Origin of the sequence: Micromonospora sp. NPDC005324, from assembly GCF_040607155.1 — a bacterium.
Taxonomy (GTDB): Bacteria; Actinomycetota; Actinomycetes; order Mycobacteriales; family Micromonosporaceae; genus Micromonospora; species Micromonospora trifolii.
In genome coordinates this window covers 56,954-113,829 of the sequence record NZ_JBEXGE010000002.1, presented here as the reverse complement: position 1 = coordinate 113,829, position 56,876 = coordinate 56,954, and the positions used below count along the sequence as shown (strand labels likewise).

Annotated in this window: 54 protein-coding genes (2 of these 54 running past the window's edge); 29 read left to right on the top strand and 25 right to left on the bottom strand. The window is 71.0% G+C overall.

Annotated elements, in window-relative coordinates:
* The 3 genes from ABZS40_RS02545 to ABZS40_RS02535 form a co-directional block, all read right to left on the bottom strand.
* Window positions 1-519 carry the 5' end (the start) of a geranylgeranyl reductase family protein gene (locus ABZS40_RS02545; protein ID WP_354941128.1) on the bottom strand. It extends 624 nt beyond the left edge of the window, so 519 of the gene's 1,143 nt are visible here — the first part of the coding sequence; its start codon is at window positions 517-519; its stop codon lies beyond the left edge, outside the window.
* Window positions 520-836: 317 nt separating this feature from the next.
* A complete protein-coding gene (locus ABZS40_RS02540) occupies window positions 837-1,694 on the bottom strand; it encodes a hypothetical protein (RefSeq protein WP_354941125.1) in 858 nt (285 codons plus the stop codon).
* A gap of 37 nt (window positions 1,695-1,731) precedes the next feature.
* Window positions 1,732-3,576, bottom strand: coding sequence for a phosphoenolpyruvate carboxykinase (GTP) (locus tag ABZS40_RS02535; protein WP_354941122.1), 1,845 nt, complete (start codon window positions 3,574-3,576; stop codon window positions 1,732-1,734).
* Between the two features lie 428 nt (window positions 3,577-4,004).
* Here ABZS40_RS02535 and ABZS40_RS02530 point away from each other — a divergent pair, with 428 nt between their 5' ends.
* The 3 genes from ABZS40_RS02530 (at window position 4,005) to ABZS40_RS02520 (ending at window position 5,992) form a co-directional block, all read left to right on the top strand.
* Window positions 4,005-4,553: a GtrA family protein gene (locus tag ABZS40_RS02530; RefSeq protein WP_354941119.1), complete on the top strand. Its 549-nt coding sequence runs from the start codon at window positions 4,005-4,007 to the stop codon at window positions 4,551-4,553.
* A 63-nt stretch (window positions 4,554-4,616) separates the two neighbouring features.
* Window positions 4,617-5,324 (top strand): GtrA family protein, encoded by a 708-nt coding sequence (locus tag ABZS40_RS02525; RefSeq protein ID WP_354941586.1) that lies wholly within the window; start codon window positions 4,617-4,619, stop codon window positions 5,322-5,324.
* A complete protein-coding gene (locus ABZS40_RS02520) occupies window positions 5,321-5,992 on the top strand; it encodes a MaoC/PaaZ C-terminal domain-containing protein (RefSeq protein ID WP_354941116.1) in 672 nt (223 codons plus the stop codon). The genes ABZS40_RS02525 and ABZS40_RS02520 overlap by 4 nt, the downstream gene beginning before the upstream one ends.
* Before the next feature lie 44 nt (window positions 5,993-6,036).
* Here ABZS40_RS02520 and ABZS40_RS02515 read toward each other — a convergent pair whose 3' ends face one another.
* Complete coding sequence (locus ABZS40_RS02515) at window positions 6,037-6,609, bottom strand: PH domain-containing protein (RefSeq protein ID WP_354941114.1); 573 nt, start codon at window positions 6,607-6,609, stop codon at window positions 6,037-6,039.
* A 107-nt stretch (window positions 6,610-6,716) separates the two neighbouring features.
* Complete coding sequence (locus tag ABZS40_RS02510) at window positions 6,717-7,592, bottom strand: biotin--[acetyl-CoA-carboxylase] ligase (RefSeq protein WP_354941111.1); 876 nt, start codon at window positions 7,590-7,592, stop codon at window positions 6,717-6,719.
* A gap of 84 nt (window positions 7,593-7,676) precedes the next feature.
* Between ABZS40_RS02510 and ABZS40_RS02505 the strand changes: the two genes are divergently transcribed.
* Complete coding sequence (locus tag ABZS40_RS02505; RefSeq protein WP_354941108.1) at window positions 7,677-9,260, top strand: acyl-CoA carboxylase subunit beta; 1,584 nt, start codon at window positions 7,677-7,679, stop codon at window positions 9,258-9,260.
* 225 nt (window positions 9,261-9,485) lie between these two features.
* Here the strand turns inward: ABZS40_RS02505 and ABZS40_RS02500 are convergent, their stop codons facing one another.
* The 4 genes from ABZS40_RS02500 to ABZS40_RS02485 all read right to left on the bottom strand — a co-directional run bounded on the left by ABZS40_RS02500 (window position 9,486) and on the right by ABZS40_RS02485 (window position 12,670).
* The gene (locus ABZS40_RS02500; RefSeq protein WP_354941105.1) at window positions 9,486-10,346 is read right to left on the bottom strand and encodes a hypothetical protein; all 861 of its coding nucleotides are present in this window, start codon (window positions 10,344-10,346) and stop codon (window positions 9,486-9,488) included.
* Window positions 10,339-10,839 carry a SigE family RNA polymerase sigma factor gene (locus ABZS40_RS02495; protein ID WP_354941102.1) on the bottom strand — a complete coding sequence of 167 codons (501 nt, stop codon included), beginning with the start codon at window positions 10,837-10,839 and terminating at the stop codon, window positions 10,339-10,341. The genes ABZS40_RS02500 and ABZS40_RS02495 overlap by 8 nt, the downstream gene beginning before the upstream one ends.
* Before the next feature lie 61 nt (window positions 10,840-10,900).
* The gene (locus ABZS40_RS02490) at window positions 10,901-11,884 is read right to left on the bottom strand and encodes a 2-dehydropantoate 2-reductase N-terminal domain-containing protein (protein WP_354941099.1); all 984 of its coding nucleotides are present in this window, start codon (window positions 11,882-11,884) and stop codon (window positions 10,901-10,903) included.
* A 39-nt stretch (window positions 11,885-11,923) separates the two neighbouring features.
* Window positions 11,924-12,670 carry a M50 family metallopeptidase gene (locus ABZS40_RS02485; RefSeq protein ID WP_354941096.1) on the bottom strand — a complete coding sequence of 249 codons (747 nt, stop codon included), beginning with the start codon at window positions 12,668-12,670 and terminating at the stop codon, window positions 11,924-11,926.
* 102 nt (window positions 12,671-12,772) lie between these two features.
* Between ABZS40_RS02485 and ABZS40_RS02480 the strand changes: the two genes are divergently transcribed.
* Window positions 12,773-13,324 (top strand): Uma2 family endonuclease, encoded by a 552-nt coding sequence (locus tag ABZS40_RS02480; RefSeq protein WP_354941093.1) that lies wholly within the window; start codon window positions 12,773-12,775, stop codon window positions 13,322-13,324.
* 126 nt (window positions 13,325-13,450) lie between these two features.
* A complete protein-coding gene (locus ABZS40_RS02475) occupies window positions 13,451-14,203 on the top strand; it encodes a GH25 family lysozyme (protein ID WP_091394392.1) in 753 nt (250 codons plus the stop codon).
* Window positions 14,204-14,286: 83 nt separating this feature from the next.
* On the opposite strand, the gene ABZS40_RS02470 is transcribed toward ABZS40_RS02475, so the two are convergent.
* Window positions 14,287-14,511 (bottom strand): hypothetical protein, encoded by a 225-nt coding sequence (locus tag ABZS40_RS02470; protein WP_354941090.1) that lies wholly within the window; start codon window positions 14,509-14,511, stop codon window positions 14,287-14,289.
* Window positions 14,512-14,576: 65 nt separating this feature from the next.
* Complete coding sequence (locus ABZS40_RS02465; protein ID WP_354941087.1) at window positions 14,577-16,598, bottom strand: protein kinase; 2,022 nt, start codon at window positions 16,596-16,598, stop codon at window positions 14,577-14,579.
* A 90-nt stretch (window positions 16,599-16,688) separates the two neighbouring features.
* Between ABZS40_RS02465 and ABZS40_RS02460 the strand changes: the two genes are divergently transcribed.
* From ABZS40_RS02460 to ABZS40_RS02440, 5 genes are all read left to right on the top strand, one after another.
* Complete coding sequence (locus ABZS40_RS02460) at window positions 16,689-16,883, top strand: acyl-CoA carboxylase subunit epsilon (RefSeq protein ID WP_354941084.1); 195 nt, start codon at window positions 16,689-16,691, stop codon at window positions 16,881-16,883.
* Window positions 16,884-16,974: 91 nt separating this feature from the next.
* Window positions 16,975-17,433 carry a hypothetical protein gene (locus tag ABZS40_RS02455; protein WP_124858015.1) on the top strand — a complete coding sequence of 153 codons (459 nt, stop codon included), beginning with the start codon at window positions 16,975-16,977 and terminating at the stop codon, window positions 17,431-17,433.
* A 1,438-nt stretch (window positions 17,434-18,871) separates the two neighbouring features.
* Window positions 18,872-19,975 (top strand): type VII secretion-associated serine protease mycosin, encoded by a 1,104-nt coding sequence (gene mycP / locus ABZS40_RS02450; RefSeq protein WP_354941584.1) that lies wholly within the window; start codon window positions 18,872-18,874, stop codon window positions 19,973-19,975.
* 193 nt (window positions 19,976-20,168) lie between these two features.
* Window positions 20,169-20,837, top strand: a complete 669-nt coding sequence (locus ABZS40_RS02445) for a Maf family protein (protein WP_354941081.1) — start codon at window positions 20,169-20,171, stop codon at window positions 20,835-20,837.
* Window positions 20,834-21,487: an O-methyltransferase gene (locus ABZS40_RS02440; protein WP_354941078.1), complete on the top strand. Its 654-nt coding sequence runs from the start codon at window positions 20,834-20,836 to the stop codon at window positions 21,485-21,487. The genes ABZS40_RS02445 and ABZS40_RS02440 overlap by 4 nt, the downstream gene beginning before the upstream one ends.
* A 108-nt stretch (window positions 21,488-21,595) precedes the next feature.
* On the opposite strand, the gene ABZS40_RS02435 is transcribed toward ABZS40_RS02440, so the two are convergent.
* The 3 genes from ABZS40_RS02435 to ABZS40_RS02425 all read right to left on the bottom strand — a co-directional run bounded on the left by ABZS40_RS02435 (window position 21,596) and on the right by ABZS40_RS02425 (window position 24,062).
* Entirely contained in the window at window positions 21,596-22,351 is a 756-nt protein-coding gene (locus tag ABZS40_RS02435; protein ID WP_266303685.1) for an ABC transporter permease, read from the bottom strand.
* Between the two features lie 18 nt (window positions 22,352-22,369).
* Window positions 22,370-23,329: an ATP-binding cassette domain-containing protein gene (locus ABZS40_RS02430; RefSeq protein ID WP_354941075.1), complete on the bottom strand. Its 960-nt coding sequence runs from the start codon at window positions 23,327-23,329 to the stop codon at window positions 22,370-22,372.
* Window positions 23,330-23,450: 121 nt separating this feature from the next.
* Window positions 23,451-24,062: a PadR family transcriptional regulator gene (locus ABZS40_RS02425; protein WP_354941582.1), complete on the bottom strand. Its 612-nt coding sequence runs from the start codon at window positions 24,060-24,062 to the stop codon at window positions 23,451-23,453.
* A 150-nt stretch (window positions 24,063-24,212) separates the two neighbouring features.
* Between ABZS40_RS02425 and ABZS40_RS02420 the strand changes: the two genes are divergently transcribed.
* A complete protein-coding gene (locus ABZS40_RS02420; protein WP_354941072.1) occupies window positions 24,213-25,964 on the top strand; it encodes a biotin carboxylase N-terminal domain-containing protein in 1,752 nt (583 codons plus the stop codon).
* Between the two features lie 16 nt (window positions 25,965-25,980).
* Here the strand turns inward: ABZS40_RS02420 and ABZS40_RS02415 are convergent, their stop codons facing one another.
* The gene (locus ABZS40_RS02415; RefSeq protein ID WP_354941069.1) at window positions 25,981-26,874 is read right to left on the bottom strand and encodes a LysR family transcriptional regulator ArgP; all 894 of its coding nucleotides are present in this window, start codon (window positions 26,872-26,874) and stop codon (window positions 25,981-25,983) included.
* A 70-nt stretch (window positions 26,875-26,944) separates the two neighbouring features.
* On the opposite strand from ABZS40_RS02415, the gene ABZS40_RS02410 reads away from it, so the two are divergent.
* Window positions 26,945-27,541, top strand: coding sequence for a LysE/ArgO family amino acid transporter (locus ABZS40_RS02410; protein ID WP_354941066.1), 597 nt, complete (start codon window positions 26,945-26,947; stop codon window positions 27,539-27,541).
* Between the two features lie 113 nt (window positions 27,542-27,654).
* Window positions 27,655-29,094: a GuaB1 family IMP dehydrogenase-related protein gene (locus ABZS40_RS02405; RefSeq protein ID WP_354941063.1), complete on the top strand. Its 1,440-nt coding sequence runs from the start codon at window positions 27,655-27,657 to the stop codon at window positions 29,092-29,094.
* Window positions 29,095-29,241: 147 nt separating this feature from the next.
* Here the strand turns inward: ABZS40_RS02405 and ABZS40_RS02400 are convergent, their stop codons facing one another.
* Window positions 29,242-29,802 (bottom strand): TetR/AcrR family transcriptional regulator, encoded by a 561-nt coding sequence (locus ABZS40_RS02400; RefSeq protein ID WP_354941060.1) that lies wholly within the window; start codon window positions 29,800-29,802, stop codon window positions 29,242-29,244.
* 83 nt (window positions 29,803-29,885) lie between these two features.
* Here ABZS40_RS02400 and ABZS40_RS02395 point away from each other — a divergent pair, with 83 nt between their 5' ends.
* From ABZS40_RS02395 to ABZS40_RS02380, 4 genes are all read left to right on the top strand, one after another.
* A complete protein-coding gene (locus ABZS40_RS02395) occupies window positions 29,886-30,332 on the top strand; it encodes a DoxX family membrane protein (protein WP_354941057.1) in 447 nt (148 codons plus the stop codon).
* Window positions 30,333-30,357: 25 nt separating this feature from the next.
* On the top strand, window positions 30,358-30,840 hold the full coding sequence (locus tag ABZS40_RS02390; RefSeq protein ID WP_091394443.1) for a MarR family transcriptional regulator: 483 nt from the start codon (window positions 30,358-30,360) through the stop codon (window positions 30,838-30,840).
* Entirely contained in the window at window positions 30,834-32,567 is a 1,734-nt protein-coding gene (locus ABZS40_RS02385; RefSeq protein ID WP_354941054.1) for an ABC transporter ATP-binding protein, read from the top strand. The genes ABZS40_RS02390 and ABZS40_RS02385 overlap by 7 nt, the downstream gene beginning before the upstream one ends.
* A gap of 62 nt (window positions 32,568-32,629) precedes the next feature.
* Complete coding sequence (locus ABZS40_RS02380; protein ID WP_354941580.1) at window positions 32,630-34,645, top strand: ABC transporter ATP-binding protein; 2,016 nt, start codon at window positions 32,630-32,632, stop codon at window positions 34,643-34,645.
* Between the two features lie 39 nt (window positions 34,646-34,684).
* On the opposite strand, the gene thrS is transcribed toward ABZS40_RS02380, so the two are convergent.
* The gene (gene thrS / locus ABZS40_RS02375) at window positions 34,685-35,902 is read right to left on the bottom strand and encodes a threonine--tRNA ligase (protein WP_354941051.1); all 1,218 of its coding nucleotides are present in this window, start codon (window positions 35,900-35,902) and stop codon (window positions 34,685-34,687) included.
* 508 nt (window positions 35,903-36,410) lie between these two features.
* On the opposite strand from thrS, the gene ABZS40_RS02370 reads away from it, so the two are divergent.
* Window positions 36,411-37,031, top strand: coding sequence for a DedA family protein (locus tag ABZS40_RS02370; protein ID WP_354941048.1), 621 nt, complete (start codon window positions 36,411-36,413; stop codon window positions 37,029-37,031).
* A 188-nt stretch (window positions 37,032-37,219) separates the two neighbouring features.
* Window positions 37,220-37,870 carry a DUF998 domain-containing protein gene (locus ABZS40_RS02365; protein ID WP_354941045.1) on the top strand — a complete coding sequence of 217 codons (651 nt, stop codon included), beginning with the start codon at window positions 37,220-37,222 and terminating at the stop codon, window positions 37,868-37,870.
* Window positions 37,871-37,910: 40 nt separating this feature from the next.
* On the opposite strand, the gene ABZS40_RS02360 is transcribed toward ABZS40_RS02365, so the two are convergent.
* Complete coding sequence (locus ABZS40_RS02360) at window positions 37,911-39,314, bottom strand: NAD(P)H-quinone dehydrogenase (protein WP_354941042.1); 1,404 nt, start codon at window positions 39,312-39,314, stop codon at window positions 37,911-37,913.
* 106 nt (window positions 39,315-39,420) lie between these two features.
* On the opposite strand from ABZS40_RS02360, the gene ABZS40_RS02355 reads away from it, so the two are divergent.
* Entirely contained in the window at window positions 39,421-39,876 is a 456-nt protein-coding gene (locus ABZS40_RS02355) for a gamma-glutamylcyclotransferase (RefSeq protein ID WP_354941039.1), read from the top strand.
* 157 nt (window positions 39,877-40,033) lie between these two features.
* Here ABZS40_RS02355 and ABZS40_RS02350 read toward each other — a convergent pair whose 3' ends face one another.
* The 3 genes from ABZS40_RS02350 to ABZS40_RS02340 all read right to left on the bottom strand — a co-directional run bounded on the left by ABZS40_RS02350 (window position 40,034) and on the right by ABZS40_RS02340 (window position 42,472).
* Complete coding sequence (locus ABZS40_RS02350) at window positions 40,034-40,768, bottom strand: hypothetical protein (RefSeq protein WP_354941036.1); 735 nt, start codon at window positions 40,766-40,768, stop codon at window positions 40,034-40,036.
* 104 nt (window positions 40,769-40,872) lie between these two features.
* The gene (locus ABZS40_RS02345) at window positions 40,873-41,835 is read right to left on the bottom strand and encodes a hypothetical protein (RefSeq protein ID WP_354941033.1); all 963 of its coding nucleotides are present in this window, start codon (window positions 41,833-41,835) and stop codon (window positions 40,873-40,875) included.
* A gap of 4 nt (window positions 41,836-41,839) precedes the next feature.
* Complete coding sequence (locus tag ABZS40_RS02340; RefSeq protein WP_354941030.1) at window positions 41,840-42,472, bottom strand: MBL fold metallo-hydrolase; 633 nt, start codon at window positions 42,470-42,472, stop codon at window positions 41,840-41,842.
* 93 nt (window positions 42,473-42,565) lie between these two features.
* Here ABZS40_RS02340 and ABZS40_RS02335 point away from each other — a divergent pair, with 93 nt between their 5' ends.
* Window positions 42,566-43,531: a DUF4349 domain-containing protein gene (locus ABZS40_RS02335; RefSeq protein WP_354941027.1), complete on the top strand. Its 966-nt coding sequence runs from the start codon at window positions 42,566-42,568 to the stop codon at window positions 43,529-43,531.
* Here the strand turns inward: ABZS40_RS02335 and ABZS40_RS02330 are convergent.
* Window positions 43,488-44,747 carry an amidohydrolase gene (locus tag ABZS40_RS02330; RefSeq protein ID WP_354941025.1) on the bottom strand — a complete coding sequence of 420 codons (1,260 nt, stop codon included), beginning with the start codon at window positions 44,745-44,747 and terminating at the stop codon, window positions 43,488-43,490. The genes ABZS40_RS02335 and ABZS40_RS02330 overlap by 44 nt on opposite strands.
* A gap of 480 nt (window positions 44,748-45,227) precedes the next feature.
* Entirely contained in the window at window positions 45,228-46,811 is a 1,584-nt protein-coding gene (locus ABZS40_RS02325) for a methylmalonyl-CoA mutase family protein (RefSeq protein ID WP_354941022.1), read from the bottom strand.
* 206 nt (window positions 46,812-47,017) lie between these two features.
* Between ABZS40_RS02325 and ABZS40_RS02320 the strand changes: the two genes are divergently transcribed.
* Both ABZS40_RS02320 and ABZS40_RS02315 read left to right on the top strand, forming a co-directional pair.
* Window positions 47,018-49,087 carry a protein kinase gene (locus ABZS40_RS02320; protein ID WP_354941019.1) on the top strand — a complete coding sequence of 690 codons (2,070 nt, stop codon included), beginning with the start codon at window positions 47,018-47,020 and terminating at the stop codon, window positions 49,085-49,087.
* Between the two features lie 48 nt (window positions 49,088-49,135).
* Window positions 49,136-50,803: a phospho-sugar mutase gene (locus tag ABZS40_RS02315; protein WP_354941016.1), complete on the top strand. Its 1,668-nt coding sequence runs from the start codon at window positions 49,136-49,138 to the stop codon at window positions 50,801-50,803.
* Window positions 50,804-50,997: 194 nt separating this feature from the next.
* Here ABZS40_RS02315 and ABZS40_RS02310 read toward each other — a convergent pair whose 3' ends face one another.
* A complete protein-coding gene (locus tag ABZS40_RS02310) occupies window positions 50,998-51,675 on the bottom strand; it encodes a GPP34 family phosphoprotein (protein WP_238679674.1) in 678 nt (225 codons plus the stop codon).
* Window positions 51,676-51,747: 72 nt separating this feature from the next.
* Complete coding sequence (gene upp, locus ABZS40_RS02305) at window positions 51,748-52,380, bottom strand: uracil phosphoribosyltransferase (RefSeq protein ID WP_354941012.1); 633 nt, start codon at window positions 52,378-52,380, stop codon at window positions 51,748-51,750.
* A gap of 133 nt (window positions 52,381-52,513) precedes the next feature.
* On the opposite strand from upp, the gene deoC reads away from it, so the two are divergent.
* The 5 genes from deoC to ABZS40_RS02280 form a co-directional block, all read left to right on the top strand.
* Window positions 52,514-53,473, top strand: coding sequence for a deoxyribose-phosphate aldolase (gene deoC / locus ABZS40_RS02300; RefSeq protein ID WP_354941009.1), 960 nt, complete (start codon window positions 52,514-52,516; stop codon window positions 53,471-53,473).
* A 6-nt stretch (window positions 53,474-53,479) separates the two neighbouring features.
* Complete coding sequence (locus ABZS40_RS02295; protein ID WP_354941006.1) at window positions 53,480-54,910, top strand: aldehyde dehydrogenase family protein; 1,431 nt, start codon at window positions 53,480-53,482, stop codon at window positions 54,908-54,910.
* A complete protein-coding gene (locus ABZS40_RS02290) occupies window positions 54,903-55,727 on the top strand; it encodes an aldehyde dehydrogenase family protein (RefSeq protein WP_354941003.1) in 825 nt (274 codons plus the stop codon). Before ABZS40_RS02295 ends, ABZS40_RS02290 begins: the two co-directional genes overlap by 8 nt.
* Before the next feature lie 139 nt (window positions 55,728-55,866).
* Entirely contained in the window at window positions 55,867-56,337 is a 471-nt protein-coding gene (locus tag ABZS40_RS02285) for a BlaI/MecI/CopY family transcriptional regulator (protein WP_354941000.1), read from the top strand.
* A 10-nt stretch (window positions 56,338-56,347) separates the two neighbouring features.
* A protein-coding gene (locus tag ABZS40_RS02280) for a M56 family metallopeptidase (protein WP_112624284.1) crosses the window boundary here: on the top strand, window positions 56,348-56,876 show its 5' portion. Its footprint extends 377 nt past the window's final position; 529 of the gene's 906 nt are visible here — the first part of the coding sequence; the start codon lies at window positions 56,348-56,350; the stop codon falls past the right edge of the window.

Genomic DNA, 56,876 nt, shown 5'->3' with positions numbered 1-56,876 from the left:
GGCGTACCCCCGGATGGCCAACGCGAGATGCCGGTCGGGGTTCTGCGGGTGGCCGAGCGCCCGACGCACCACCGAGCCGGCGCCGTCCGCCCCGATCACGACCCGGCCGGACACCTGCCCGTCGAGCACCACCCGGTCGGCGCGCGGCTCGACCTGGCGCACCGTGTGCCGGCGCAGCTGCGCGCCGGCGGCCACCGCGGCCGCCACCAGCCGCGCGTCGAAGACCTCCCGGGGCACTGTGTACGCGGGCCGGGGCAGCGCCCGGGCCACCGCGCCGCCACCCGGCGAGATCATGCGTAACGCCGGCAGCGGGGCGTAACCCGCCACCGCATCGGTCACCCCCAGCTCGGCGAGCACGTCCACCGAGTGCGCGGCGATCCCGTCACCACATGCCTTGTCCCGGGGAAAGTCGGCCCGGTCCAGCAGCAGCACGCTGGCACCGGCCCGTCGCGCCGTCAACGCGGCTGCCGCCCCGGCCGGCCCCGCCCCCACCACCACCACGTCGAACTCGTCGCCCACCGCGCGCCTCCCTCCGGCCGACGCGACTGCTCCCGCACCGCCCCGACCATCCACCTGCGCCGCTCACGCCGGCCGTTGTGACCGACGCCACCCCGCCATCCTCCCCCCTGCCAGCCCACCGGGCCCGCTCCCGGTAACGCGCCCCCAGCCCGAGTCGTCAAAGGCCGGCCCCCTGGCGTCGATCATGGAGTTGTGCTGGGTCACAAAAGCGGCATAACCGTGCGCACCAGGCACCACAACTCCATGATCGACGTGAGCGGGGCGGGCGCGGGGCGGGACGGGGCGGGGCGGGGCGCGGGGGGCGGGGGGCGGGGGGGTCAGGCTGGGTTGGCGTCGGGGGTGCTGGCGGCGCGGCGGAGGCCGTAGAGGGCCAGGCCGGCCGCCGCCAGCAGGGGCGCGCCGTCGCGGATCAGGCCGTCCACGCCCAGCAGCCACCAGCACAGCGGCAGATCCACGGCGAGTACGGCGACCGTGACGACGACCAGCAGGCCACGCGCCCAGTCCCTGCCCCGCATCAGGAACGCGGTGCAGAACAGCACCGCGTAGCTGGCCGTGATGCCGGAGCCGAACCAGAAAAGGACTGCCGGAACCGCGGTCAGTCGACCATCCAGGATGGAACCTCCGGCCACCAGGGCCGGCACCAGCATCAGCGGGCTGTAGGTGAAGGCCGCCACGCGGCTGGTCAACAACCAGGCGCTGGCCTGGGGTCGGCGTGGAGGAGTCTCCCGCCAGGAGATGCCGTCGGAGTCGATGACGAGGCGTGGACGGTGCCGGACCAGGTGCCCGGCCAACGCCGACGAGCGGTAGAGCAACCAGACGACCGCGACGCAGAGCGCCGTGAGAATGGCGAAGCCGAGCAGGCCGGGCAGTGGCGGCACCCCCTGCCGGGGCACGATGAGCCGGCCGACCGCGAAGATCGTGGTGACAGCGAGGATCAACCCGAACGGGCGGGCCACCGTACGACCCCGTCGCACGTGCCCGATCAGCAGCAGGAAGCCGAACGAGCGCAGCATGGCCCAGCCGGTCCGTACGGCCAGCCCGAAACCCTGCTCCGGGGCGTACCACCAGTTGAGCAGCTCGACCACGACGGTGGCCGCCGCCGTCGTCGCCAGCAGGGTGGTGAGCACCCGGACGGCGGACGGCCGCCGGACCTGGGTCTCGGCGGCCGTCCTCATGAAATCCGATGTTGCCCGCGAACTGCCTCGTTCACACCTACCGCTGCGGCTGCACGGCGTCGAGGCGGGCGCGCAGCGCGTCCAACTCGGCCCAGAGCACGCCGGGCAGCTTGTCACCGAACTTCTCGAACCACTCGGTGATCATCGGCAGCTCGTTACGCCACTCGTCGGGGTCGACCTTCAGCGCGATCCGAACATCCTCCGGGGTCATGTCCAGGCCCTCGACGTCCAGGGCGTCCGGCGCGGGGACCATGCCGACCGGGGTCTCCACCGCGCCGGCAGTGCCCTCGATCCGCTCGACGACCCACTTGAGCACCCGGGAGTTCTCCCCGAAGCCCGGCCAGAGGAACGAGCCGTCCGGGTCCTTGCGGAACCAGTTGACGTAGTAGATCTTCGGCAGCTTCGCCTCGTCGCCGTCGGCGCCCTTGCCCATCTCGATCCAGTGCCGGAAGTAGTCACCGGCGTGGTAGCCGATGAACGGCAGCATCGCCATCGGGTCCCGCCGGACCACGCCGACGGCGCCGGACGCGGCGGCGGTCGTCTCCGACGAGAGAGTGGCGCCCATGTAGACGCCGTGCACCCAGTCGCGGGACTCGGTCACCAGCGGGACGGTGTCCTTGCGGCGGCCACCGAAGAGGATCGCGTCGATCGGCACGCCGTTCGGGTCGAAGTACTCGTCGGCAAGGATCGGGCACTGGGTGATCGGGGTGCAGAACCGGCTGTTGGCGTGCGAGGACAGGCTGTCGCTCTCCGGCGTCCAGTCGTCGCCCTTCCAGTCGATCAGGTGCGCCGGCGGCTCGCCCATGCCCTCCCACCACACGTCGCCGTCGTCGGTGAGGCCGACGTTGGTGAAGACGGAGTTGCCCCGGTCCAGGGTGCGCATGGCATTGGCGTTGGTCTTCCAGTCGGTGCCGGGCGCGACGCCGAACAGGCCGTACTCGGGGTTGACCGCGTAGAGGCGGCCGTCCGGGCCGAACCGCATCCAGGCGATGTCGTCGCCGATGGTCTCGACCTTCCAGCCCGGAATCGTCGGCTCCACCATGGCGAGGTTGGTCTTGCCGCAGGCAGACGGGAACGCGCCGGCGATGTGGTAGACCCGACCCTCCGGGTTGGTGATCTTGAGGATCAGCATGTGCTCGGCGAGCCAGCCCTCGTCCCGGCCCATCACGCTGGCGATCCGCAGCGAGTAGCACTTCTTGCCCAGCAGCGAGTTGCCGCCGTAACCCGAGCCGTACGACCAGATCTCCCGGCTCTCCGGGAAGTGCGAGATGTACTTGGTGTCGTTGCAGGGCCAGGCGACGTCCTGCTGGCCCGGGGCGAGCGGGGCGCCGATCGAGTGCAGCGCGTGCACGAAGTCCGCGTCGTCACCCATGGCCTCGAGGACCCGGGTGCCCATCCGCGTCATGATGCGCATCGAGGCGACCACGTACGGGCTGTCGGTGATCTCGACACCGAACATGGGGGACTCGGCCTCGACCGGGCCCATGACGAAAGGGATGACGTACATGGTGCGACCGCGCATGGAGCCCCGGTACAAATCCGTCATCGTCCGCTTCATCTCGGCCGGCGCCATCCAGTTGTTGGTGGGGCCGGCGTCCGCCTCGTCGACGGAACAGATGTACGTGCGCTCCTCGACCCGGGCGACGTCCGTCGGGTCGGTGCGGGCGTAGAACGAGTTGGGCTTCTTCTCGGGGTTGAGCCGGATCAGGGTGCCGGCCTCGACCAGCTCATCGGTGAGGCGGCGCCACTCCTCGTCGGACCCGTCCACCCAGACGACACGGTCGGGGGTGGTCAGTTCCGCGACCTCACGGACCCAGGCGAGCAGTTTCGGATGGGACGTCGGGGCCTGATCAATACCCCGCACAACAGCCGGAGCAACCATGACACATCTCCTTGTGGTCGACGCTGACCGATCTATGGGATGCACGAGACTCGGCGGCGCGATGCGTCGCCTTCGTGGAAACCTGGGATTGGCCTCAGCGTAAACCGGGCAGCCTTCCGAGTCAGTGGGACAGGTTGTGAAGAACTGCACAAGCTACGGCCTCGCTGCGGCATCACGAGCTGATACCCGCTTTCCCGCGCAGTTTCACGCAAATCTTGTTGTGCACCCCGGCGGACGCTTGTTGCGGTCGGGCCGTGGACCTGCCCCGCCGACCGGTGCGGGGATTCCCGTTCCGTGGCGGCTCAGTCCTCCCAATTGGCTACGCTCTGTGCAGTGGTTACGCACACGGCCGCTGGGCCCCTCCGGAAGACCACGCCCGCTTGCCGTTGCTACCCCTCCGACTGGCCGGCAGCCGGTAGGCTCCCTCCGTGGCCGCCACGATGACCGGGGAACAACCGGGTCCCCGGCAGACCCGACGGGGTCTCGTCGGCATGCTTCTTGACCGCTTCGGTCACCTCATCCGCGAGATGAGCAAGTTCGCCACGGTGGGCGGCTTCGCCTTCCTCATCGACTTCGCGCTCTTCAACTACATGACGAGCAAGCACGGCGTCGAAGAGCTGACGGCGAAGACGATCTCCACAGTGATCGCCGCGTCCGTCGCCTTCGTGGGCAACCGGTTCTGGACCTGGCGGCACCGCCAGCGCAACAACGCGGCCCGCGAGTACGCGCTCTTCTTCTTCTTCAACGCGGTCGGTCTCGGCATCACTGTGGCCTGCCTCGCGCTCAGCCGCTACGGGCTCGGCGCCATCTGGCCGGCGGTGTTCCAGACGCGTCTGGCGGACAACCTCGCCAGCTACATCGTCGGCACGGGGTTCGCCACGCTGTTTCGGTTCTGGTCGTACCGGCGGTTCGTCTTCGTCGAAGCGGGAACCCCGACCGTTCCGCAGGTGAATCCCGACCGTGACCACGGGGCGTGACCTGCCGCCCATCTCGTTCGGCCGGTGATCGCCGGCCGCACCGACTGCCCTAAGGTGTTTCGCATGCGTCTTGTCCGCCTGCTGCCTGAGCGCTGGCAGAAGTTCATCCACGAGGCGCTCAAGTTCGGCATCGTCGGCGGCATCAACACCGTCATCAATTACGCGGTGTTCAATGCCCTTGCACTGACCGTTTTCGTCAATGGTCAGTTGAAGGCGACAGTGATCGCGACCATCGTCGCCACCATCACGTCGTACCTCATGAATCGGCACTGGACGTACCGCGATCGCCCGAAATCAGCGCTTCGCCGGGAATACCTTCTTTTCTTCCTTTTCAACGGCGCTGGCCTGCTCATTGAACTGGGCGCCGTTGCGGCGGCCAAGTACGGCCTGGGCGTACACGGCCTGCTGGCGCTGAATCTGGCCAAGACTGTCGGCGTCATGCTGGCCACGCTGTTCCGGTTCTGGTCATACCGCACCTTCGTCTTCCAACCCGTCGCACCGGCCGAGGACGAGGCCGCGAAGCCCGACTCCACCTGGCACGACATCCCGCGCGACGAGTGGGACACCATGGCGGAGATGGACCCGGTCGCCGAGTTGGCGGAATCCGTGTCCGAGCTGGAGGAGGCGGAGGCCGCGCAACGCCTCGACGTCCCAACCGGCGCACCCACTCAGGGTCGCGCCCCGAGGCTGAGCGTCAGCCCCGCCGTCGACCTGGACGCGGAACTCGCCGCGGAGCTGCACGTCGGCACCCGCCGCGCGCCCCGCCGGTGACGACGCCCGACGCCCGCTCCGGTACGGGCCGACCGGCCGAGCTGTTCTTCGAGGATCTCGTCCCGGGGCTCACCGTCGACCTTGGCGTGGTCACCGTGGACGCCGACGAGATGGTCGCCTTCGCCCGCCGCTTCGACCCGCAGTGGTACCACGTCGACCCCGACCTGGCCGCCGCGAGCCGACACGGCGGTCTGATCGCCAGCGGCTTCTACACCGTCAGCCTTTTCATGCGCGCGTACGTCGACCACCTGCTGTCCCGGGCCGCCGCGGACGCGTCCCCCGGCCTGGAGGAGCTGCGCTGGCTCGCGCCCGTGCGGGCCGGCGACCGGCTCGCGGTCCGGGTCGACGTGATGGGCGCCCGGCCGTCGACCGCCCGCCCCGGGCTCGGCACCGTGAGCCTCACCGGCACCATGCTGCGCCTCGGCCCGGACGACCGGCCCGAGCAGGAGGTGCTGCGGACCCGCTTCCGTGGCTGGTTCGCCGTGCGACCGGTCGAGGCCGACCCCGCCGAGGCCGAAACCCCCGAAGCCGCCCCGACCGACGCGGACCAGCCCGCAGTCGACCAGCCCGACGGTGGCCCGACCGCAGCAGGCCCGTCCACCGTCGGGTCGTCCGACGGCGACCCGACGGAGAGCGGCGACTCACCCGAGGCCCACCGACCCGACTGACCCACCCCCGACAGTGCGGCAGGGGCGGGTCCCGACCGTCCGGTTCAGGTGGTGGTGTCGCGCAGCGGCTTGCCGTCCTGCATGTCGGCGAGCATGCCGCGCATCTCGCCATCGCCCAGCGAGTGCTTGTCGTGCTGTGCCTCGACCAGCTCGTACAGGGTGGTCTGCACCTTGCCCACGTCCGGCACGTCGGCGAGCACCGACTGGCCGCGCTCACCGGCCGACTCGATGGTGAGCGTCCCGCAGCCGAGCAGGCGCTCGACGAAACGCTGGTTCATCGAGTGGTCGTTGACCCGGGCGAGCGGGAGGTCCCGCCGGTCCCGGGAGAACACACCCTGCTGGAGCAGGACTCGCTCGTTGGTGAACAGGTAGTGGGTGGTGCGCCAGACCAGGAACGGCCACAGGCCGAGCCAGAGCACCGCGACCAGGGCGATCGCCCCGATCACGGCCAGCACGATCGAACCGCCGCCGCTCTCGGGCAACAGGAGCACGCCGACCACCACCGCGGCGATGGCCAGCACCAGCACCGCGATCGGCCGGATCAGCGCCTTCCAGTGCGGGTGCAGGTGCAGCACGACGTGCTCGTCCTCGGTGAGCACGTCTTCAGGAAACGCCACGGGAACCTCCAACGCGATTTTCTGGACGCGCAGACGGTAAACCCCCCAAGCCCCACCACGACATCCGCCGCGCGGGCCCACTCGGCTCTTCGTGATCTTGCCTGTCCTCAGCGGAGGTGCAGGACGTCGCCGGCGGCCAGGGTTCGGGCGCCGCTGGACGTGGTGACCATCAGTTGGCCGTCCGGGTCCACCCCGTTGGCGGTGCCGGTCAGGGAGTCGCCGTCGGGGAGCAGGACGCGAACCTCACGGCCGATCGTCGCGCAGGCCGCCAGGTAGGCCTCGCGCAGGCCGCTGGCCACCGCGTCGCCGCCCGCCGAACGCCAACGGTCGTACCAGTCGGCGACCGCCCGCAGCAGCGCCCGCAGCAGCGGATCCCGATCGGTGGCCACCGCGCCGGCCAACTGGAGCGAGGTGGCCGCCAGCCCGGTCGGATTCACCGGCAGCTCGTCGGCGCGCAGCGTCACGTTGAGCCCGATGCCCAGCACGATGGCCGGCGGTTGGTCCGGTGCGCGTCCGGGCACCGCCTCGGCCAGCACGCCCGCGCACTTCGCGTCGTCGATCAGCAGGTCGTTCGGCCACTTGAGGGTGGCCTCCAGCTCGGCCAGCCGGCCCACCGCCTCGACCAGCGCCACGCCGGCCAGCAACGGCAGCCACCCGTACCCGGTGGGTGTCGCCGGCAGCCAGCCGCGCTCCGGCACGGCCTCGCCGGGCCGCAGCAGCACGCTCGTCGCGATGCCGGCCCGCGCCGGCGACTGCCAGACCCGGCCGCGCCGGCCCCGCCCCGCGGTCTGCCGCTCGGCGACCACCACCAGACCCTCGGGCTCGTCGGCCCGGGCGGCCTCGGCCACGTCGGCGTTTGTGGAGCCGGTCTCGGCACGCAGCTCCAGCCGGGCCCACGGCCCGTTCGGGGCGATCAGCGCGCGGCGCAGCCGGGCCGCCGACAGCGGCGGCCGGTCCAGATCGGTGTACGGGGAGCCCGACATTCCGCCAGCCTACGGCGGTGCTCCGGGCGACACTGAGGCGTACTGCACAGCGGCACCCACCTGAACCATCGTTATATTCCCTGGGTGACTACCGAGACCGGGACCAACATCCACAGCACCGCGGGCAAGCTGGCGGACCTGGAGCGCCGGGTCGACGAGGCGGTGCACGCCGGGTCGGCTCGCGCCGTGGAGAAGCAGCATGCACGCGGCAAGAAGACCGCCCGCGAGCGGATCGAGATGCTCCTCGACGAGGGCTCCTTCGTCGAACTCGACGAACTGGCCCGGCACCGGTCCACGGCCTTCGGCCTGGAGCGGAACCGCCCGTACGGCGACGGCGTGGTCACCGGCTACGGCACGGTGGACGGCCGGCAGGTGTGCGTCTTCGCCCAGGACTTCACGGTCTTCGGTGGCTCGCTCGGCGAGGTCTTCGGTCAGAAGATCGTCAAGGTGATGGACCTGGCCATGAAGATCGGCTGCCCGGTGGTCGGCATCAACGACTCCGGCGGCGCGCGCATCCAGGAGGGCGTCGTCTCGCTCGGCCTCTACGGCGAGATCTTCTTCCGCAACGTGCGGGCCTCCGGCGTCATCCCGCAGATCTCACTGGTGATGGGGCCCTGTGCCGGCGGCGCGGTCTACTCCCCGGCGGTCACCGACTTCACCGTGATGGTCGACAAGACCTCGCACATGTTCATCACCGGCCCGGACGTGATCAAGACGGTGACCGGCGAGGACGTCGGCATGGAGGAGCTGGGCGGCGCGCGTACGCACAACTCCCGCAGCGGCAACGCGCACTACCTCGCCAGCGACGAGGAGGACGCTGTCGACTACGTCAAGGCGCTGCTGTCGTACCTGCCGTCGAACAACCTCGACGAGCCGGTCGTCGTCGACGCCCCCGCCGAGCTGGCGATCAGCGACGAGGACCGGGAGTTGGACACCCTGATCCCGGACTCGGCCAACCAGCCGTACGACATGCACACCGTCCTCGAACACGTCCTCGACGACGGGGAGTTCCTGGAGGTCCAGCCGCTCTACGCGCAGAACATCGTGGTCGGCTACGGCCGGGTCGAGGGGCGACCGGTCGGTGTGGTGGCCAACCAGCCGATGCACTTCGCCGGCACCCTGGACATCGCCGCCTCGGAGAAGGCCGCCCGGTTCGTTCGCACCTGCGACGCGTTCAACATCCCGGTGCTCACCTTCGTGGACGTGCCCGGCTTCCTGCCCGGCACCGGTCAGGAGTGGGACGGCATCATCCGCCGGGGCGCCAAGCTCATCTACGCGTACGCCGAGGCGACCGTCCCCAAGGTCACCGTGATCACCCGCAAGGCGTACGGCGGGGCGTACGACGTGATGGGCTCCAAGCACCTCGGCGCGGACCTGAACTTCGCCTGGCCGACCGCTCAGATCGCGGTCATGGGCGCACAGGGCGCGGTGAACATCCTCTACCGGTCCGAGCTGGCCGGCGCCGAGGACCCGGCGGCGGTCCGGGCCGAGAAGGTCGCCGAGTACGAGGACACCCTGGCCAACCCGTACGTGGCCGCCGAGCGCGGGTACATCGACTCGGTGATCGCTCCGCACGAGACGCGGACGCAGATCGTGCGGGCGCTGCGCGTCCTGCGCACCAAGCGGGAAACCCTGCCGCCCAAGAAGCACGGCAACATCCCGCTCTGAGCGCTGCCTGGCCCGCCCGCCCTGCGTCTTGTCCGCGCCTGGTCCCCGCAACATCGGGGATGTTGCTGCCTCAGGGCGGCGTGAGGCAGCAACATCCCGATGTTGTGCGGATCATGGCCGCCAAGCGGGGCCTCGCCGCGCGGACCGGGTCTTCGCCGCGCGGGCGGGCCTCGCCGCGCGGACCGGCCTCGCCGCGCGGGCAGGCGTTCGCCGCGCGGGCGGAGGTCAGCAGGGCGGGTTGGCGGCGGCACACATCCGGGCCGCGGCCTCCACGGCGAGCTGCATGAGTTCCGCCTCGGTGCCCCCCGTCCAGGGGCGGAGCACCGAGACGCTGTCGCCGACCCGGACGACCGCCAGCAGGATGGGCGACGGATCGTCGGCGAGCGCCTGCCCGGTCTGCACGTCCCGGGGGGCGCTGAGCGAGTCCCGCAGGATGGCGGCATCGTCCCCGGCGAAGCCCCGCTGCACCACCGACCACCGGTGGACCGCCTCCATCGTGCGGATGCCCTCTGCCGTCTTCACCGGCCCGACGCTGCGCCACTCGGCGCAGGGTGCGACCAGTTCGTCCAGCTCGGCGAAGAGCTGCGTGGCTGCTTCGGGCACCATCCGAAAGAGATCCTGCGTGAACACGCCCTTACTTCGCGTGGCAACGCTCGGAGACTGCTTGTGCACCAGGGTCTGCGAGCGGGACAGGATGGACATCTTTCGGCCGTCCGAGCGCCCCTGGCTCGTCCGACAGTAGTCGAGCTGGTAATCCAGTTGGACCGGCTCACCGAGCCCGGACTGGCTGAGCTGCACGTCGACCTGCTGCGGCAGGTCAGCCGGCTGCAACAGGGCGTCGGTGCTGATCTCGTGCCGGGTCGGCGAGGCGGAGGGCGCGGCGGCCGGCGGGACCGGCGGCGCGGACCTCCTCGGGGCGGCGACCGCCACGGCGGAGACCCCGGCGAGAGCCAGCGCGACGGTGGCCACCACGATCCTGCGCTGGCCACGGCGGCGGGCCCGGAAGCGGATCTCCTCCGGGGCGAGCCAGCGCACGTCCCGCAGGTCTCGCTGAATCTGTTCGACGAACGTCGGGTCGTCACGCATCGGTTGCCTCCTCCAGGTCAGAGACGGCGAGCAGACCGGCGAGCGCGGCACGCCCCCGGGAGAGTCGAGCCTTGACCGTGCCCACCGGGGCCGCGGTCTCCCGCGCCACGTCGGCGACCGGCATGCCCATCAGGTAGTAGAGGGCGAGCGCGACGCGTTGTTCCTCGGGCAGGAGACGCAGCGCGGCGACCACCTCGACGGTGTCGGTGCCCGGCCCGGGAACCGTCTCGGTCGCACCGTGCCGCAGGTAGGCGCGGGTCCGGCTGCGCAGACTGCGCCACCGGCTGACCGCGATCCGGCTGGCCACCACCCGCAGCCACGCCTCCGGGTCGTCGTACCCGCTGACCGTTGACCAGCGCTGCCACGCCCGGATGTACGCCTCCTGGACGGCGTCCTGCGCCTCGCCCCGATCGCCGGTGAGGGCGTAGACGAACCCGAGGAGCCGTTGCCGACTCCCCCGGTAGAACTCGTCGAACCCGTCGACGTCCGGCACCCGCTACCTCCCCGTGTCGGTCGCTGGGAACACGCACCGGCAAGGGCCGTTGGTTGCCCCGTCAGGCGATCGACTTTTCCAGCTCGGTGAGCGGGAACGCGCCGGCCCCGATCCGCTCCCGGACTGCCCGGCGTACGGCCCGCTGCACGGCGACGTTGACCGGTGTGGGCACGCCGTGCAACCGGCCGAGCAGCGCAATCTCGCCGTTGAGGTGGTCGACCTCGGTCGAGCCGGTGCCCCGGGCCAGGCTCTGCCAGGTGGAGCCGCCGGAGCGGGCCTCGCCGTCGACCGGGCGCTGCCCGACCAGGTCGCCGCGTTCAGCCTTCTCCTCCTCCGGCGAGGTGTGCGCGATGCCGGCGGCGGCGAGCGCGGCGACGCCCTCCGCGCGTACCCGCTCGACCAGCGCGTCCGGGATGTCCCGGCCGAGCAGCGCCTGGAGTCCGTTGCCGAGGTTGCTGAGCAGCTTGCCGTACTTCCAGCGCAGCACGTCGGTGCGGACCGGTGCGACGAAGCCGGCGGCGGTCAGGTCGGCGGCGATCGCCCGATCGGTGTCGTCGGCGCCTCCGGGGTACCGCCCGATGTGGAGCATCCCGGGATGCGGGTACCCGTTGGCGACCACCACACCCGGGTCCAGGTGCGTGGCCGGCAGCCAGACGCAGACCGGGTGCACGTCGGCGAAGAGGCGCAGCGCGGCCCGCTCGTTGGCCACCCCGTTCTGCGCTGTCACCAGCGGCAGACGTTCGCCAGCCGTGCCGCCGCCGACCACCGGTGCGTCCACCCAGGCGGCAAGCGCGCCGGCGGTGTCCTGCGACTTCACGGTGAGGATCAGCACGGTGTCCGCAGGCAGCGGCTGGTCGGTGGGCCGGTCCACCGCCGCGAGCCGGGCGGTGACAGCACCGTCGGGCTGCCGCAGTGTCAGACCCCGCGCGCGGATCGCGTCCAGGTGGGCACCGCGGGCCACCACTGTCACGTCGCGGTCGGCGTCAGCCAGTCGTACGCCGATGGTCCCGCCCACCGCACCCGCCCCGATGATCACGTATCGCATGGCCCCATTCTGCCCGCCCGTGCGCCTTCCGCTCGCCGGTCAGCCGGTGGTCAGGCCGGCGTCGGTGAGGATCGGGCCGGCGAGCAGGAGCGCGCCGGCGATCAGCGCCGCCAGGTTGACGAGGGCGAAGACGCCAACCCAGAAGAGCGGCGGGAACGGGGTGAGCCCGGCGAGTTGGTCGGCGTCGGAGGCGGGCATCCGGCCCCGGGAGCGCAGCCGTTGCAGCTCGACCACCGGCCGTACCCCACCGAGCAGCAGAAACCACACCCCGGTGTACGCGAAGGCGGCCTGGACCTGCGGCGTCGCGTACCAGGAGACGGCGAACACCAGCGCCCCGGTGACCAGCACCGACACCACGCCGAAGGCGTTGCGGATCATCACGAGCATGGCCAGCAGCAGCGCCACGGCCACCCAGAGCAGCAGGGTGATCCGGTTACCACCGAGCAGCCAGGCGCCGGCCAGCCCGACCAGCGGCGGTGCGACATATCCGGCGAGCAGGGTGAGGATCATGCCCGGCCCGGTGGGGCGGCCGGCGGAGAGCGTCAGCCCGGACGTGTCCGAGTGCAACCGGATGCCGTGCAGCTTGCGGCCGGTGAGCAGGGCGACCAGGGCGTGCCCACCCTCGTGCGCGATGGTGATGGCGTTACGGGCGATCCGCCATGGCAGCCGGGTGGAGACCACCACCAGCGCGACGGCCCCGGTGATCAGCACCAGCAGCGCGGGCGGGTCCGGCTGCGCGCCGAACAGCGTGTCCCACAGGTCGCCCAGCCCGTCGATCGACATCATGGGGCGCGAGCCTACCGGCGGCGTTCCGTGTCGCTCCCGAGGCACCGGCTCGTATCCTGTGAGACTCGAGCAGGTCAGTTCCGAAGCGGAAGGCGGACGCAGGTGAGCGCAGCCCCCTTGGAGCCGCACGTCGGCCTGTGGACCGAGGCCGACTATTTCGCCCTGGGCGAGACGCCCGACCGGATCGAGCTGCTCGACGGGAGCCTGCTGGTGAGCCCTGCCCCGAGCCGACGGCACCAACGGGTGTCGCGTCGACTGGCGAACAGCATTGAGGCAGCAGCAGAGCCTCGCGGTCTCCTGGTCTATGACGCGATCAACGTCCGGCTCGGCGTCGACCGGGTCGTCATTCCGGATCTCGTCGTCACCGACGCCGACGACGACGGCACCTACCTCGACTCAGACCGGGTGTCTCTCGTCGGTGAGGTCGTCTCGCCGGGCAACGCCGCCGCCGACCGCCTGCTCAAGATGCAGCTCTACGCCATTGCGCGAATCCCCTGGCATCTGCTGGTCGAGCAGGACGGTGACGGCCACTCGTTGCGGCTGTTCCGGCTGGACGGTGAGCACTACGTCGAGGATCAGGTGGCAAAGCCCGGCGAGACGCTGAGCGTCGTCGAGCCGTTCCGTTGGCAGCTCGACCCGGCCGCGCTGCGCTGATCCGTTCCACTCCGGCCAGAGGGCCTTCAACGCCCGTCTATGAAGCTTTTTTCCGGTCACCCTTGTGATCTAGGGTACTTACCTCCAAAGATGGATGTCGATAGAGCGACGTCCTTGGAGGCACTCATGGCCCGTACCCGATCATCGCTGCGCCGCGCGCTCGCGGCCGGCCTCACCGTCCTCGCCACCGCGGCGGCGGCCCTGGTCGCGACCGCCGGACCGGCGGCCGCCGCCACCACACCCGGTGTCGACGTGTCCCGCTACCAGGGCACCATCAACTGGACCAGCGTCCGCAACGCGGGCATCCAGTTCGCCTTCATCAAGGCGACCGAGGGCACCAGCTACAAGGACCCGAACTTCAACGCCAACTACGTCAACTCGTACAACGCCGGGGTGATCCGCGGGGCGTACCACTTCGCCCGCCCGAACATCTCCGCCGGCTCCACCCAGGCCAACTACCTGGCCTCCAACGGCGGCGCCTGGTCTGCTGACAGCCGCACCCTGCCGGCCGCGCTGGACATCGAGGGCAACCCGTACGCCGGTGGCTACTGCTACGGGCTCAGCACGACCGGGATGCGCAACTGGGTGCAGGACTTCCTGAACACCTACCGCTCCCGCACCGGCCGGTACGCGGTCATCTACACCACCACGAGCTGGTGGAACCAGTGCACCGGCAGCTGGACCGGCCCGTGGGCGAACCACCCGCTCTGGCTGGCCCGCTGGTCGAGCACGCCCGGCGCCCTGCCGGCGGGCGCGTCGGTGTGGAGCTTCTGGCAGTACACCAGCACCGGCGCGGTCTCCGGGATCAGCGGCAACGTGGACCGCAACTACTGGAACGGCGACAGGAGCCGCCTGATCGCGTTGGCCAACAACACCTGACCGGGCCGTTGGCGGCAGCGGGATCGACGGTCACCATCACGGTCGACAATCGGTCCGGCTGCCGCCACACCACCGGGTACAGGTCAAGCCCGCCGCCGGCTCAGGGCCGGCACCACAGCATCCTCACGAGCCAGCGCGCCCCTGCGTGTCAACCGCCAGGCAGCGCCAAAGCCGGCAACGATCACGACGCCGAGCAGTGCGACGAGCACCGAAACCCCCGCGCTGACCAGCAGCAGGATCGCGTCGCCGAGCGCCACGAGCATCCACAGTGCCAGTCGGGGCCGAGCGTCCCTCCGTCGGTAACCCATGTCGTGCCTCCATCCGTCGTCTAAGGTCAATTACCCAGGACGACGCAAGGTCATGCGAATGAGTTTCAGTCCTGACGGTCGGGCACGAAGCCCTTGGCGATGCGGTCGAAGTTCGGCAGGTTGGCCTGCCAGTCCTTCTCCGGGATCTCCCACCGCAGCGCGTAACCACGGTTGCTGGCCGTCACGAACCCGCGGTTACGGACGTGGATCCTGGTGTTGTCGCGGGTCTCCAGCCACTCCCAGTCCGCGCAGGTCTTCCAGAAGGTGCAGCGCTCGATGTTCAGGTACTGATAGTTCTTGACTTCGTTCTTGCGCCCGCCCTCGATGCTCTTCCAGTCGGCGTATGCGTCCTTCTTCGGCGTGGAGGTCCACTGGACGAGCAACTCCCCCGGCCCGTTGGACTCGTCGAAGACGACAGTGTTCTGACCAGCGTCGCGGCGCACCCAGCCATCGGGTATCGGCAGGGCGAAGCCGGCGGGGTCCTTGTGCAGCTTCCAGCCAGCCGGCAGCGCGTTCGGGTCGACCGAGGGCGTGGCCGACGGCGTCGCACTGGGGGCACCGCTGGTGGGTGGCGGTGGCGCGGCAGCGGAGGTCGGCGCGGCCCCCGAGGTCGCGGCGGCACCGGTCGGGTTGGCCTGCGGGGTCTTGTCGTCGTCAGTTGTCAGCATCGGCACGACTACCACGAGGCCGATCAGCAGCAGCGCGACCACGGCACCGATCAGCAGGTTACGTCGGGTGTTGTTCGGCTTGGTGCCATCCGAGAGCGGCACCGCCGCGCGGCCGGCCGGAGTCACCGGCGGCATGAGCGACGTCGGGGTGGTCGGCTTGCGCTGCTCCGGAGCCACCGGCGGACCGTCGACGACAGTCGGCTCGTCGTCGACGTTCGTCGTACCGTCGCCGCTCGTGACGGGCGCGGCCGTGACCTTCGCGGTCGGCTCGGCATCGGACGGGTCGGCATCGGACGGACGGTCGATCGTGGCGGTCGGCTCGGCCAGCGCCGCTGCGGTCGGCTCGACCGGCACGATCGCGGTCGGGTCGGCGACCGCACCGGAGGAGACGACGGCCGTCGGCGTGGCATCGGCGGCGGGGGTCGCGGCGGCAGCGGAGGTCGCGGCGGAGGTGGTCGCGGCGGAGGCCAGCGGCGGCGACACCGGCCGGTCGACACTCTCGGCCGGTCGCGGGGCCGGCACCACCGGCAGGCGCGGCTCACGCGGACCGTTCGGCCCCGGCCGGCGTACACCATCAAGCAGTGAGATGCCGCGCGACCGCTTGCCGCCGGCGCGGCGCAGCAACCGCTCCGCCACCTCGGCGGTGATCCGCTCGTTCGGGTCCTTGCGCAGCAGCCCGTTGAGCACGGCCTTGAGCGGACCGGCGTTCTTGGGCGGTGGAATCGGCTCGGTGGCCAACGCGGCCAGGGTGCCGATCGCCGACGGCCGGGCGTACGGCGACTTGCCCTCGACCGCCGCGTAGAGCGTCGCGCCCAGCGACCACAGGTCGGCCTCCGGCCCGGCCGTGCCGTCCCGAGCCCGCTCCGGCGAGATGTACGCCGGTGAGCCGAGCACCATGCCGGTGCGGGTCACATTGGGGTCGCCGGGGATCGTGGCGAGACCGAAATCGGTCAGCACCACCCGGCCATCGTCGCCGAGCAACACGTTGCCGGGCTTCACATCGCGGTGCATGACACCCGCCTTGTGCGCGGCGCTGAGCGCGCCCAGCACGCCCAGGCCGATCTCCACAGTGCGGGCCACCGACACGGGGCCGTCCTCGGCGAGCGTGTCCTGCAACGACTTCGACGCCACGTACTCCATGACGATCCACGGATCGCCGTCGGTGCGCAGCACGTCGAAGATGCGGACGACGTTGGCGTTGTTGAGCCGGGCGATGGCCCGCGCCTCCCGCAACGAGCGCTCGCGCATCTCGCGGCGCTCCTCATCGGTGAGACCGGGCGGCGGCACCAACTCCTTGATGGCGACGTCCCGATGGAGCACCTCGTCGCGCGCCTTCCACACCCGGCCCATGCCGCCCTGGCCGAGCGGCGACAGCAGCCGGTATCGGTCAGCGACGAGTTGGGGCAGCGCGTTCGACATCGGTGAGACGGTACCCGGACCCGCTGACGCTCACACCGCCGGCACGCCACTGTGCGCTTCCCGTAACTTCGCGCCGCGTACCCTGGCGGCATGTCTGCCGAAGAGCCGCTGTTCCGGGTCGTCCGCGGCGTGCCCACCGCCGAGGAGTTGGCCGCTCTGGTGGGGGCGATCATCATCCGCTCCCGTCCGACCGCCGCCCCCGCGCAGCCGACCGCGTCCGCCTGGGCGCGCAGTGGTCGACCGGGCAACTCCCGTGGGTGGCGCGCCGCCGGCCTGCCCCGCTGACCTTGAGACCCGCCGTACGGGGGCTGTCAGGGTGGCGTTGAGCCGTTAACCTCACTCAGGGAAGCGGTGCCGTTACGGGTAGGGAGGATCCATGATCCCCGAAGAGGACCGGCCAGCACCCTGGCTGCGCGGCTACGGCGGCATCGAAGCCGACATCAGCCAGCTTAGAGAGTTCGCCGACCGGCTCGCCGCCGAGGTCGAGAGCAACTACGCGCCGCACCTGTCGTACATCGCCGAAGACATGTCCGCGAAGCTGCCCAACCCGTGCGACGCCTTCATCGAGCTGGTCACGTTCCTGCACGCGCACCACGAGACGCAGCAGGCCACCGCCGACATGGTGTACGCCGTCCGAGGCGCCACCGGCCACCTGGCCGCCGCCGCCGATCAGGTCGCCACCCACTACGCCGACAGCGACGCCTTCACCGCCGCCCGAGTGGTGGACGTGCAACGCGCCCTCGCCAACCCTTTGAACATGCTGCCCGGCGGCCCCACGTCGATGCTGACCGACCCGACCGGTCCCGACGCCGAAGGGCCGGTGGTGCTGCCGTGATCGAACGGGGCACCGGCCGCACCTCCGGCCTCACCGACTGGCACCTCATGGACGTCCACAGCATGTGGGCCTGCCTCCAGGACCACGACACCGCCAACCACTGGAAACAGGTCGCCGGCTGGCGCAAGGTCTGCGACCTGGCGCAAATTCACCTCGGCCGCCTCCAGCAGTACCGACGCGGACTCGCCGAGGCATGGCCCCCCGAAACCAGCGCCGCCTCCCGCACGTACCTCGCCGAACTCGACGAACTCATCGACAAGGTGCAGCGCACCCACGACGCTGCCGCCGCGAACTACACCGCGCTGTCCGCCGCAACCCAGGCCATCGGCACCACCCGCGCCGCACTCCGCAAGATCTATGAGGAGTACGCGACCAAGTTCCAGCAGCAGCAGGCGTACAAGTCGATGGTCGCGGACCCGAAAGCGGTAATGGGCAACCGGGCCACCACGCCGCCTGTTGCCGACGGCGAACTGGAACGCCTCAACGTGCAGGCCCGATCCATGATGTTCAACCTGAGCGGCGAACTCCAACAAGCCCAAGCAACCCTCCAAAAACCACCCGTGACGCCTAGGGCGAACCCCGGGATCGATCAGAGCGAGGCGAATGTTTACGGGGGAGCTTCCGCTGCCCCTGTAATTCCTCCAATAATAGCGGTACCCCTCTCAAGATCCCCTACAATCCGCCCGAGGGCTTCCGCAACTCAAGGCTGGCCAATAACAAACCCTGGCGTCGGACCAGTTCTTGGCGGAACAGGCAACGTAATCACTCCCGGTTCCACAGTCCCTGTCCCGCCAATCGGAGCTACGCCGCCAGCGGTATCCGGTCCAACACCTGGAGTCGGGATGCCGCCCCTACCGCCTGCCAGCTCCGCACGTGGTGATGCTTCTGAGGCGCGGCGTTTGCTGCCCCACCCAACGACCCCCCCGGCCAGCGCCCCGGGCTCCACGAGTAAACCTGCGGCACAACCGCGTCCAATGCCTCCTGGTGGCCTAATCGGCGGAGTGCCCGCGATGGGATTTGGCTCACCCGCAGCTGGCGCCAGCACACCGCGCCGCATTAATCCGGTGGGCGGTGTAATAGGTGGCGGCGGCGCCGGAACAGGGCCCACTGGCGGCGCAGGATCTCGCCCTGGAGGCGGCCGAGGCTTGAGCCCGCTTCAACAAACTCCGCCCTTCGGCTTCGGCTCCAGCATCGGTCACGGCGCCGGCCAAAACCCAGGTGGCGCAGCATCTCCACAGCCTGGCTTTCGGATAGGTCCAGACGCGGAAAGGCGCCGCTGGGACCCTGACAACCCCTGGGCGACAGACGAAGGCGTCGCCCCAATCGTTCGACCACCGAATGATGAAGGCCCCATCGACCCCGGCCCAGCAATTGGCATAGACCGTTGACCCTGCGGGTGTCCGGAGTGCTGCTGGCCAGCCTCAGCCTCACATTCACATTGCTTCCAGCTCCGACGTCAGCTCAGAACAATCCTGGACCGAAGGATGTCGAGCGGATACGCAAGGATCAGTGGCACCTGGATTATCTAAAGGTAAACGAAGCTCAAAGGTTAAGCAAAGGCATGGCCGTGATTGTGGCCGTCCCGGACACCGGCGTCACGCCGCACCCCGACCTTCGCGATAATCTCCTAACCGGCACCGACATCGTCCCTCCCGACGGGGGCGACGGTTGGCAGGACGAAGACAGCCATGGCACCGGAATGGCCGGGCTAATCGCTGCCCACGGACAGTCCGGAAATCTTGGCGCCCTCGGCATCGCCCCAGAAGCCAAAATCCTACCAATCCGAACTAGCCGAACAGATCAAGACGGCGACAGCGACAACCTTGCGACTGGGATTGAGTTTGCTGTCGCCAAAGGCGCTTCGGTTATCAGCATCTCTTCCGTCGCAGGGCCAAATAGTCGACTCAAACGAGCCATTGAGATGGCAATGCAGGCGAATGTCGTCGTGGTTGCAGGGGTAGGCAATGGACCTCGGGACAAATATGTTAGCTTTCCGGCAGCCTATCCGGGGGTGATCTCCGTAGGCGGCGTAGATCAAAACGGAAACCATGCCAGCTTTTCGGTATCTGGGCCGGAGATTGACGTGGTTGCTCCCGCCGTCGACATTTACAGCACGAGTCTCGACGGCAAGTACCGCAAAGGCACTGGCACCTCCGACGCGACGGCGATCGTTGCGGGCGCGGCTGCGTTGATCAGGTCCAAGTACCCCTACCTGCCGGCCCGCGAGGTGGCGCACCGGCTCACGGCTACCGCCGTCGACAAGGGCCCTCCTGGGCGTGATGACGAGTACGGCTACGGGGTCATCGATCTTGTGGCGGCGCTGACGGCAGACGTACCGCCGCTCGGGTTTGAATCGGTGAGCGCTCCGGCCGGTGCTGACTCGACCACGACGGCCGGCGCTCAGCCGGGTGATGAGAGTGATAGCGCGACTGCGCGCGGCCTGGCCACTCTAGGGGTGCTCGTGGCTGCCGGGGTTGGGTGGGCCGTGATAGCGCGGCGACGTCGACGCGGTGATGATCCGCCACCCAGAATCAGTCGCTGAACGATCACCAAGCGGTGATCCACTCGACTTTCAGGAAATCGTGGTGTCCCAGCGCCCGGGATAGCGCGTTTTTCTGGAAGTCGAGTGGATCAAGGGCGCTCGGCCCGGCCGGGCCACCGACGCAGCGGTCGGGCGGTGGGTGCTGGGGCGGGGTGTCGGTCTTGGTGGGGGGATGGGCGGTAACGTCGGGCTGGTGTCTGAGACTTTGCCGCTCCGCCTCGTGCTCGCTTCGGCGAGCCCTGCCCGTCGAAAGTTGCTCCAGGCTGCTGGCATCGAGCCGGAGGTGCTGGTCAGCGGGGTGGACGAATCCCTGGTGGTGACCGAGCGGGCCGAGGAGTTGTGCCTGGAGTTGGCTCGCCTGAAGGCGCAGGCGGTGTTGACCCGGCTGAACCCGAGCGCCGATCAGCGGACGTTGGTGATCGGCTGTGACTCGGTGCTCGCCTTCGACGGGGAGATTCTCGGCAAGCCGGCGGATGCGGCCGACGCGACCCGGCGGTGGCTGCGGATGCGGGGGCGCAGCGGCGTTCTGCACAGCGGGCACTGCCTGGTCGACGTTGCCGCAGGGCGGCGCGCGGAGGCTGTCGCGTCGACCACGGTCCACTTCGCTGACATCAGTGACGACGAGATCGCCGCTTACGTTGCCACGGGTGAGCCGCTGGCGGTGGCCGGCGCGTTCACGATCGACGGGCTGGGCGGGCCGTTCGTGGAACGGATCGAGGGTGACCCGGGGACTGTGGTCGGGCTGTCGATGCCGCTGCTGCGCCGGCTCCTCGCCGAGTTGGATCTGCGGATCACCGACCTGTGGACGACTGTCGCGCCGGGCGGCCAAACGGTCGAGCCGCTCGGTAACGTCCGGTCATGACCACCAAGTCGATCCCGCTCACCAATGAGCTGCACGCCTATCTGGTCGCACACGGCTCCCCGCCGGACGAGATCATCCGTGACCTGGCCGACGAGACCCGGTCGGTGCTGCCGGAGCACGCCACCATGCAGGTGGCTCCGGAGCAGGCCGCGTTCCTGACGTTCCTCACCCGGCTGCTCGGCGTGCGGCAGGCCGTCGAGGTCGGCACGTTCACCGGGCTTTCGTCGCTGGCGATCGCCCGCGGGTTGCCCGAGGGTGGGCGACTGACCTGCTTCGACATCTCGGAAGAGTTCACCGGCATCGCCCGGCGCTACTGGGCGCGGGCCGGGGTGCAGGATTCGATCGACCTGCGCATCGGCCCGGCCGCGGACGGGCTGCGGGAGTTGCCGCACGAGCGGCACCTGGACTTCGCGTTCATCGACGCGGACAAGACCGGCTACCCGATCTACTGGGCGGAGTTGGTGCCCCGGATGCGTCCGGGTGGGGTGATCGCCGTCGACAACGTCTTGCGTGGTGGGCGGGTCATCGCCCCGCAGGACGCTGGTGACCGGGCCATCGCCGCGTTCAACGACGAGGTCCTCGCCGACGTGCGGGTGGACCCGGTGATGCTGCCGATCGCGGACGGCCTGACCCTCGCCCGGGTCCGCTGACCGCCGACAACCGCTGACCGCCGACCGCCGACCGCCGACCGCCGAACACGATGGTGGGGTGTCCCCACCAGGGGACACCCCACCATCAAGGAACAGCGAAAGCCGGCGTCAGCGAACGCTGCGGGCGAACTGGCGTGCGGCCCAGTAGACGCCCAGCGCGGCGAGGACCGCGGTGATGCTGAGGCCCTGCCAGACCTTGTCGCTGCCCAGGTCACCGGCGAACAGTGCCCGGGTGCCGTCGACGGCCCAGGAGAACGGGTTCCAGTTGGCGACGCCCTGCAACCAGCCGGGTGCGAAGGTCAGCGGCAGCAGGATGCCGGAGAGCAGCAGCACCGGCTGCGCCACTGTGTTCATCAGCGGGGCCAGCGCGTCCTCGCTCTTGACCTTGAGGGCGACGCCGTAGGAGACGGCCGAGGTCATGAGGGCGATCAGGGCGAGCATCAGGTACGCCAGCAGCAGGTCCCCGATGAACACGCGCAGGTCGAAGATGAGCGCCAGCAGCGTGATGATGACGGCCTGCACCAGGAGCGAGACCACGTCGCGCAGCGAGCGACCGAGCAGCAGGGCGAGGCGGCTGATCGGGGTGACCCGGGAGCGTTCGATGACGCCGGCTCGCAGCTCGGCGATCAGGCCGAAGCCCTGGAACAGGCCACCGAAGATGGCCAGCAGCACCAGCAGACCCGGTACGAAGATCTTGTAGGCGGCCGCCTGGGTGGGCGCGTTCAGTGCGGGCTTGAGCAGCGGGGCGAAGAGCAGTAGGTACATGACCGGCTGGAACACGCCGACGAAGACCCAGACCGGGTTGCGTAGCAGGAGTTGGATCTGGCGCTGGAAGATCAGCCACGTGTCACGGGCGAATTTCATGAGAGTGGTCTCCGGTGGTCAGGACTCGCGCAGCGAGCGGCCGGTCTTGGTGAGGAAGACGTCGTCCAGGCTGGGTCGGTGCAGCTCGATCGAGCGCAGCTCCAGCCCGGCGTGGTCGAGTCGGCGCAGCACCTGCGGGATGGCGGTGGCGCCCTCGTCGACGTAGAGGCGCAGGCCGCCCTCGTCGACCGTCTCCAGCTTGTTGACGTACGGCTCGCCGTCGAGCGTCTGGGCGGCCTGCGGGGTGGCTGCCAGGTCGAGACCGACCAGCACCACGTCGCCGGAGATCTCCCGCTTGAGCTCGGTCGGCGTGCCCTCGGCCACCACCTCGCCGTTGTCCATGATCGCGATCCGGTCGCAGAGCGCGTCGGCCTCGTCCAGGTAGTGGGTGGTGATGAAGACGGTCATCCCGTCGGCGCGGAGCCGCCGGATCTCGTCCCACATGTGGGCGCGGCTCTGCGGGTCGAGGCCGGTGGTCGGCTCATCCAGGAAGACGATCTTCGGCTCGTGGATGATGCCGAGGGCGATCTCCACCCGGCGACGCTGGCCGCCGGAGTAGGTCTTGCACTTGCGGTCGGCGTACTCGGTGAGCTGGAAGGCGTCCAGCGCGCGGGCGGCGCGCCGTTGCGCGTCAACCTTGTTGATGCCGTACATCCGCGCGTGCAGCACCAGTTCCTCGCGGGCGGTGGACTCGTCCCAGGTGCTGCCGCCCTGCGGGACGTACCCGATGCGGCGGCGCACCTCGGCCGGGTCCTTGCGCAGGTCGGCGCCCGCGATGGTGGCCTCGCCGCCGTCCGGCTCGATCAGCGTGGCGAGCATCCGCAGCGTGGTGGTCTTGCCGGCGCCGTTCGGGCCGAGGAAGCCGAAGATCTCGCCCTTGGCAACGTCAAGGTCGACGCCCCGCACGGCGTCCACCGTCTTCGTCTCTCGACCCGCGCGGGAGCGGAACGACTTCCGCAGCCCCCTGGTCTCGATCATTTCTGCTCCTGGTCGTTCGGGCCGGTCGGGCCGGCCGTCGAGTGGGACGACGCCGGACGGCGCACTCCCCCGCTGTGCCGTCAGCAGGCTAACGCGATATAGCTTTTTTAGTCAACGTTGATTATTCCGCGTTGGTGTCGGACGGCTCCACGCCGTCCCTCCACCCCGACCAACCCTGCGCTTCATCCAGCTCAGCAGGTAGGTACGACACTCCGGAATCGATCCGCTCGGCGATCCGCTCGCACCAGGTCATCTCCGCCTCCGCCCGCGCCGACCACAGCTCGAACATCCAGCCCACGTGCGCCGGCTTGCGGTTGCGCACCCAGTCCGACTCCAGCGAGGCGCGCATCGACTCGACGCCGGCGCGCAGCAGGTTGGCCCGGTTACGCAGGGCGGCGGCCGCCTCAGCGCGAGGCATGGCCGGCAGGAAGGAGAAGGCCGCCACGAACGGGTCGGCAGGCTCGCTGATGGTCCACCAGGAGTTGCGCAGCAACGTCTCGAACTCGTCCTCCCCCTTGACTGTCACCTCGTACGTGGTGCGCGCCGGACGGGCGCCGACCTGCTCGGTCGCGACGGCACGGAGCAGCCCTTCCTCGGTGAGCTTGCGCAGGGCGTGATAGATCGATCCGGGCTGTACGTTCGCCCACTTGTCGGCGCTCCAGCTCAGCAGCTCGCGGCGCACGTCGTAGCCGTGCACGGGCTGCATCCACCGCACCAGACCGAGAATCATCATCCGAGTCGAAGACACCCGACAAGCGTAATAGACAAGTTTGACTAAGCCGTGGCGGGTGCAGTGTGGCATCCCACACTGAGCGATCGTTAGGGCCGCCGTGGGCGGCCGATACACTCCCCGTCAGTAACCTGCCCGGGAGGAGCCACGAAGGTGCGCAAGGTACTCATCGCCAACCGCGGCGAGATCGCCGTCCGGGTGATCCGCGCGTGCCGCGACGCTGGCCTGGGCAGCGTCGCCGTGTACGCGGACTCCGACCGCGACGCCCTGCACGCCACCCTCGCGGACGAGGCCTACGCCCTCGGCGGGGACAGCGCGACCGAGACCTACCTGCGCATCGACAAGCTGCTCGACGTCGCCGCTCGGGCCGGCGCCGACGCCGTACACCCTGGTTATGGCTTCCTCAGTGAAAATGCCGACTTCGCCCAGGCCGTCATCGACGCCGGGCTGACCTGGATCGGCCCCACCCCGCAGGCGATCCGCGACCTGGGCGACAAGGTCACCGCCCGGCACATCGCCCAGCGGGCCGGCGCACCGTTGGTCCCCGGCACCCCGGACCCGGTGGCCAGCCCGGACGAGGTGATGGCGTTCGCCGTCGACCACGGCCTGCCGGTCGCCATCAAGGCCGCCTTCGGTGGCGGCGGGCGCGGCCTCAAGGTCGCCCGCACGATGGAGGAGATCCCCCAGCTGTTCGAGTCGGCCACCCGGGAGGCGGTCGCGGCGTTCGGTCGGGGCGAGTGCTTCGTCGAGCGGTACCTCGACCAGCCCCGGCACGTCGAGGCGCAGGTCCTCGCCGACCAGCACGGCAACGTGATCGTGGTGGGCACCCGGGACTGCTCCTTGCAGCGACGTCACCAGAAGCTCGTCGAGGAGGCGCCCGCGCCGTTCCTCACCGACGCCCAGCGCGCGCAGATCCACCAGAGCGCCAAGGCGATCTGCCGCGAAGCCGGCTACCACGGCGCCGGCACCGTGGAATACCTGGTCGGCGTCGACGGCACCATCTCCTTCCTGGAGGTCAACACCCGCCTCCAGGTCGAGCACCCGGTCACCGAGGAGACCGCCGGCATCGACCTGGTCCGCGAGCAGTTCCGGATCGCCGACGGCGAGAAGCTGCGGATCACCGAGGACCCGACGCCGCGCGGGCACGCGATCGAGTTCCGGATCAACGGTGAGGACCCGGGCCGTAACTTCCTGCCCGCCCCCGGCACTGTCACAGCGCTGCGCCTGCCCAGCGGGCCGGGTGTGCGGGTCGACACCGGCATCTCGGCCGGCGACGTGATCGGCGGCAACTTCGACTCACTGCTGGCCAAGGTCATCATCGTGGGTGAGACGCGGACCGAGGCGCTGGAGCGCGCCCGCCGCGCGCTGGACGAGATGGTCCTGGACGGGATGGCCACCGCGCTGCCGTTCCACCGGCTCGTCGTGCGGGACGAGGCGTTCACCGCCGAGCCGTTCACAGTGCACACCCGGTGGATCGAGACCGAGTTCCACAACACGGTGCCGCCGTTCACCGCCGCCGCCGGCGCCGCCGAGGCGCCGGCCGAACGCGACACCGTCGTGGTCGAGGTGGGCGGCAAGCGCCTCGAGGTCAGCCTCCCCGCCGGCTTCGGCGGGAGTACGACCACAGCGGCGCCCGCCTCCCGCAAGCCGACTCGGCGCGGCGGCGGCGCCAAGGCCGGTGCCCCGGTCGGCGGCGACGCGCTCACCTCGCCGATGCAGGGCACCATCGTCAAGATCGCGGTGGCGGACGGCGACACAGTGGCCGAGGGGGACCTGGTCGTGGTGCTGGAGGCGATGAAGATGGAGCAGCCGCTGCACGCGCACAAGGCGGGTACGGTCAGCGGTCTCAGCGCCGAGGTCGGCGCCGTGATCACCGCCGGTGCGCCCATCTGCACCATCGCCTGAGCCGCCCGGCGGGCGGTCAGCGCAGGGCCTCGCTGGCGACCGCGCGGACGGCGGCGGTCAGGGCGTTCAGCACGTCCGACTCCAGCCGCCAGTGCTGCCAGTACAGCGGGACGTCGAGGTGTCGGCCCGGCGCGAGGTCGACACAGCGACCGGCGGTCAGGTCGGCCCGGGCGATCTGTTCCAGCACCAGGCCCCAGCCCAATCCGAGCCGGATCGCCTCGCTGAACGCCGGAATCGACGGTACGTAGTGCACGGGCGGGTCGAGCAGCCGACCGGTCACCGACCGGATGAAGCGGTGTTGCACCCGGTCCTTCCGGTCGAAGACGATCAGCGGCGCGCTCGCCAGCGCGGAGGCGGTGAATCCGCCGGCGAAGTGGGACGTCGCGAATTCCGGGGTGGCGAGCGCGTGGTAGCGCATGGCCCCGAGCCGCAGCACCCGGCAGCCCTGCACGGCCTCGCGCTGGGCGGTGACCGCCGCCGTCACCGAACCGTCGCGGAGCAGCTCGGCGGTGTGGTCCTGATCGTCCTGCCGTAGGTCGAACGAGAGCCCGGCCCGCTGCGGCAACCGGGCCAGTGCGGCGGGAAACCAGGTGGCCAGCGAGTCCGCGTTGACCACCACGGCGACCCGGATCCGGCCGCCGCCGGCCAGCGGGCCACGGGCGTCGGCCAGCGCCTCCCGTTCGAGCAGCGTGAGCTGGCCGGCCAGGCGCAGCAGCGGGCGGCCGGCGTCGGTTGCCACGCACGGACGAGCGCGGCGGACCAGCACCTGGCCGACGGTCTCCTCCAGCGCCTTGATGCGTTGGCTCACCGCCGACGGCGTGACGTGCAGCAGCCGGGCCGCCGCGTCGAAGCTGCCCTCCGCCACCACCGCAGCGAGGGTCCTCAGCTGCGCCGAGTCGAGACCATCCATTAGCTGAGCTTAAGTTGCGTCAAAATCTTTAGTTGGACTGGTGGCCGTCGACCGCCCTAGCGTCGACTCCGTGCTCACCTCCGCCGTCTCCGGCTTCTCGATCTCCATCGCGCTCATCGTCGCCATCGGCGCCCAGAACGCCTTCGTCCTGCGTCAGGGCCTGCGACGCGAGCACGTCGTACCCGTGGTGCTGACCTGCGCCGCGTCGGACGCGCTGCTGATCATGGCGGGGGTGGCCGGGGTTGGTTCGTTGGTGACCGGCCGACCGGGTCTGCTGATGGCGATCCGTTGGGGCGGCGCGGCCTTCCTGCTCTGCTACGCGGGGCTCGCCGCCCGCCGCGCCCTACGTCCCGGCGCTCTGCTACCCACCGAGCGGCCGCCGGCCACGTTGGGGGCGACCCTGCTCGCCTGCGCCGCCTTCACCTACCTGAACCCGCACGTCTACCTGGACACCGTCCTGCTCCTCGGCAGCGTGGCCCAACAACACCCGCACCGGTGGGTCTTCGGCGCCGGCGCCGTCCTGGCCAGCGTGGTCTGGTTCACCGCGCTCGGCGTCGGCGCGCAGCGCCTCGCGCCGATGCTCGCCCGCGCCACGGCCTGGCGGGTGCTGGACGCGGTCATCGCCGTCGTGATGGCCGGGCTCGCCGTGGCGCTCCTGCTGGGCTGACCGGCTCCCGCGGCGAGCACCGACGACGCCGCCGGAACCAGGCCCAACGACGATGCGAGTGTTTTGCGCGACCACCGGCGGTGGAACTGGCCGCGAGCGGGAATGATTGTCGAGTGCGGTTCCTTCACGGCGCGGCTCCCGCGCACGACCTGACCTATACCGACGTCTTCATGGCGCCGGCCCGCTCCGACCTGGGCTCCCGGCTCGACGTCGACCTCTCCACCGGCGACGGCACCGGCACCACCATTCCGTTGGTGGTGTCGAACATGACAGCTGTCGCCGGACGGCGGATGGCGGAGACGGTGGCCCGCCGGGGTGCCATCACGGTGATTCCGCAGGACATTCCGATCGAGGTGGTGGCGAATGTCGTCGCCTGGGTCAAGCAGCGCCACCTGGTCTACGACACGCCCATCACGCTGGGCCCGACCGAGACCGTGGGCGACGCCATCCACCTGCTGCCCAAGCGCTCGCACGGTGCGGTGATCGTGGTCGACGACGCCGGCCGGCCGATGGGTGTGGTCACCGAGGCGGACACCACGGGCGTGGACCGCTTCGCGCAGCTGCGTCACGTGATGTCCACCGAGCTGCACACCGTCCCGGCGGACGCGGATCCGCGTACCGGCTTCGACCTGCTCTCGGCGGGCCGCCGCCGACTCGCACCGGTGGTGGACGCCGAGGGTCGGCTGGTCGGGGTGCTGACCCGACAGGGCGCGTTGCGCGCCACCCTCTACACGCCGGCCGTGGACGACCGGGGCCGGCTGCGGATCGCGGCGGCCGTCGGGATCAACGGGGACGTGACCGGCAAGGCCTCGGCGCTGCTGGAGGCGGGGGTGGACACGTTGGTCGTGGACACCGCGCACGGCCACCAGGCACGGATGATCGCCGCACTTCAGGCGGTCCGGAAGCTGGGCCCGGGGGTGCCGGTGGCGGCCGGCAACGTGGTCACCGCCGAGGGCGTACGCGACCTGGTGGAGGCGGGGGCGGACATCATCAAGGTCGGCGTCGGCCCCGGCGCGATGTGCACCACCCGGATGATGACCGGCGTGGGTCGACCGCAGTTCTCCGCCGTGCTCGACTGCGCGGCCGCCGCCCGCCAACTGGGCCGGCACGTGTGGGCCGACGGCGGGGTGCGGCACCCCCGGGACGTGGCGCTCGCGCTCGCCGCCGGCGCGTCGAACGTGATGATCGGCTCCTGGTTCGCCGGCACCTACGAGTCCCCCGGTGACCTCTACACCGACGCGGACGGCCGGCGGTACAAGGAGAGCTTCGGGATGGCCTCGGCTCGGGCGGTCAGCGCCCGAACCGCCGACGACAGCCCGTACGACAGGGCCCGCAAGGCGGTCTTCGAGGAGGGCATCTCCTCGGCCCGGATGCACCTGGACCCGGCCCGCCCCGGTGTAGAGGACCTGATCGACGAGATCATCGCGGGGGTACGCAGCGCCTTCACCTACGCCGGCGCACGGGACCTGACCCAGTTCCACGAGCGGGCCATCGTCGGCGTGCAGAGCGCCGCCGGCTTCACCGAAGGAATGCCCCTCCCCACCAGCTGGTAACCCCCACCCCGCCCCTCCCACCCACCTCACCCCCCTCGTTGATCATGAAGTTGTTGCCTCCCACGTCGGCGTGTCATGGCAATGACTTCATGATCAACCGGGGAGGGCCGTGGGGCCTGGGGCCCGGGGGGCGGTGAGGGCTTGGTTCTAGGTTGACAGGCGGCGCAGCACGGCGCGGGCTGCCTCGCGGGGGTTGTCGCCCACCCGGTCGGGCAGCGCGCCGGCCAGCCAGAGGGTGGCGAAGCCGTGCGCGATCGACCAGGCCGCGAGCGAGTCCCGGTCGGTGTCGGCGGGCGCGCCGCCGGTGGGTAGCGCCGCCACCCCCGAGCGGAGCGCGGCGCCGGCCCGGCCCCGCGCCGCGATCACCTCGGCGTCGTCGGCCCGGTAGAGCTCCGGCCGGAACATCACCTCGAAGTACGCCCGGTGCGTGACGGCGAAATCGACGTACGCGACACCGGCCTCCAACAGGTCGTCATCCGCCTCGGTCAACGTCTGGGCCAGCAGGTCGAAGCCCTGCGCGGCGAGCGCGGTGAGCAGGCCCGCCTTGTCGCCGAAGTGGTGTGCGGGCGCGGCGTGCGAGACACCGGCCCGTCGGGCCAGGTCGCGCAGGCTCAGCGCGGCGGGCCCGACCTCCCCGACGGCCTCCAGCGCCGCGGCGAGCAGGGCGCGACGCAGGTCGCCGTGGTGGTAGGCGCGAGTGTCGGTCATGTGTGAATCCTATCTTGCCATTGACAAGATTCGCCAAGGGCGCGCAATCTTGCCGATGACAAGTTTTCCTGAGGAGGATTCCGGTGGCACCCCTGATCGCCCTGATCGTCGGCACCGCGCTGGCCCGTCTCGCCGGCCTGGCCGGCATCTCCGCACTGGACGGCTGGCACCCCGCGCTGCGCGTCGGGCTGGCCGTGATGTTCACGCTGACCGCCGTCGCGCACTTCGTCGGGCAGCGCCGCGCCGATTTGATCGCGATGGTCCCGCCCCGACTGCCCCGACCTGACCTGTTTGTCACCATCACCGGCGTGCTGGAACTGGTCGGCGCGGTCGGCCTGCTGGTGCCGGCGACCGCCCGGGTCGCGGCGGCCGGGCTCGGCCTGCTCATGCTCGCCATGTTCCCGGCCAACATCTCGGCCGCCCGTCGCGAACTGACCCTCGCCGGCCGCCCGGTCACCCCGCTGGCGCGGCGCGCCGCCCTACAGATCGTGTTCGTGGCCACCGCTGCGGCAATTTCGTTTGGCCCCTGACTATCAGGGGACTAACCTACCTGTCGTGGAACTCGTGACCCTCCAGGACGTGCCGCTCGGCCGGCTGCTGGTGGTGGCCGGGCACCTGGTCGGGCAGCGGTGGAACCGCTACCTCGCCGAGGAGCACGGCCTCACCCAGGCCGGCATGATCACCCTGATGACGCTCGCCCGACACGGCGAGTTGCCGCACCGGGCGGTCGCCGAGAAGGGGTTCGTGCGCCCGGCGACGCTGACCGGCATCGTCGACACGCTCGAGCGCGACGGTCTGGTCGAGCGGCAGCGCGACGACAACGACCGACGCAGCATCCGGCTCGCCATCACCCCCGCCGGGCGGGAACGGGTGGCCGCGCTCGGCGCGCTCATGCACTCCGGACGGCCCCTCACCTCGGTCGACGCCGACCCGGCGAAGGCCCAGGTGATCCGGGAGTTCCTGCTTGAGGTCATCGGCAGCGGAGACGACCCGCGGATGACCGGACGCCCTACCGAAACGAAGGACCCGGCGTGCTGATCCGACTCCTGCGCGGCCAACTGCGCACCTATCAGAGACCGTTGCTGGCGGTCGTGCTGCTCCAGTTCGTGGGCACCATGGCCTCGCTCTACCTGCCCAGCCTCAACGCGGACATCATCGACCAGGGCGTGGCCCGGGGCGACACCGACTACATCGTGCGCACCGGCGGCTGGATGCTGCTGGTCAGCCTGATCCAGATCGTCTGCTCGATCGTCGCCGTCTACCTGGGCGCACGGGTCGCGATGGGCTTCGGTCGCGACGTCCGCGCCGAACTGTTCGGGCACGTCAACCGCTTCTCCGCCCGCGAGGTGGCCCGGTTCGGGGCGCCGTCGCTGATCACCCGCAACACCAACGACGTGCAGCAGGTGCAGATGCTCGTGCTGATGAGCTGCACGATGCTCGTCGCCGCACCGATCATGAGCGTCGGCGGCGTGTTCATGGCACTGCGTGAGGACGTCGGGCTCTCCTGGCTGATGCTGGTCAGCGTGCCGGTGCTGGCCATCGCCCTCGGCGCGATCATCCGTCGGATGGTGCCGGGTTTCCGGCTGATGCAGACCCGCATCGACACTGTCAACCGGGTGCTGCGGGAGCAGATCACCGGCATCCGGGTGGTCCGCGCGTTCGTCCGCGAGCCGTACGAGACGGACCGCTTCGGCGTCGCCAACGCCGACCTGACCGCCACCGCTCTGCGTACCGGTCGGTTGCTGGCGTTGATCTTCCCGGTGGTCATGCTGGTGCTGAACGTCTCCAGCGTGGCGGTGCTCTGGTTCGGCGCGCAGCGGGTGGACGCCGGAGCGATCCAGGTCGGCGCGCTCACCGCGTTCCTGCAGTACCTGATGCAGATCCTGATGGCGGTCATGATGGCCACCTTCATGCTGATGATGGTGCCGAGGGCGGCCGTCTGCGCCGAGCGGATCGTCGAGGTGCTGGACACCGACTCCTCGGTGGTTCCGGCCGCCGCGCCGGTCACCGAGCTGCCCACCCGAGCCGAGCTGGAGCTGCGCGGGGTGCGCTTCCAGTACCCGGGCGCTGTGGAGCCGGTACTGCGCGACATCTCCTTCCGGGCGACCCCGGGCACCACCACGGCGATCATCGGCAGCACCGGCGCGGGCAAGACGACGCTGCTGTCGCTGATTCCCCGCCTGGTCGACGTCACCGCCGGCGCGGTGCTGGTCGACGGGGTGGACGTGCGGGAGTTGGCGCCGGACGAGCTGTGGCGACGCATCGGCCTGGTGCCGCAGCGGCCGTACCTGTTCACCGGAACGGTCGCCAGCAACCTGCGCTACGGCAACCCGGACGCCACCGACGAGGAGCTGTGGACGGCGCTGGAGATCGCCCAGGCCCGGGACTTCGTGGCCCAGATGCCCGGCGGGCTGGACGCCCCGATCGCGCAGGGCGGCACCACCGTCTCCGGTGGGCAGCGGCAACGTCTGGCCATCGCCCGGGCCCTGGTACGGCAACCGGAGATCTACCTCTTCGACGACTCGTTCTCCGCGCTCGACCTGGGCACCGACGCGCGGCTGCGAGCGGCACTGCGGCCGGTCACCGCGCAGGCGGCGGTGGTGATCGTGGCCCAGCGGGTCTCCACGATCATCGACGCCGATCAGATCATCGTCCTGGAGAACGGAGGCGTCGTCGGAGTGGGACGACATGCCCAGTTGTTGGAAACCTGCCCGACGTACGCCGAGATCGTGGCCTCGCAGCAGACCTCTGAGGTGGCGGCATGAGCGAGCGTGACGAGCCGCGCACCGCGGCCGTACCCAGTCAGAAGCTGGCCGGCGACGGACGGATGCCGGACGAGACCGCGCAGCAGCCCGGCGGGGGCGCGGCGACGCCGAAGCGGCTGCCGCCCGGCGGCCAGCGCGGCGGCCCGGGGTGGATGAGCGCCGGAATGCCTGCCGAGAAGTCGATGAACTTCGGGCCGTCGGCCCGACGGTTGCTCGGCCGGCTGCGCTCGCACCGACTGCACCTGGCCGCGATCATCACCCTCGCCGTGGTGAGCGTCGGGTTCAGCGTGGCCGGGCCGAAGATCCTCGGCCACGCCACCGACCTGATCTTCAGCGGGGTGATCGGCCGGCAACTGCCCGCCGGCACCACCGCCGAGCAGGCCGTCGCGGCGGCCCGGGCCAGCGGAAACGACAGCTTCGCCGCCATGCTGGCCCGGATGGACGTGGTGCCCGGTGTGGGCATCGACTTCAACGCCCTGAAGCGGGTGCTGCTGCTGGCGCTCGGGCTCTACCTGGCCGCGAGCCTGCTGTCCTGGTGGCAGGGTTGGCTGCTCAACGGAGTCGTCCAGCGCACAGTGCTGCGGCTGCGCGCCGAGGTGGAGGAGAAGCTCAACCGGCTGCCGCTGCCCTACTTCGACAGGCAGCCGCGCGGTGAGCTGCTCAGCCGGGTCACCAACGACATCGACAACATCTCCACCAGCCTCCAGCAGACCCTCAGCCAGCTGCTCACCTCGCTGCTGACCGTCGTCGGCGTGCTGGCAGTGATGTTCTGGATCTCGCCGGTGCTCGCCCTGGTGGCGCTGGTCGCGGTGCCGCTGTCGGTGCTGGTCACCCAGCGCATCGCCAAGCGCTCGCAGAAGCAGTTCATCGCCCAGTGGACGCACACCGGCGAGTTGAACGGCCAGATCGAGGAGGCGTACACCGGTCATGAGCTGGTGAAGGTCTTCGGCCGGCAGCGTGAGGTCGAGGCCGCGTTCCACGCGAAGAACGAGGAGCTGTTCCGGGCCAGCTTCGGGGCACAGTTCATCTCCGGGATCATCATGCCGTCGATGATGTTCATCGGGAACCTGAGCTACGTGGCGATCGCCGTGGTCGGCGGGCTGCGGGTCGCCTCGGGCACGATGAGCCTCGGCGACGTGCAGGCGTTCATCCAGTACTCCCGCCAGTTCACCCAGCCGCTCACCCAACTCGCCTCGATGGCCAACCTGCTCCAGTCCGGGGTGGCGTCGGCCGAGCGGGTCTTCGCGGTGCTCGACGCGGACGAGCAGACCCCCGACCCGGTCGAGCCGGCCCGGGTCACCGACCCGCACGGTCGGGTCGAGTTCGAGCACGTCTCGTTCCGCTACGAGCCGGACAAGCCGCTGATCGACGACCTGTCGCTGATCGCCGAGCCCGGGCACACCGTGGCCATCGTCGGCCCGACCGGCGCCGGCAAGACCACCCTGGTCAACCTGGTGATGCGGTTCTACGAGCTGGACGCCGGCCGGATCACCCTCGACGGGGTGGACATCACAACGATGCGCCGTGACGACCTGCGTGGCCGGATCGGCATGGTGCTCCAGGACACCTGGCTGTTCGGCGGCACCATCCGGGACAACATCGCCTACGGGCGGCCGGACGCGACCGAGGAGGAGATCCTCGCCGCCGCCCGGGCCACCTTCGTGGACCGGTTCGTGCGCAGCCTGCCCGACGGCTACGACACGGTCATCGACGAGGAGGGCAGCAACGTCAGCGCCGGCGAGAAGCAGCTCATCACCATCGCGCGGGCGTTCCTCGCCGAGCCGTCGCTGCTGATCCTCGACGAGGCCACCAGCTCGGTGGACACCCGCACCGAGGTGTTGCTGCAACGGGCGATGGCCGCGCTGCGCTCGGACCGGACCAGCTTCGTGATCGCGCACCGGCTCTCCACCATCCGCGACGCCGACCTGATCCTCATGATGGAGAACGGTCGGATCGTCGAGCAGGGCACCCACGAGCAGTTGCTCGCCGCTCAGGGCGCGTACCACCGGCTCTACCGCTCACAGTTCACCGGCGCGGTGGTCGACGAGGAACCGGCCGCCCAACCGGCGTCGGTCTGAGGTCGGGCGGCCGTGCGCGCGAGACGATCGGTGGGGGTGTCAGTCCGACGGCAGCAGGTCGGTCGCGCGGGCGGCGACCTGCCCGCCGATCAGGGCGAGCGCGGCGTCGGCGGGCATCGGGGCCAGGGCACGGCCACCGCGCAGGCGCAGCGCCAGGTGCCCGTCGGCCACCTCCCGGGCACCCAGCACCCCGAGGTACGGGACGCGGCGGCGGGCCGCGTCCCGGACCCGGGCGCCCAGCGAGCCGGCGGCGTCGACAGCGACCCGCAGGCCGGCGTCGCCCGCCCGCCGGGCCAGGACGGCCGCCGTGTCGGCCTGGCCGTCGTCGACCGGCAGCAGCACCAGCTGGACGGGCGCGTACCAGGCCGGGAACGCCCCCTCGTGCACCTCGATGAGGTACGCGAACAGCCGCTCCATGCTGCCGACCAGGCTGCGGTGCACCATCACCGGCCGACGCCGGCTGCCGTCCGAGTCGGTGTACGACAGGTCGAACCGTTCCGGCTTGTCGAAGTCCAGCTGGATGGTGGAGATGGTCGACTCCCGGCCGGCGGCGTCGACGATCTGAATGTCGATCTTCGGGCCGTAGAAGGCGGCCTCCCCCGGTGCCTCGACGTACTCCACCCTGGCCAGCGCCTCCCGGAGCAACTCCTCGGCGCGGGCCCACTGGGCGTCGTCGCCCACGTACTTCTCGCCCGGTCCGCGCAGCGACAGCCGGAACCCGGCCGGCCGGACACCGAGCGCGGCGTGCGCGGCACGGATCAGCCCGAGGATCTCGACGACCTCCGCGCCGACCTGCTCGGGGGCGCAGAAGGTGTGCGCGTCGTTGAGCGAGATGGCGCGCACCCGGGACAGCCCGCCGAGCACGCCGGAGCGCTCCGAGCGGTACATCCCGCCCAGCTCCGCTATCCGCAACGGCAGCTCCCGGTAGGAACGGCCCCGCGCCCGGAAGACCAACGCGTGGTGCGGGCAGAGCGCCGGCCGGAGCACGAACTCGTCGTCGGCGCTCAGCCGCATCGGCGGGAACATGTCGTCGGCGAAGTAGCCGAGGTGGCCGGAGAGTTCGAAGAGTTCCCGCTTGCCCAGCGGCGGCGAGTAGACGTGCTGGTGGCCGGAGCGGCGCTCCAACTCCCGGACGTACTCCTCGACGGCGTGCCGGGCGGCGGCGCCGGCCGGCAGCCAGATCGGCAGGCCGGCGCCGGCCAGCGGGTCGGAGACGAAGAGGTCCAGCTCGCGGCCGAGCCTACGGTGGTCGATCATGTCGGGCTCCTGGATCGGGTACGACCCGGAGGCGACCTGAGCTCCGTTCGGCGCGCTGCCCTCGGGGGCGGATCGCCCCGGGGCCTGGTCGACTGTGGTTACGTCAGAGCGGCGCGCCGGGGACACCCGGCGTCGTGGTCATCACTACCGCGCTGCGCATACGGCGACCGTACCCTCGCGACGATCGGGGACGCACCCGGATTTACGGCGGAGGGGTGGGCCGCCGGCGCGGGACCCGCCGGCGGCCCTGGCGGCCGAATCGTCAGGAACGGGGGACCCGACGGGCGTGGCCGCGCCGACAACGGTACGCCGAGGAACGCCGTTCTGCCGCCCGCCTCGAACGGGTGGAACAGCCTCCGAACCCGTCACCAGGCAGCGATCGGCCTCGTTGTAGCTGGGTGGCCCAGTCGTGTCGACGGTCACGACGGGCCGGGGCCGTCCACCGTGACGCCGGACACGACGTCAGGCTCAAGACACCCAATCGGCCGCATCCGGCGAGGTGGCAGGCGTGCCCGAACTACTGACTGACGTCGCGTCGCCGACGTGGGCGTACCTGGTGCTGCTCGCGCTCCTGATCGCGGACGCCTTCGTGCCGGTGATCCCCACCCAGATCGTCATGATCACCAGTGGTGCGCTCACCGTCTACGGCGGGCTCAGCCTGCCGGTCACCATCGCCGTCGGCGCGCTCGGCGTATTCGCCGGCGACCTGGCCTGCTATCTGCTGGGGCGCAGCGCGCCGGACCGGCGGCCACCCCGGCACGCCGAGCTGAGCCGCGCCCGCCGGGTGGCCAGCCGGGTCACCCAGGGGCTGCGACAACCCGGGCCGCTGGTCATCCTGCTCTGCCGGTTCGTGCCCGGCGGCCGGATGGCGGCCTGCTTCTCGGCCGGGCGTAGCCGCTACCCGTACCGCCTGTTCGTGCTCTACGAGGCCGTCGCCGCGCTGGGCTGGGCCACCTACGGCGCGCTGGTCGGGCACCTGGGCGGCACCGCACTGACCGAGTCGGCCTGGCGGCTGGCCATCATCGCCACCGTCGCGGCGGCCGGATTCGCTGCGGCCGGGTGGGCGATGACAGTGGTCAGCGCCCGCCACGCCCGCGCCGCCGCCGCGGTCAAGGTCCCCCTAGACTGACCCGGTCCCACCCCAGCCTCCGCGATCTTGCACTTACTGTCCCGGCAATTGGGGCATGCCACGCATACGAACGACCGAAAACGCAAGATCGCGGCGGGTTGTTGAAGGGCCTCTAGGGGTGGTCCCGGGGAGCGATTTCGGTGGCTGTCCCGGATTCGGCTGGGGTGTCCGCGGCGACAGGCTGAGGCATGCCTGTTACCCGGAGTACCGGCCTGCTGGCCCTGGGCGGGATCGCCCTGGCGGCGCTGCTCACCGTGATCGGCCACCTCGAAGTCAACGACGACCTCAACCCGTGGGCGTTGACCATCAGCGACTTCGCGGTCTCCGACCGGGGCGGCGTCATCGACATCGCCATGGTGGTGCTCGCGCTCGCCACAGTGGCGTTGTTGTACGGACTGCGCCACACCGCTCCACCCCGACCCCGCTCCGGTCGAACGGCCGAGCTGCTGCTCGGCGCATGGGTGGGTGGGCTGCTGCTGGCCGCCGTGGTGCCGACGAACGAGCCGGGCACCGCCATGACCACCGCCGCCTACCTGCACCGGTACGCGTCGGTGGTCGCCTTCCTGGCGTTGCCGATCGGCGGCTGGCTGCTCGCCCGCCGACCCGACCTGACGCCCGCCGCCCGGACGCTACGCACCCTGGTCCTGCTGAGCCTGGCCCTGGCGGCGGCGATGATCTGGTCCGCCTACCCCGGCGACCGAATGCTCATCGGCCTGGCCGAACGCCTCCTGATCCTCACCGAGGTAGCGGTCCTGGCGACGGTAGCGACGACCCTCACCCGACCTTCATCCGTCGATCATGCAGTTGTGGTGCCTCACAAAAGGGGTGTGGCAGCGTAGAACGACCACCACAAGTCCATGATCGACGAGGACGGGGCGTCTACTCCAACTCGTGCAGCATGAGCTGGCGGGCCGCCTCGGTGATCGAGCCGGACAGGCTCGGGTAGATGGTGATGGTCTGGGCCAGCTCGTTGACGGTGAGGTTGTTCTCCACCGCCATGGTGATGGGCAGGATCAGCTCGCTGGCCTTCGGAGCGACCACCACACCGCCGATCACCTGACCGCTCGCGGGACGGCAGAACAGCTTCACGAAACCGTCGGAGAGGTCGTCCATCTTGGCCCGGGCGTTGCCGGACAGCGGCAGCATCACCTGCCGGGCCGGCACCTTGCCCGCGTCCACCTCGTCCTGCGAGACACCCACTGTGGCCAGCTCCGGGTCGGTGAAGACGTTCGCCGCGACGGTACGCAGCCGCAGCGGGCGGACGGCCTCGCCGAGCGCGTGCCACATGGCGATCCGGCCCTGCATGGCGGCGACGCTGGCCAGCAGCAGCACCCCGGTGCAGTCGCCGGCGGCGTAGATGCCGGGCACGTTGGTCCGGGAAGCCCGGTCGACGGTCAAGTAGCCGCCCCGGCCCAGCTCCACCCCGTACTCGGTCAGGCCCAGGTTGGCCGTGTTGGGGATCGAACCGACGGTGATCAGCGCGTGCGAGCCGGTCACCTTACGGCCGTCGGAGAGCTCCACCTCGACGCCGTCGCCGGTCCGCCGGACCGCGTCGGCCCGGGAGTTGTTGAGGATCTCCATGCCCCGGTTGCGGAACACCCGCTCGATGGCCGAGGCGGCGTCGGCGTCCTCGTGGGGCATCACCCGGTCCCGGCTGGAGACCAGTGTCACCTCGACCCCCATCGCCAGGTACGCGCTGGCGAATTCCGCGCCGGTCACGCCGGACCCGACCACGATCAGGTGCTCGGGCAGCTCCGGCAGGTCGTACACCTGTCGCCAGGTCAGGATGCGCTCGCCGTCCGGCACGGCGGTGGGCAGCTGGCGGGGAGTCGAGCCGGTGGCCACCAGCACGGTGGACGCGTCGATCGAGTACACGTCGCCACCGTCGGCGGGGGTGACGACGACCCGGTGGGTGTGCCCGAGGGAGTCCTCGCCGAGCCGGGCGGTGCCGGCCACGAAGGTGACCCCCGCCTTCAGCAGCTTGGCGTGGATGTCCGCGGACTGCGCTAGGGCCAACCGCTTGACCCGCCCGTGCACCGCCCGGGCGTCGACGGTGACCGCCTCCAGGCCGTCCGAGTGCACCCCGAACTCCTCGGTGTCGCGGTAGCCGGTGACCACCTGCGAGCTGGCGATGAAGGTCTTCGACGGTACGCAGTCGGAGAGCACGCAGGCCCCACCGGCACCGTCGGCCTCCACCACTGTGACATCGGCGTCCAGCTGGGCGGCGACCAGAGCCGCCTCGTACCCGGCCGGCCCCCCACCGATGATCACGATCCGGCTCACAGCTTTCGCCCTTCGTCAGTGCTCACAGTGATTTTCTTCTCCCGAGCGCATTCGACACGCACTGTCGTATTCTCCCCCACCCGTCGGCCGGGCTATCGTCATCGCCGTGCGTCATCACGCCGCCTACGGCTCAAATCTCGACCCTGCCCGGATGCGCGCCTACTGTCCGCATTCGCCGATGGTGGGCACCGGCTGGCTGGAGGGCTGGCGGCTGACCTTCGCCGGGGCGGACGTGATCGGCTGGGAGGGTGCGGTGAGCACCCTGGTCGAGTCTCCCGGTGACCGGGTCTTCGTGGCGCTCTACGACATCCACCCGTACGACGCGGGTCAGCTCGACGAGCTCGAGGGGGTGACCGCCGGCACGTATCGCAAGCTGCACGTGCGCGTCTCCACCCTCGACGGCGACGTGACTGCGTGGATCTACGTCTTCAACGGGTACGAGGGTGGTCTGCCGACCGCGTGGTACCTGTCGGAGATCGTGAACGCCGCCGAGAAGGCGGGCGCCCCGGACGACTACGTCACCGAGCTGCGGGCCCGCCCCACCGGCACCGCGTCGGCGTAGCAGCGCGTATCGCACCCCTCCAGTCTGCTCCCGCTGTCCACCGGAGCGCCGGGCGGGCCGGGCCGGGGTCGTCAATCACACACCGGCCGCCTGAACAGGAAGTTCGTACATGTCGGTCCACTGGGTCTCCCGCAGACCCACCGACGGCGGCCGAGGCTCAGCCGAGGTCGACCCGGGTGCGGTGCAGCAACTCCACCAACTCCGCGCCGTCGGCGGGGCCGAGGGCCGTGAACGCCGGCGCAGCCAGCCGGTTGGTCACCGCCTCCGCCCAGAGTCGGCGGCGCACCAGCGGCCCGATCGGCGGGTACGGCGGCGGCCAGCCACAGGCCACCGCCCCGGCCTCGCCCTCGGGCCCGGCCAGCACGGCCTCCAGCGGGGTCATCCCGGCGGCGCGTACCGCCAGCAGGTAGGCGCCGGTGAAGTGTTCCCGGAGCAGCCGCAGCCCGGCGGCGCTGCGGGCCCCGGGAGAGAGATCCGGAAGCGGCATGGCCCGCCACGCGGCGAAGAGCGGCATCGCACTGGCCTCCGCGGCCACCACGGCCCGCTCGACGAGCGCTGACAGGCGCTCGGTGCCGGGCAGGGGGCCGAGTTGCTGGGCCCCCCACCGGCAGCATTCGGCGAGGCTCGCGGCGGCCACCTCGAACGGCGGAACGACCCGGGCGGCGGCGTCCCAGCCGTCGGCGACTGCGTCCGGGGCGATGAACCCGAGGGCGGCGGCAGCCGTCTCGGCCCGCACATCGCCGAGCGCGCCGGCCCGGCCGCTGATGTAGAAGGCCCAGCCGGAAATGCCGAGCAGTCGGGCCCGGCGCAACGTGGTCGGGTCCCGACTGAAGGCGTCGCCCAGGTCGAGCACGACGGGCTTACTGGCGGCCGCGACCTGCTCCGGAGTCACAGCGGTGCCCCGCTCGGGCAACCGGACCCGCCGACCACGACCACGCCCCGACCCGGGGTTACCCGCCGTGCACGGTCCGCACACTCGTCGTCGTCCATCGATGGTCAGTCTGCCGCGCCACCGCCCGCGTCCGCATTCCCCTCTTCGGCCGCCAGTGCCTCGACCTCACCGGCGCGCCGCCGGGCCACGGTGACCGCCCGCTCGGCGGCACGCCGGGCGAGCTTGGCCCGGCTGAGGTCCTGCTCGGCGACCGCGCGCCGCCGCTCCAGCTCGGCCAGCTCGGCCTCAAGACCATCGAGTACGGCCGCACCGTCGCGCTCCTGCCCGGTCGCCTCGGTCAGCTCGGCCTCGGCCCGCTCCTGGTCGGTCTGGGCCTTCGCCAACTCCCGGTCCAGGGCACGGCGCTGCCGGGCCCGCTCGGCTCGGGCCGCCCGCTGCGCGGCCTGCTCGGCACGTTCGGCCGCCCGGTCCGTGCGGGGTGCCGCCTCCGCACGGCCCCGTTGCGGGCCGGGTCGGCGGGCCGGGCGTTCCTCCTCGCGCTCCTCGTCATCGCCGGTGACCAGCCGCAGTTGCGGCCGGGGCACCTCACCGAAGCCGGCGTAGCTGGCCGCCCGCAGCAGCCGGCCGGCCCGCACCTGCTCGGCGACCTCGACGTCGGAGAACGCCGCGTTCAGCGTCGCCTCCACCTCGGCCAGGGGCAGCCGGCTCGCCGGTGGCGCGTCCGGCTCGGCCGCGGCGAGCTTGCGCACCTCGGCGACCAGGGCGCCGACCACCGCCCGGCGCTGCGCGGACAACTCCCGCAGTCGGGGCCCGCGCAGCTCCCGCTGGGCGACCCGCAGGGCGTCGGCGAGCTGCACCAGATCGGCGACCAGCTCCGGACGTCGGATGGCGAGCAGATTCACCAACCAGGCGGCCACCGTCGGGCGACGCAGCCGGGCCAGTTGCCGGGCGGTGGTCGGGTCGCCGGACCGGCGGGCCTCGGCCACAGCGGCGTCCCGGGCGGCCACGAACCGGTCCGGTGGGGTGCGGTAGAGCTGCTGCACCAGCTCCGCGGAGAGGCCGGGCATCGGGTCAGACGTCCACCCGGCTACCGGGCTCCAGCCGCTGGTACTCGGTGCCGGACAGCGCTGTGTACTGCCGGTCGAGCACGCCCAGCCCGTTGTCGTTGAGCAACGCGTCGTGCAGGGCGTACGCGCGTCGCGGCGCGACCGCGCGGATGAAGTCGAGCACCTCGGAGAACTTCGACCAGGGGGCGTGGATCGGCGCGAAGAGCGTGTCGACCGGTGTCTCGTCGGGCACCACCAGCGAGTCGCCCGGGTGGTAGACCACGTCGTTGATCAGGTAACCGAGGTTGTCGATCACCGGGATGTCGGGATGGATCACGGCGTGCCGCCCCCCGTACGCGCGCACCGCGACCCCGGCGGCGGTGAACGACTCACCGACGCTGACCGGGCGCAGCACGTCGGCCGCGTCGCCCAGGGCCTCGCCGAGCGAGGCGGGCCCGTGGATCGGGAACGGCTGTCGGTCGAGCTGGCGGCGCACCGCTGCCAGGTCGAGGTGGTCGGGGTGTTGGTGGGTGATCAGCACCGCGTCCGCACCGTCCAGCGCCGCAGCGGCGTCGCTGAACACACCGGGGTCGACGACGAGCACTCCCCCGTCGTGTTCCACCCGAAGGCAGGAGTGGGCGTACTTGGTGAGCCGCATCGTGACTCCTCGATTATCGAATCGTGACGTCCTCAGCGCAGTCTGCCGGAACCAGCCGGTGTGCACGTCGCGTCCGAGCTATCGCCACACCGGTTGACGACGATGGGAGCGGGGATGGACGGACAGGTGGGACGACGCCGCGGTGCGCTGCTGGCGGCGACGACACTGGCGGCGGCGCTGGCGCTGACGGGATGCGGTGCCGGCGACAGTGGGTCGAAGGACGCCGCGGGCTCGGCGGCCGAGGCGCCGGCGGCCAACGGTGGCGAGGCGGGCCGGGACGCCGCCGCGGGCGCACCGGAGGGGGCCGGCGCCGGCGCGCCGGACCTGCGGGTCGACCAGCGGGCGATCATCTACACCGGAACGATGCGGGTGCAGGTGGACGATGTGGACTCGGCCGCCCGCGAGACCACTGCCGTGGCCACCCGGGCCGGTGGCTTTGTCGGTGGTGACGAGCGGCGCAGTGCCGACGACGACGACGCGGTGGCGGAGCTGGAGCTGCGAGTGCCGGCGGCGAAGTTCACCGACGTGGTGGAGGAGATCGCGAAGCTCGGTCGGCAGCAGAGCCGGGAGATCAACACTCAGGACGTCACCGAGGAGACCGTCGACCTGGACGCCCGGATCACCAGTCAGCGCGCGCGGGTGGAGAGCGCCCGCCGGTTGCTGGCCAGGGCTTCCTCGATCACCGACCTGGTGTCGTTGGAGAACGAGTTGGGTCGCCGGGAGGCCGACCTGGCCTCGCTGGAGGCCAAGAAGCGACGCCTGGCCGACCTGACCGCCCTCTCCACGATCACCGTGTCGCTGGCGGGCCCGGCGGCGAAGGACACCGAGGAGGGGGCCGAGACCGGCTTCCTGGTCGGGCTCCGGGGCGGCTGGAAGGCGTTCGTCGTCTCGATGACCGTCCTGCTCACGGTGCTGGGCGCGTTGCTGCCCTGGCTCGTGGCGTTCGGCGTACCGCTGGCGGTGCTGCTGGTGGTGCTGCGCCGACGGCGCAGGACCCGGGCTCTGGTCGCGCCGGTCAGCGCGCCGCCGCCAGTGCCCTCAGCGCGGTCTGCACCATGACGCGGACGCCGACCGGGATGGCCCGCTCGTCCACGTCGAAGCTCGCCCGGTGCAGGTCGACGTTGGGGCCGGAGCGACCCACGCCGAGCCGGGCGAGGGCGCCGGGGACGTACTCCAGGTACCAGGAGAAGTCCTCGCCGCCCATGCTCTGCGGTGTCTCGGCGATCCCGTCCGGGCCGAGTGCGGCGGCGGTGGCGGCGGTCAGCACCTGGATGGCGCGGGCGTCGTTGCACACCGGCGGCCGGCCGCGCAGGTATTCCAGGTCGACAGTGGCACCGGTCGGTGCGATCACGTCCCGCACCACCTGAGCGACGATCTTGGGAGCCTCCTCCCAGGTGTCGCGGTCCATCACGCGGAGGGTGCCGGAGGCGCTCGCCTCGGACGGGATGACGTTGTAGCGGGTGCCGGCCGAGGCGTGGCCGAAGACCAGCAGCAGGCCGCTGTTGGCCGGCACCCGACGGCTGACCAGGGCGGGCACCTCGGTGATCAGCCGACCGAGGGCGTCGACCATGTCCACTGTCAGGTGCGGACGGGCGGTGTGCCCGCCCGGGCCGGAGAGTCGGACTGTCACGTTGTCGGCTGCCGCGGTGATCGGGCCGACCCGCAGGCCGACCTGGCCCACCGGCAGGTTCGGGTCGCAGTGCAGCGCGAAGATCTGCACCACGTCGTCCAGGCCGCCGGCCTCAATGACCTCCAGCGACCCGCAGGGCAGGATCTCCTCGGCCGGCTGGAAGATGAGCCGGACCCGACCGTCCAGCTCACCGAGGTCGGCGAGCTGGGCCAGCAGCATGCCGACGCCGAGCAGGATCGAGGTGTGCACGTCGTGCCCACAGGCGTGGCAGACGCCCTCCACTGTCGACCGGTACGGGACGTCCTTGGGGTCGTCCAGCGGCAGGGCGTCGATGTCGGCGCGCAGCGCCACGACCGGGCCGTCCGGCCTGCCGTTGACGTCGCAGATCACGCCGTTGCCCTTGGGCAGCAGGCGCGGGGTCAGCCCGGCCAGCGACAGCTCCCGGGCGATCAGCGCGGCCGTCTCGAACTCGTTGCCGGAGAGCTCAGGGTGCGAGTGGAGGTGACGGCGCGTAGCGATCAACCCCGGTGCCCGGAGCGCGAGAAGGTGGTCCAGCTCGCGGGGCAGGGGCTGGGATCCCGGTGGCGTCTCCGGCCAGGACGACGCCAGCTGGCCATTTGTGGGCAGCGTCAACGCACTCGTCACGTCGAATTCTCGATCACTAGGAATGGATGGATCATCGGGGACAGCAGACAGCCTAGACCTCCGACGGTGACGCTGCGCAACCTCGTTACGGTAATGATCGGACCGCGCAGAGTCACGTATGCCCTGCTGGGGGCGCTCCTCAAGGCGGGGGACAGCAGGTAGATCACGGTCGAATGCCGTCATCAGCCCCTCACCTCCTACAACGCGTAACCGATCGCGGCGGTCACGAATCCCGGCGCCAGTCGGAGCCCTGTTGCCAAATTGTCGCATTAGTCGGGGTGATGAACTGACACTCCGACAATTAGCCGACCACACTCCGCAACGAGCCGGATAAGGACGCTCACACGCACCCACCCACCGTGGGCGCACAGGGTGTGCGTCCCGGCTCAACCGACCGGATACCCGCTGAGAGCGCCGGACACACCGCGCCCCGAGGCCGCAGTCGCGGCCAGGCGCTCAGCCGCAGTCGCGGCCGGGCGCTCAGAAGCGGTCGGTGGGCCGGTACAACCCCCACACCTCACGCAGCGTCCCGCAGACCTCGCCCACTGTCGCCCGGGCCCGCAGCGCCTCCTTCATCGGGTACAACACGTTGTCAGTGCCCTCGGCGGCGGCCCGAAGATCGGCGAGAGCCCGCGTCACCGCGTCGGCGTCCCGCTCGGAGCGCAGCCGGGCCAGCCGGTCGGCCTGGGCCGCCTCGATCGTCGGGTCGACCCGCAGCGGCTCGTACGGCTCCTCCTCGTCAACTGTGAACCGGTTGAGCCCGACCACCACCCGCTCCCCCGAGTCGATCTCCTGGGCGATCCGATACGCGGACTGCTCGATCTCCCGCTTCTGGAACCCGGCCTCGATCGCGTCCACCGCCGAGCCGTGGTCGGCCACCCGCTCCATCAACTCGACGGCAGCGGCCTCGATCTCGGCGGTCATCGCCTCCACCACGTACGACCCGGCGAACGGGTCGACGGTGGCGGTCAGGTCCGTCTCGTAGGCCAGCACCTGCTGGGTACGCAGCGCGAGCCGGGCCGCCTTCTCGGTGGGCAGCGCGATCGCCTCGTCGAAGCTGTTGGTGTGCAACGACTGGGTGCCACCGAGCACGGCGGCCAACCCCTGCACCGCCACCCGAACCAGGTTCACCTCCGGCTGCTGGGCGGTGAGCTGCACGCCCGCGGTCTGGGTGTGGAACCGCAACATCATCGACTTCGGATCCTTGGCGCCGAAGTCGTCCCGCATCATCCGGGCCCAGATCCGCCGGGCGGCGCGGAACTTCGCCACCTCCTCCAGCAGCGTGGTGCGGGCCACGAAGAAGAACGACAGCCGGGGCGCGAAGTCGTCGACGGCGAGCCCGGCGGCCAGCGCCGCCCGGACGTACTCCACCCCGTTGGCCAGGGTGAACGCGATCTCCTGCGCTGGCGTCGCGCCGGCCTCCGCCATGTGGTAGCCGGAGATGGAGATGGTGTTCCACTTCGGCACCTCGCTGCGGCAGTACGCGAACGTGTCGGCCACCAGGCGCAGCGACGGCTTCGGCGGGAAGATGTACGTCCCCCGGGCGATGTACTCCTTGAGGATGTCGTTCTGGATGGTGCCGTTGAGCGCCGTGCCCGGCACCCCGTTCTCCTCGGCGACGAGTTGGTAGAGCAGCAGCAGCACCGAGCCGGGCGCGTTGATCGTCATCGAGGTGGACACCTTGTCCAGTGGGATGTCGGCGAAGAGCAGCCGCATGTCCTCGATGGAGTCGATCGCCACGCCCACCTTGCCGACCTCGCCGTGCGCGATCGGCTCGTCGGAGTCGTAGCCCATCTGGGTCGGCAGGTCGAACGCGACCGAGAGGCCCATCGTGCCGGCCCGCAACAGCTGGTGGTACCGCGCGTTGGACTCGGTGGCGGTGCCGAAGCCGGCGTACTGGCGCATGGTCCACGGGCGGGAGGTGTACATGGTGGGGTAGACACCCCGGGTGTACGGGAACTCGCCCGGGCTGCCGAGCCGGGAGTCCAGGTCCTCCGGAAGGTCGGCCTCCGTGTAGACGCCGTTGATCGGGAAACCGGACTCACTTGACCGCCGTTGGTTCATCCCCGGATGGTAGGACGCCTGGCCACGTCGTCGGGTGAGGGATACCGCACAGTGCGTCCCGACCGGTCGACACCAGGTGAACGACAGGGCACGTTCTGTCGACTTCGACAAACGTCCGTCGCGTCGGCTTTCGCATCGGGCGTCGGAACCAGCAAGATAGGGGGGTTGTGTCCCAGCCCCCCTCGATTTCCCCCGGTGGCTTTTCTGTGACTCAGATCCCGACGTGGAGCGGCGGACCAGTTAGTCCCGCCAACGGACGAGCGGCGCCCGGCACCACCATTGGTGGCCGGTACTCGCTGCGGTCCTCGGTGGGCAACGGCGGCATGGGCACGGTGTGGCGCGCCACAGACACCCTGCTGCGCCGTGACGTGGCGGTGAAGGAGGTCGTCCTGCCCCCGGGGCTGGCCCCCAGCGACCGCGACGCGATGTACGAACGCACCCTGCGCGAGGCCCGCGCCGCCGCCGCCATCCAGCACCCCGCTGTGGTGCAGGTGTACGACGTGGTCACCGAGGCCGGCCGGCCGTGGATCGTGATGGAGCTGCTGGACGCCCGCAGCCTCGCCGACATGGTGATCGAGGACGGGCCGGTCGCGCCCCGCGCCGTCGCCAAGATCGGCATCGCGCTGCTCGGCGCGTTGGAGGTCGCGCACGCGATCGGCGTGCTGCACCGCGACGTCAAACCCGCAAACGTGCTGATCTGCACCGACGGGCGCTGCGTGCTGACCGACTTCGGGGTCGCCCGGATGCCCACCGACGTGCAGCTCACCACCCCCGGCATGGTGCTCGGCTCGCCGCACTTCATCTCGCCCGAGCGGGCCATGGGCCAGGAGTTCGGCCCGCCCAGTGACCTCTTCTCGCTGGGTGTGACGCTCTACACCGCCGTCGAGGGGCGGCCCCCGTTCGACAAGGGCGACCCGATCGAGACCATGCACGCAGTGGTGGAGGACCCACCCGCCCCACCGCAGCGCAGCGGCCCGCTGACCCGGGTGCTGATGGGTCTGTTGGAGAAGGACCCGGCGCGCCGACTCGATGTGCACACCTCCCGGGCGATGCTGCGCGAGCTGCTCGCCGGCCCGCTGGGCAGCACGGCGACGGCTGTGCACTCGGTCACCGACCCGTACGCCGTGGTGCCGGTGCAGCAGCGCCCCATCCCCGTCCTCCCGCCGGCCCAGCCGGAGCCGAAGCCGGACAGCCAGATCGGTGGTAAGGCGATGCTGGCCCCGGGCGAGTCCCTGACCGACCGGCTGGCCTCGCTGCGCCGGGGCGAGCGCCCCCAGGCAGCTCGCGCGGCCGGCACCACCGGTGGGCTCGACGAGACCAGCGCCGACGCGTTGGCCGGCCCGCTGCACACGCCGACCGGCGCGATGCCGGCCCCCGGCCGACCGGCGGTCGGGCGCACCTACGGCGGCAACGCGGACGCCACCCAGCGGGTGGACGCCGGCGGGCACCCCGACGCCACCCAGCGGGTCAGCTACGGCAGCCCGGCCGATGCCACCCAGCAGGTCGGGTACGGCGGCGCAGCACCGGAGGCCACCCAGCGCGTCGGCGGCACCTACGGTGGCGGCAACCAGTGGTCGGTGCCGGGCACCGGCCAGCCCTGGGCCACCACTCCCGCCGCTTCCGGTGGCAGCGCGTTGGACAAGGTCCGGGCCACCGGTGGTCAGCTGGTCACCACTGTCAAGGGCTGGCCGCGCAAGGTGCAGCTCGCCGCGGCCGGCGGTCTGGTCGTGGTGCTGCTGCTCACCGCTGTGGCGCTCTCCAGCGGCGAGGGCTCCCCGCCGAACACCCCGGCGGCGCAGCCCACCGCGTCGTCCGCCCCGGTAGCTCCCACTGTCGAGATGCAGGAGCACACGTCCCGCGGAATCCAGGTCATGGTGCCGAAGGGCTGGAAGAAGACCACCGGCGGCTCGTACACCGACTACGTCGACCCGGCGGACAGCGGCCGCAAGGTCCGCATCATCACCGAGAAGTGGAGCAGCAGCTCCACCCGGTGGGCCGAGACGGCGGAGAACGGCCTCAAGACCCGGAGCACCTCCTGCGTCAAGCCGTACAGCCAGATCTCCGCCACCGAGACCGAGCTGGCCAGCAAGCCGGCAGCGGAATTCGAGTACACCTGCGGTGAGGGTGACGCGATGCGGCACGGCGTCTGGCGGGGCGTGGCGCAGGACGGCAAGGCGTACTCGTTCTACCTCACCGCCACCGACGCCAAGTTCGCGGAGAGCAAGCCGATCTTCGACGAGATGGCGCGGACGTTCCAGCTCACCGGAGACGGCTGAGCCGGAGGGAACCCGCAGGGGTGATCCGCCGCCGTGCTATCAAGGGGCATGGCGGCGGACACCACTGACATCGACGACATTCGCGAGCAAGCCCGGCGCTGGCTGGCCGACGACCCCGACCCGGTCAGCCGGGACGAGCTGACGGCGCTGCTCGACGGGCTGCCGGCGAGCGCCCCGGAGCTGGCCGACCGGTTCGCCGGCCCGCTGACCTTCGGCACGGCGGGCCTGCGCGGCCCACTGCGCGCCGGCCCGAACGGCATGAACCTCGCCGTGGTCACCCAGGCCGCTGCCGGCCTGGTCACCTGGCTCGCGGCCCAGCGTGGCACCGGCCCGCTGGTGATCGGGTACGACGCCCGGCACGGCTCGCGGCAGTTCGCGGAGCGCACCGCCCAGGTGGCCACCGGCGCGGGCCGCCCGGCGCTGCTGCTGCCTTACCCGCTGCCCACCCCGGTGCTGGCGTACGCGGTGCGGCACCTCGGCGGTGTCGCCGGCGTGATGGTCACGGCCAGCCACAACCCGCCGCAGGACAACGGCTACAAGGTCTACCTCGGCGCGGAGCTGGGCGGCGAGTTGGGCGCTGGCGCGCAGATCGTGCCACCCGCCGACGCCGGTATCGAGGCGGCCATCCGATCGGTCGGGCCGCTGGCCCAGGTGCCGTTGGGCGGGCCCGGTCAGGTGCTCGGCGACGACCTGGTCGCCTCGTACGTCGAACGGGCCACCGCGGTGATCGACCCGGACGGGCCACGGGACCTGACGGTGGCGTACACGCCGCTGCACGGGGTGGGCGCGGCGGTGCTCACCGCCGCCTTCGCCAGCGCTGGCTTCCCGACCCCCGGGGTGGTGCCCGACCAGGCCGAGCCGGACCCGGCGTTCCCCACCGTGTCGTTCCCCAACCCGGAGGAACCGGGTGCGGTGGACCGGCTGATCGCCCTGGCCGACTCCACCGGCGCGGACCTCGCCATCGCCAACGACCCGGACGCCGACCGTTGCGCTGTGGTCGTCCGGGAAGACCGGCACGGCTGGCGGATGCTGCGCGGCGACGAGGTGGGTGTCCTGCTCGCCGACCACCTGATGCGTCGGGGGGTGACCGGGCTCTACGCCACCACCATCGTGTCGTCGTCACTGCTGCGGGCGATGTGCGCGGCCCGGGGCCTGCCCTACGACGAGACGCTGACCGGCTTCAAGTGGATCGTGCGGGCCGGCGGCGGGAGCGCGCCGCTGGTCTTCGGATACGAGGAGGCGCTCGGCTACTGCGTCGCCCCGGAACACGTCCGGGACAAGGACGGCATCACCGCCGCGCTGACAGTGGCCGAGTTGGCCGCCGGCCTGAAGACGCAGGGTCGTACGCTGACCGACCGGCTGGACGAGCTGGCCGCCGAGTTCGGCGTACACCACACCGACCAGCTCTCCGCCCGGGTGGACGACCTGCGGGTCATCGCCGACGCGATGGCCCGGATCCGGGCGGCCACCCCGGCCACCCTGCTCGGGCAGCCGGTGGACAGCGTCCGGGACCTGCTGCCCGAGTCGGACGTCGTGATCCTGCGGACCGCTGCGGCCCGGGTGGTGATCCGCCCGTCCGGGACCGAGCCGAAGCTCAAGGCGTACCTCGAGGTGGTGGAGCCGGTGCCCGACGGCGACGTCGCCGCCGCCCGCGCCCGAGCGCAGTCGGCGATCGCGCGGCTGCGCACGGAGATCGCCGCGGCCCTGGGGCTCTGACCGGCGGGCCGGGCCGGGGCCGACCACCCGAGGGCCTGGCCGCCCGGTGGTCGGGTGGTGCGCGTCCTTTGCTCTGCTTCAACCCACGCTACGGAAACGGGCCGGAAGTGTTGCCTCCGTTGAAGCAGAGCAAAGGACGCGCAGGCAGGGGGCCGACGCCTGGTCGCAAACTTCAGACGACCGTCGCGCGCGGGTCAGCGGCGCGGGCCGAGGGCCTGGTCGACGGCCTTGGCCAGGGCGGCGACGACCAGGCCGACCGACGGGCGGACCACCGAGTCGTCGGTGCTCACCTCGCCGGAGAACCCGGCGCCGGTGGCGATCTCCGTCAACCGGCGGCGGGCGTCGGCGGCGGCCTCGCCGCTCACCCCGAGCGCGGACTCCATCCGGAGCACCACGACCAGGGTGGCCAGCGCGGCGGTCCGCTCGTCCGGGGCTGCCGCGCCGGTCAGCGCCTCGGCCAGCCGCTGCCGCGTCTCCGCCTCGACGGAGGTGTCCACGACCGGGTAGCGGTGCACGTGGATGAAGCCCAGCTCGGTCTCGTCGACGTCCCGGACGACGCCCTGCCGGCACAGGTCGGCGAGGATCCGGTCGCGCAGGCCGTGCCGCAGACGCTGCACCCAGGACGCCGGGGTGTGCGGGGTGTCGGCGGTGATCCGGCTGAGGACATCGTCGCTGAACGGCTCGCCGGTCGGCGTCGGGTCGATCACCGTCAGGGACCCGTCGGCGTACGCGATCCGGCCGGCCAGAGCCAGCTCGACCAGCACCGCGGCGGCCATGCCCAGGTCCAGGCTGATCCGTGGCATGGTCGCCTTGCCGGTCGTGTCGTCGTAGGCGAGGAGCAGCAGCTCCTCGGCGAGCGCAACACCAGTCATGGCCGGAGACGGTAGCGGGTCCACGCACCGCGCGCACGGACCCGCCGGACCCGGCACCGACCGGGTGTCCCCTCAGAAGCGGGGCATGCCACCGAACTGACGGTCGCCGGCGTCGCCGAGGCCGGGGACGATGAACATGCTGTCGTTGAGCCCCTCGTCGATCGAGGCCGTGACCAGGCGCAACGGCAGGCCGGAGCGCTTCAGTCGGTCGATGCCGACCGGGGCGGCGAGCACGCAGAGCACTGTGATGTCGGTGCAGCCCCGATCGGCCAGCAGCCGACAGGAGTGCTCCAGCGAACCACCGGTGGCCAGCATCGGGTCGAGCACCAGCACCGGCAGCCCGGTCAGGTCACGCGGCAGCGATTCCATGTACGCGCGGGGCTCGTAGGTCACCTCGTCGCGGGCCAGGCCCACGAAACCCATCGACGACTCGGGCAGAAGGCCCAACGCGGCGTCCGCCATGCCCAGGCCGGCGCGCAGCACCGGGACCAGCAGCGGTGGGTTGGCCAGTCGGGTGCCCTCGGTGCCGGTGACCGGCGTCTGCACCGGGTACCGCTCGACGGGGAAGGTGCGCGCCGCCTCGTACACCAGCATGGTGGTCAGTTCGTGCAGCGCCGCCCGGAACGTCGAGGAATCGGTGCGCGCGTCCCGCATGGCAGTCAACCTGGACTGGGCCAGCGGGTGGTCAATGACGTGTACGTCCACGATCGCTCAACCTACCGGTCCGTACCGCGTGGCGGTGCGGGTGCGGTCGGACCAGGGACGCCGCTCACGTCGGCAGGTTACCGAGCGCTCGTGAGCAAGATCACTCGGCGGTGCGGTGCGTAGACTTCCCGGCATGACGGCGACAACGACGTCGGCCCGGTCGGAGCTCTCCGAGCTGGGACGATCCGAGACCGCTCTGCGGACCTTCCTGCACGGCCTGCCGGGCGTGGACCAGGTCGGCGCGGAGCAGCGGGCGGCACAGCTCGGCACCCGCTCCATCAAGACCACCGCCAAGGCCCAGGCGATCGATCTGGCGATTCGGATGGTCGACCTGACCACCCTGGAAGGGGCGGACACCCCGGGCAAGGTGCGCGCACTCGCCGCGAAGGCCCTTCGTCCGGACCCGGCCGACCCGTCCTGCCCGCACGTCGGCGCGGTCTGCGTCTACCCGGCGATGGTCCCCCACGTGGCGGAGGTGCTGCGCGGGTCTGCCGTGCACCTGGCCAGCGTGGCGACAGCGTTCCCGTCGGGTCAGGCGCCGTTGGAGATCAAGCTGGCCGACACCCGGGCCGCCGTCGCGGCAGGCGCCGACGAGATCGACATGGTGATCAACCGGGGCGCGTTCCTGGCCGGGCGCTACAAGGAGGTCTACGACGAGATCGTGGCCACCAAGGAAGCCTCCGGGGATGCCCACCTCAAGGTGATCCTGGAGACCGGCGAGCTGGCCACCTACGACAACGTCCGGCGGGCCTCCTGGCTGGCCATGCTGGCCGGCGGCGACTTCATCAAGACCTCCACCGGCAAGGTCCCGGTCGCGGCGACGATGCCGGTGACCCTGGTCATGCTGGAAGCGGTCCGCGACTTCCGCGAGGCGACCGGGCGTCAGGTGGGCGTGAAGCCCGCCGGTGGCATCAAGACCACCAAGGACGCGATCAAGTACCTGGTGATGGTCAACGAGACCGTCGGCCCGGACTGGCTCGACCCGGACTGGTTCCGCTTCGGCGCGTCCAGCCTGCTCAACGACCTGCTGATGCAGCGCACCAAGCTGACGACCGGCACCTACTCCGGTCCCGACTACTTCACCCTGGACTGATAGCCGATGTTCGAATACGCCCCCGCCCCCGAGTCCCGCTCGGTGGTGGACCTCAAACCCTCGTACGGGCTGTTCATCGACGGCACGTTCGTCGACCCGACCGACGGTGGCAGCTTCAAGTCCATCAACCCCGCCTCCGAGGAGGTGCTTGCCGAGGTCGCCGAGGCCGGTGCCCAGGACGTGGAACGCGCGGTCCGCGCCGCCCGGAAGGCGTACGACAAGGTCTGGGGCCCGATGTCGGGCCGGGACCGGGCGAAGTACCTGTACCGGATCGCCCGGCTCATCCAGGAGCGCTCCCGCGAGCTGGCCGTCCTGGAATCGCTGGACAACGGCAAGCCGATCCGCGAATCCCGCGACGTCGACCTGCCGCTGGTCGCGGCGCACTTCTTCTACTACGCGGGCTGGGCCGACAAGCTCGGTCATGCTGGCTTCGGCCCGAACCCGCGACCCGTCGGCGTGGCCGCACAGGTCATCCCGTGGAACTTCCCGCTGCTCATGCTGGCCTGGAAGATCGCCCCGGCGCTCGCCGCGGGCAACACCGTGGTGCTGAAGCCGGCCGAGACCACCCCGCTGACCGCGCTGCTCTTCGCCGAGATCTGCCAGCAGGCCGAGCTGCCCGCCGGTGTGGTCAACATCCTCACCGGCGCCGGCGACACCGGTCGCGCGCTGGTCGAGCACCCCGGCGTGGACAAGGTCGCGTTCACCGGCTCCACCGACGTCGGCCGGGCCATCGCCAGGTCGATCGCCGGCACCCGCAAGAAGCTCACCCTGGAGCTGGGCGGCAAGGCCGCCAACATCGTCTTCGACGACGCCCCCATCGACCAGGCGGTCGAGGGCATCGTCAACGGCATCTTCTTCAACCAGGGGCACGTCTGCTGCGCCGGCTCCCGACTGCTCATCCAGGAGAACGTGGCCGACCGGGTGCTGGAGTCGCTGAAGCGACGGATGGCCCAGCTCCGGGTCGGCGACCCGCTGGACAAGAACACCGACGTCGGCGCGATCAACTCGGCAGCCCAACTGGAGCGGATCCGCGAACTGTCCGACGCCGGCTCGGCCGAGGGCGCCGAGCGCTGGTCACCGCCGTGCGACCTGCCCGACCGGGGCTTCTGGTTCGCGCCGACCATCTTCACCGGTGTCACCCAGGCACACCGGATCGCCCGCGAGGAGATCTTCGGCCCGGTGCTGTCGGTGCTCACCTTCCGCACCCCGGCCGAGGCCGTGGAGAAGGCCAACAACACGCCGTACGGGCTGTCGGCCGGGATCTGGACCGACAAGGGCTCCCGGATCCTGTGGATGGCCGACCGGCTGCGCGCCGGCGTCGTCTGGGCCAACACCTTCAACAAGTTCGACCCCACCTCGCCGTTCGGTGGGTACAAGGAGTCGGGCTACGGTCGCGAGGGCGGCCGGCACGGGCTGGAGGGCTACCTCAATGTCTGAGCGGGTCGCGGTACGCAAGACGTACAAGCTCTTCATCGGCGGGAAGTTCCCGCGCAGCGAGTCGGGACGGTCGTATCTCGTGCAGTCCTCGAATGTGTCACTGGCCTCCCGCAAGGACGCCCGGGACGCGGTGGTCGCCGCCCGCGCCGCCGTCAAGGGCTGGGCCGGCGCGACCGCGTACAACAGGGGTCAGATCCTCTACCGGGCCGCCGAGATGCTGGAGGGCCGCCGCGAACAGTTCGTCGCCCTGGGCATCCCCGGCGACGAGGTGGACGCCGCTGTCGACCGCTGGGTCTGGTACGCCGGCTGGGCCGACAAGCTCGCCCAGGTGTACGGCGGCGCGAACCCGGTCGCCGGTCCGTACTTCAACATCTCCGCGCCCGAGCCGACCGGCGTGGTCGCTGTGGTCGCCCCGGAGCGCCCGGCCCTGCTCGGCCTGGTCAGCGTGATCGCCCCGGCGATCGTCACCGGCAACACGGTGGTGGTGGCGGCCTCCCCGAGCGAGCCGCTGGCGGCGGTGACGCTGGCCGAGGTGCTGGCCACCTCCGACCTGCCCGGCGGTGTGGTCAACATCCTCACCGGCGCGATCACCGAGACCGCGCCGACGTTGGCCGCGCACATGGACGTCAACGCGATCGACCTGACCGGGGTCACCGACGCCGCGTTCGCCACCGACCTGGAGGTCAAGGCGGCGGAGAACCTCAAGCGGGTGCTCCGACCGGCCCAGGCCGACCACGACTGGACCGGTGACCCGGGGGTGGCGCCGATGACCGCACTGTTGGAGACGAAGACGGTGTGGCACCCCAAGGGGGTGTGATCGTTCCCGGCCTTTGGGAATTTCGGGGGAGCCCCACCCGCTCCGGGCGGTCAGGCTTGATCCCTGCGCGGGCGGGCTCCCCCGGAAACCTGACGTGGGCCCGGCCCGTCGGGTCTACTACCGGGGGTAGGATTGGTTCGTGACTCGGTTGGGCGATCTTGAGCGTGCGGTGATGGACGTGCTGTGGGACGTGGTTCCCGGCACGTCGGACGGGGTGACCGTGCGCGAGGTGGCCGACGCGCTCGATGGCCGTGAGCTGGCGTACACCACAGTGATGACAGTGCTGGACCGGCTCGCCGGCAAGGGCATGGTGCAGCGGGAGCGCGAGGGCCGGGCCTGGCGGTACCGTCCGGCGGCCAGCCGCGAGGCGCACATCGCCCAACTCATGCTCGACGCCCTCGACCTGGGTGGCAGCCGGGACGCCGCGCTGGTGCGGTTCGCCCGCTCGGTGACCGGCACCGAGGCCGAGGTGCTGCGAGCAGCCCTGGGCAGCGAGGCCGGCCTGACCGGGCCGGGCTCCACCGGCGACGCGGGCGGGGCCGACACCCTGACCGATCGGGTGGACGGGCCGACGGGCCGACGACCCGCCGGCGAAGCAGCGGAGCGGTAGGGCGCACACCATGGCCTACGCCGTGCACTTCGCCGCCACGATGCTGGCCTGCTATCTGACCGCCCAGGTGTTGGCCCGCTCCACCTGGACGTGGCGCAGCCCCCGGGTGGCGATCGTCTGCTGGCAGGCCGTCGGGCTGGCGTTGGGCCTCTCGGCGATGGGCCTGCCGATGGCGCTCGGGCTGAGCGCGTACGACCGGCCGACAGGTAGCGCACTGCTCGCCCTGGCCAACGACCTCGCCCACGGCGCCCTGCCGATCGGGGTGGGCACGTTCCACCTGGCCGGCGTCGGCGTGGGCTTCGGCATCGGAGCGGTGCTGGTCACGACGACAGTGCGCAGCATCCACGGCACCGTACGCGCGCAGCGTCGCCACCGGGACCTGCTCTCCCTGGTCGCCCGGAACGACCCGGCCGCGCCGGGCGCGCTGGTGCTGGATCATCCGAGCGCCGCCGCGTACTGCCTGCCGGGCGTGAAGCCGCAGGTGGTGGTCAGCGCCGGCACCCTGAGCCTGCTGGACCGGGCCGAGCTGGCCGCGGTTC

Coding starts and splice junctions, on each gene's coding strand:
- ABZS40_RS02540 (WP_354941125.1), bottom strand. CDS start 1,694: ATGAGGACGGCCGCCGAGACCCAGGTCCGGCGGCCGTCCGCCGTCCGG.
- ABZS40_RS02535 (WP_354941122.1), bottom strand. CDS start 3,576: ATGGTTGCTCCGGCTGTTGTGCGGGGTATTGATCAGGCCCCGACGTCC.
- ABZS40_RS02525 (WP_354941586.1), top strand. CDS start 4,617: ATGCGTCTTGTCCGCCTGCTGCCTGAGCGCTGGCAGAAGTTCATCCAC.
- ABZS40_RS02510 (WP_354941111.1), bottom strand. CDS start 7,592: ATGTCGGGCTCCCCGTACACCGATCTGGACCGGCCGCCGCTGTCGGCG.
- ABZS40_RS02500 (WP_354941105.1), bottom strand. CDS start 10,346: ATGCGTGACGACCCGACGTTCGTCGAACAGATTCAGCGAGACCTGCGG.
- ABZS40_RS02490 (WP_354941099.1), bottom strand. CDS start 11,884: ATGCGATACGTGATCATCGGGGCGGGTGCGGTGGGCGGGACCATCGGC.
- ABZS40_RS02485 (WP_354941096.1), bottom strand. CDS start 12,670: ATGATGTCGATCGACGGGCTGGGCGACCTGTGGGACACGCTGTTCGGC.
- ABZS40_RS02475 (WP_091394392.1), top strand. CDS start 13,451: ATGGCCCGTACCCGATCATCGCTGCGCCGCGCGCTCGCGGCCGGCCTC.
- ABZS40_RS02470 (WP_354941090.1), bottom strand. CDS start 14,511: ATGGGTTACCGACGGAGGGACGCTCGGCCCCGACTGGCACTGTGGATG.
- ABZS40_RS02465 (WP_354941087.1), bottom strand. CDS start 16,598: ATGTCGAACGCGCTGCCCCAACTCGTCGCTGACCGATACCGGCTGCTG.
- ABZS40_RS02460 (WP_354941084.1), top strand. CDS start 16,689: ATGTCTGCCGAAGAGCCGCTGTTCCGGGTCGTCCGCGGCGTGCCCACC.
- ABZS40_RS02455 (WP_124858015.1), top strand. CDS start 16,975: ATGATCCCCGAAGAGGACCGGCCAGCACCCTGGCTGCGCGGCTACGGC.
- ABZS40_RS02440 (WP_354941078.1), top strand. CDS start 20,834: ATGACCACCAAGTCGATCCCGCTCACCAATGAGCTGCACGCCTATCTG.
- ABZS40_RS02435 (WP_266303685.1), bottom strand. CDS start 22,351: ATGAAATTCGCCCGTGACACGTGGCTGATCTTCCAGCGCCAGATCCAA.
- ABZS40_RS02430 (WP_354941075.1), bottom strand. CDS start 23,329: ATGATCGAGACCAGGGGGCTGCGGAAGTCGTTCCGCTCCCGCGCGGGT.
- ABZS40_RS02425 (WP_354941582.1), bottom strand. CDS start 24,062: ATGATGATTCTCGGTCTGGTGCGGTGGATGCAGCCCGTGCACGGCTAC.
- ABZS40_RS02415 (WP_354941069.1), bottom strand. CDS start 26,874: ATGGATGGTCTCGACTCGGCGCAGCTGAGGACCCTCGCTGCGGTGGTG.
- ABZS40_RS02400 (WP_354941060.1), bottom strand. CDS start 29,802: ATGACCGACACTCGCGCCTACCACCACGGCGACCTGCGTCGCGCCCTG.
- ABZS40_RS02380 (WP_354941580.1), top strand. CDS start 32,630: ATGCCGGACGAGACCGCGCAGCAGCCCGGCGGGGGCGCGGCGACGCCG.
- thrS (WP_354941051.1), bottom strand. CDS start 35,902: ATGATCGACCACCGTAGGCTCGGCCGCGAGCTGGACCTCTTCGTCTCC.
- ABZS40_RS02365 (WP_354941045.1), top strand. CDS start 37,220: ATGCCTGTTACCCGGAGTACCGGCCTGCTGGCCCTGGGCGGGATCGCC.
- ABZS40_RS02345 (WP_354941033.1), bottom strand. CDS start 41,835: ATGCCCGGCCTCTCCGCGGAGCTGGTGCAGCAGCTCTACCGCACCCCA.
- ABZS40_RS02340 (WP_354941030.1), bottom strand. CDS start 42,472: ATGCGGCTCACCAAGTACGCCCACTCCTGCCTTCGGGTGGAACACGAC.
- ABZS40_RS02325 (WP_354941022.1), bottom strand. CDS start 46,811: ATGAACCAACGGCGGTCAAGTGAGTCCGGTTTCCCGATCAACGGCGTC.
- ABZS40_RS02315 (WP_354941016.1), top strand. CDS start 49,136: ATGGCGGCGGACACCACTGACATCGACGACATTCGCGAGCAAGCCCGG.
- ABZS40_RS02310 (WP_238679674.1), bottom strand. CDS start 51,675: ATGACTGGTGTTGCGCTCGCCGAGGAGCTGCTGCTCCTCGCCTACGAC.
- deoC (WP_354941009.1), top strand. CDS start 52,514: ATGACGGCGACAACGACGTCGGCCCGGTCGGAGCTCTCCGAGCTGGGA.
- ABZS40_RS02295 (WP_354941006.1), top strand. CDS start 53,480: ATGTTCGAATACGCCCCCGCCCCCGAGTCCCGCTCGGTGGTGGACCTC.
- ABZS40_RS02290 (WP_354941003.1), top strand. CDS start 54,903: ATGTCTGAGCGGGTCGCGGTACGCAAGACGTACAAGCTCTTCATCGGC.